The sequence below is a fragment of the Verrucomicrobiia bacterium genome, assembly GCA_036405135.1.
GTDB lineage: Bacteria > Verrucomicrobiota > Verrucomicrobiia > Limisphaerales > JAEYXS01 > JAEYXS01.
In genome coordinates, this window is sequence record DASWYF010000015.1 from 1 (window position 1) to 51,834 (window position 51,834).

A 51,834-nucleotide genomic window follows, 5' to 3' on the forward strand; every position below is an offset into this window, starting at 1 on the left:
GCGTCTTCAGCGCCACCCGCCGCAAAGCGCGTGGTTACCGCTCCTCCACCTACCTCATCACCATGCTCTACTTCCTCGCAGGCAAACTCCGCCTGCCCCAGCACTGAACCCATTCCACTGAAAACAGCGAAGAACCGAAAAATCTCGCGGTTAGGAGGTGCTAGGGCGATTCTTGGAGTAACGCGTGAAAAGACTTTGGACATTTTTGATGGTGGGCGGCTTGCTTTTGGCCTCGAGTGGTTGTGCGGGTAAGATGGCAAAACGAGCGGCGGCGATGGTGCCGATGACGGAAGATCGAGTCTTTCCGGCGAAGCCGAAGTTCACGGTGTCCCCGGAAGTGGTGTCGGCGGATGCGGGGATCGATTTTGAGGCGGTTTATTATCGGGAGCATAAGGTGGATCGCGGGGTGACGAGTGATCGGGGGAGTTATTTTCGCTTTTGGCCGGATGGGCGGGTGATGTTCCGCTTGTTGGGACGTAAGCCGATGGCGGCGTCGGAGCCGGATCAGTTCGATGGGGTGTGGCTAGGGTATTATCAGGTGAAGGAGGGAAAACTCGCGATGGAGTTCTTTGCACCGGTGGAGGAGAAGTATGGCTGGGATTATTGGAAGATCGAGGCGGTGGTGCAGGCGGGTGAGATACGGTCGGTGAGCGAGGAGAAAAATCGGAAGAAGGTGGTGGTGGAGAGGGTGTATACTAAAGAGGTGGTGAAGGGAATGAAACGTGGGGCGGATTGGTAGGATTTCTAGGGAGAATTATTAGCCACGGATGGAACGGATCACACGGATGGGGGGAATTTAAGAAAGGGGAAACATCGAGAGAAGGGGGAAATGCAAAATTCTCGGGTTAGAGGTGATTTTGTCTCCATGTAGCTCATATAGCGCATGGAGGGTTCGCGGTTGGAGGGAAATCAGGGCAAAGTGGAGGTGCATGAAAGAGATTTTGCGTGAACGTAATGGAACCTAGTGGAACGCATAGTTAGCGGGAGTGAAGCGGAGGAGCTACGGTGATGGCATGATGAATCGTGAATTTTGTGTAGTTGTACGAGTTATAGCGAGCGTAGTGGTGGCGGGGTGTTTTGAAAGATGGCAGGATGTAGGCGGATGAAGAGCGGAAGTGGACGGGGGATTGGGCGGGAGATGGTATGGCCACCATGGTTTGGTAGGGCGGTTGCGAAAAGAGTTTGGGACCGGGTGGAACCGGTCCTTACCTTGGTTTCGAGGACGAAGGACGATTACGATGGGGAACGCTAGGCTTGCGGAGGGTTTGGGGAATAGGTTCTGATATGGGGACTAACGAAAATAGCATGATACTGCGCACGATGTTGCAGCGGCTCTACGCGAGCCTGATCGCCGGTCCGGGGTTGAACGCGAAGCCGCATAACAGTCGGCAACGGGTGGATCTGCTGGAGTTGCGGCATTTGCAAGGGACGGAACCGGCGACAGTGCTGGGACGTTTGATCGAAGGGAAGGTGGAGTTTCCGGCGAAGGTGGCGGAGTTTAGCTGGCCGAGTTATCCGGAGAGCGAGTGGTCGGAGGAGCAACGCAATGCGCGGACTTCGGCGGACAAGCAAGGGAAAGTGTTGGGGAAGCTGCGGGACATCGCGGAGGATTCCATGGAGTACTACAATGATCATGGTGAGCAGGCGTTGTTCGTAGGGTTTCCGCTTTTGTCCATTCCGGTAACGCAGGATCGGCAGGGATTTAAGTCTTCGCGGATTCTGGCGCCAATCGCGTTTGTGCCGGTGACTTTGAATGTGCGGCGGGGATTGAATCCGGGCGTGACGCTGGAAGTGACGGGTGAGGGTGCGGACCTGGTGATGCCGAATCCGGGGTTGCTGGCGTGGATCGAGCAGCAGACGGGGCAATCGACGGAAGCGCTGTTCGCAGATGAGGAGGGGAAGAATCCGTGGCGGGAGATCGCGGAGACTATTGCGCTGGCGGCGAAGGCGGCGGGGATCGAGAACGTGCCAGTATTTGACGAGAACACGGTTTTGCAAACGGTGCCGAGGACGGATGCCTTGCCGACGAAGGCGGAGATTTTGCCGTGTGCGATCTTGGGTTTGTTTCCGCTCGTGAATCCGGGATTGCTGCGGGATACGAAGTGGATGCAGGAGCAGGAGCCGAAGCTGGTGAATCCGGTGCAGGCGTTTCTCTCGCCAAAGGCGCTGGAAGAAGCGGAGGCGAATCAATTGCCCGAAGCGAAGGAGTGGGATCACGAGGCGAACACTGGCGCGAAGGCGAAGCGAGATTTTAGCGAAGAGCTTTTAGTCACGCATGCGGATCCTTGCCAGGCGGAGGCAGTGGCGCATGCGCGGCGTAGTGCGGCGCTCGTCATCCATGGACCGCCGGGAACGGGGAAGAGCCAGACGATCGCGAATATCATTGGTGACCATTTGGCGCGGGGTGAGCGGGTTTTGTTCGTATGTGACAAGCGCACGGCGCTGGATGTGGTGAAGTATCGGTTGGAGAGCATGGGGTTGGGCGGGTTCTGCGGGGTGATCCATGATCCGCAGAAGGATCGCACGCAGCTCTACATGCACGTGCGGGAGAAGTTGGAGGAATTAGCACAAGCGGCGGAGCTGGCTGATCCGGCGAAGAAGCTTAATCAGACGAATTCGCGGTTGAACGATTTGCATGCGGAGTTGCGTGGATATTTTGATCGGTTGCACGGCTGCGGTGCGGAGGGGGAATCTTTTCATCAATTGGTGGGTGAATGGTGGCTGGCGCGGGAGAAGGGCGGGGTAGATCTGCCGGAAGTGGAAGGATTATCAACCGATGATCTGGTGACGCATCGGACGGATGCGGAGGAGATTTTGAAGCGGGCGATCGTGGCGCGGTGGCCGGAGAGTCCGTATCGGGGGCGGTTGGGGATGACGTTGAGCGAATGGCTGGCGAGTCGGCCAGCGGAGATCAAGGGAAAGCTGGAGAAGGCGGTGGGGGCGGCGAAGGGAGTGGATGAGACGTTACCTGGCGGGGAAGGTGCGATTGCGGGTGATTTGGAACAGCCTGTGACTGGTGGGAGCGCCCTTACTGACGGCAAGATGCCGGCAGCACGTTGGTTGGTAGCTTTAGAGCCGAGTTTTGCGGCGCGGGAGCAGGCGGAGGCGAGGAATGTGTTGGCGGATTTGCTGGATGCGGTGGTGAAACGCGGGTTGCCGGAGGTGGCGTTAAAGCTGGCGGCGAGCACGCAATGGCAGCGGTTTGAGGAAGAGATTTCCGGGATGGCGAAGGAGGCGGAGCGATTGGGGCATCCGCTGGAACGGGAGCTGTATCTGCAAGTGAAGGGCGCAGTGCCGTCACTGGGCGAAGTGGGCAGGCGATTGCTGGCGCTGGATAACTGGGCGCCGATTGCGGGGAGTTGGACGCGGTTCTTTGCGTTCGCGAAAAAGAAGGAAGCGTCGTTGTCGTTGACGCCCTTGGCCTTGCCGTTGACGCCGGAAGCGACGGAGCGGGCGCGGAAGTTTTATCTCGGACTCAAGGCGAGGTATCTATGGAGTGATTTGCAGGACCGGTTGTTGGGCAAAGAGGCACCGACATTGCCGACGGATGAGGAATTGTTGACGTTCCGCGATGGGTTGCCAGAGGTGATCACGGTGCTGAAAACGATCAAGCAACCGGTGTATGCATTGGTGCAAGGGACGGTGCTGGCGACGCTGCAAGACCTGAACGGCAAGGGGACGGCGTGTGTGGCGATGTTGCGGCAATCGGCGAAGCGGGCGGATGCGATTCATGGGCTGGAGGTGGCGCTCATGGAGACGGGGGTGTTTACAGGTTTGCGTGGGCGGGTGCCTGGCGGAGAGGGGGAGGGTAATGGTAATTTGGGTAGTGGTGTGACTGGTGGGAGCGCCCTTACTGCCGGCAAGATGCCGGCAGCACATTGGGGGGCGGCGATCGGGGAGCTTTCGGGTGAGTGGCGGAAAAATAAAGCGGCGACAGAGATTTGTGAGCGTTTCGTGGAGTTCTTTGACACGTTGGAGGAAGCGATTCGTTTGACGGATCGGCACAAGACACTCTCTGCGCCGATGCAAGAAGCGGTGAGCATTACGGCGGTGCAGGGGATGCCGTGGGAGACGGCGGAACCGGCGTTGAAGGCGGCGGTGCTTTCGCGCGAGATACGGAAGCGGTTGCGCGAGGATGAGGCGCTGGCGCGGATTGATACGAAGCGCGTGGAGGCGGCCTTCGCGGAATTGTTGGAGCGCACGGAAGAGAAGAAGCAGGTGGTGCGGGCGAGTGTGTTGCATCGCTGGCAGAAGGTGTGGCGCGAACGGTTGCTGGCCTCGACGGGATCGCGGTTGAATACGTTGGGGGCGTCATTGCGGCAACGGCTCTTCGTGCGTGGTGAGCGGGCGATGAAATTGAGGCAGATGATCGCGTCGGGTGCAGGCACAGAAGGTGGCGATCCGTTGTTCGACCTGTGCCCGGTGTGGATGGCGAGTCCGGCGACGGTGGCGCAAATCTTCCCGCGGGAAGCGTTGTTCGATGTGGTGATGTTTGATGAGGCGAGCCAGTGCCGCTTGGAGGAGGCGTTGCCGGTGTTGTTGCGCGGCAAGCGAGTGGTGATCGCGGGTGATCCGAAGCAGTTGCCGCCGACACGATTCTTTGAGCAGGCCTTGGCGGATAGCGAGGACACGGCGGCGGAGACGGCGGAAGAGGTTTTTGTGCAGCAGCAATCAGAGGCGGAAGACCTGCTGACGGCGGCGCTGAACCTGAATGTGCAGGAGGCGTTTCTGGATGTGCATTACCGGTCGCGGAATGAGGCGCTCATCGGGTTCTCGAACGAATCGTTTTATGCGAAGCGGTTGCAGCCGATTCCGGGGCATCCGCAGAACCGGGCGTTGTCCGCACCGATACGCTTGGTGCGCGTGGATGGACTCTACAAAGATCGTGGGAATGAAGCGGAGGCGAAGGCCGCGGCGGAGTTGGTGGTGGAATTGCTGGATGACAAGAATCCGCCGTCGATCGGCGTGGCGTGCTTCAATCTGAATCAGCGCGATCTGATTCTCGAAGCGTTGGATGAGAAAGCGGCGACGGATGCGAGATTCGCGCAGCGATTGGAGGCAGCGAAGAAACGGCGCGGGAATGATTCCTTCGAGGGATTGTTCGTGAAGAATCTGGAGAATGTGCAGGGTGATGAGCGGGATCATATGATCATCTGCACGACGTTCGGCTTGGATGCGAACGGGAAGTTCCGGCGAAATTTCGGAGCGTTATCGCGCAGCGGTGGTGAGCGGCGACTCAATGTGTTGGTGACGAGGGCGCGGGCGGCGATCCATATTCTGACCTCGATACCGCGGGCGGAGTATATCAGCCCGGAGCAATTGGAGGCGGGGCAGCGTCCGACGGGGCGGCATTTTCTCTACGATTACTTACGCTATGCGGAAGGCGTGGGCGCGACGTTTGAGCGTTGGCAAAACGAGATGGAGCAGGCACGCGGCAAAGCGCTGGTGCAATGCGTGCCGAATGAGACGACGCGGCCATCGACCTTAGTAGAGGCCGTGGGCGGGACGTTGCACGCGGAGCATGAGGTGGGTTCGACGTTGTATTGGGGCAATGACGGGTTCTGCGTGGATGTTGCGTTGACGCATCCGGAATTGGGCGCGGATGTGACGCTGGGGGTGTTGGCGGATTTCACGCGTTACCAGAAGACACCGGACCCGATCTCGTGGGAGCAGTTCCGCAGCATGGTGCTGAGTTCGCAAGGGTGGAAGCTGCATCGGTTGTGGAGTCCGGCGTTGTTCCGGGATGGAGAAGGGCAGTTAGGGCAGGTGGTGGAGAAGCATTTGGAAGTGGCTGGCGGAATAACCAATGACGAAACCAAATCCCGACCCGACGGCACGGGAGCTATGACTAAGGAGTGAGCCTGATCGCTGTATGATTAAAAAGTTTAAATTGTGGAATGGCGCATTTTGATGATTCAACGCATTGAACAATCAAACGACGAATCGGAGGACGCAACGCTTGCCACTGCGGAAAACGCAGATGCTTTTAATACCTGGCGGTCATTCCTTGAGGCCACCACTGTTTGTGAGAGTGAAGATGGGCACCAGCCAGACGGTTTGAAAACAGCAGATTTTGTCTTGGTAGGGTTGAAAAACGGGTTTACTGTCCAACTAATATATTCATGAGCGAGGCTCAAGCCAGCATCGAGCAGCGACCGACAACTGCGACTACGCGCACTCCCTTGCGCGTGCTGGTGGTGGAGGATTCAGAATTCGACGCCCGTATCCTGGTGAATGTGCTGCGACAGGGCGGCTACGAGCCCAAGTGGCAACGGGTGGAGACGGCTCCGCAGATGGAGACGGCGCTCCGGGAGAAGCAATGGGAGGTCGTGCTGGCGGATTATAATCTCCCGGAATTCAGCGCGCCGGAGGCTCTCAAACTTCTTCAAGACAGCGGCATTGATCTGCCGTTCATCATCATCTCCGGCGGCATCGGTGAGGACATCGCGGTGGCGGCGATGAAGGCGGGGGCGCATGATTATTTCATGAAGGGCCAGCTCGCGCGTTTGGTCGCGGCGGTGGAGCGGGAGCTGCGCGAGGCATCTACGCGCATGGCGCGTCGGCAAGCGGAAGAATCGGTACGTGAGAGCGAGGTGCGGTATCGCCTGCTGTGGGAGACGGCACCGGATGCGGTGTTGCTGATGGATACGGACAGTGTGATCCATTTCGCGAACCCGGCGGTGGAGGTGATCTTTGGTTACAAGCCAGATGAGCTAGTTAATAAGAATCTGACGGTGTTGCTGCCGGACAAGCCGTTGAAGACGATTGATCCGGCCTTGGTGCAATCGCTGCACTCAGGTGTGACGAATTCGCGATTGCATATGTTGGAGACGGTGGGCCAACGGAAAGATGGACGGGATACTCTGCTGGAAATCGTGTTCAATGACATGGAGCTGCAAGGCAAACGATGGTTCGTGGCGTTCATCCGCGATATCACGGAGCGTAAGAAAGCAGAGAAGGAGTTGCGCGAGAACCAGGAGCAGTTCCGCGTGGCGCGGGAAATTCAAGAGAGGTTGTTTCCGAAGGAATCACCGAAGCTGGGGGATTTCGATATCGCCGGTTCATCGCATCCGGCAGAAGCGGCGGGTGGAGATTATTTCGATTACCTGCCCATGTTGCATAATCGCGTGGGCGTGGCGATCGGTGATGTGACGGGGCATGGCATAGGCCCGGCGTTGCTGATGGCGGAGACGCGGGCGTATCTGCGGATACTGGCGCGAAATCGTGATGATGTGGGGGAGATTTTGACGCGGGCGAATCGCGTGCTGGCGGAAGATGTGGGCAGCGAACGCTTCGTGACGATGTTACTGGTGCAGATTGATCCGACGACGCGAAGCATCGTGTATGCGAGTGCGGGGCACTCGACGGGTTATGTGCTGAACTCGCAAGGGCAGGTGCGGTCGGAGTTGAAACGCACGGGCAAGCCACTGGGCATCAAATACGATACTGAATACAAGTCAGCCTCGCCACTGATCCTGACACCGGGAGAGATCGTGCTGTTGCTGACGGATGGCATCGAAGAGGCGATGAATGCGGATGATGAATTTTTCGGTTCGGAGAACATGCTGAAAGTGGTGCAAGAGAACCGTCACAAATCTTCCCGGGAAATTGTGGAGGCGCTGTATGTGGCGGTGAAGGCATTCAGTGGGGATGGAGAGCAGGCGGATGATTTCACAGCGGTGGTGCTGAAGGTGAAGTAAGAGATAGGGAGCCTAGACAGGCGATCGCCCCTGTCCCACTACGACTGTGCGGCTAGCTGCTTCGGTGGTTTAAATTCAACTCGGAGAAAAACACACTTGTTGGATGGGCGTATCAGGGCAATGTTGCGGCATGCGTGAAGGCAAGATCACGGTGGATGTTATCCGGGGCATGAAGGGCAAGCAGCGGCTCGCTTCACTCACGGCGTATGATTATCCGATGGCGCGGTTGTTGGATGATGCGGGCATTCCGTTGCTGCTGGTGGGCGATTCGTTAGGTATGGTAGTACTGGGGTATCCGGACACCACACATGTGACGATGGCGGAGATCGAGCATCACGTGCGCGCCGTGGCGAGGGCGAATCCGAAGGCGATGATCGTGGGCGATCTGCCGTACCATAGTTACGTGACGCCGCAATGCGCGGTGGCGAATGCGCAACGTCTCGTGGATGCGGGTGCGGATGCGGTGAAGGCAGAAGGTGGTCGGGAGATTTTACCGCAGATCATGGCGATCAAGGAAGCGGGCATACCGTTCATGGGGCATCTAGGCATGTTGCCGCAGCACATTCTCGAAGAGGGAAAGTATCGTATCAAGGGCAAGGATGAAGAGGGACGTGTAAAGCTGATCGATGATGCGATTGCGCTGCATGAAGCGGATGTGTTTGCCGTAGTGCTGGAATTAGTCACACCCCCGGTCGCGAAAGAGATGACGGAAAAGTTTCCGTTTGTCACCATCGGCATCGGTTCAGGGACGGATTGTGATGGGCAGATATTGGTGACGCATGATTTGATCGGGATGTTCCCGTGGTTCACGCCGAAGTTTGTGAAACCGACGCGGCAGTGCGGATTGGAGATAAAATCAGCGGTGGAAGAGTGGAAACGTGGGGTGGAAAATGTCTGACAAGCTGACACATATCGATGAACAGGGAAAGGCATCCATGGTGGATGTCTCGGCGAAGCCGGTGCAATTGCGCGAAGCGGTGGCACGAGGGGAGATTCTTGTATTGCCGAATACACTGAAACTTATCCGCGAGAATGCGGTGGCCAAGGGGGATGTGTTTTCGGTGGCGCGAATTGCAGGTATCATGGCGGCGAAGCGGACGGGGGAATTGATTCCGCTGTGTCATCCGCTGCCGATCACGCATTGCGAGGTGAAGTTCGAGATCCCAGAGACGAATGATCGGGTGGTGATCACGGCATCGGCGAAGATCGCGGCGCAGACGGGCATCGAGATGGAGGCTTTGACGGCAGTGAGCGTGGCGGCACTGACGATCTACGACATGTGTAAGGCGGTGGACAAGACGATGGTGATCACGGAGGTGCAGTTGGTTTCGAAGACGAAGAGGGATATTGAGCCGTTAAAAGGTTGAATCGTTGAATGGTGAAGAGTGAAACGGTTTGACTCTGTCTTCTGGCGCATTGTTAATCATCTCTGACTTGAACGTTGAAGCGGCATGAATGCCGCGCTCCTTTTTAGAGGGCGCCTTAATGCCACGATTCATCTATTTAACTTTTTAACGAATAGCGAACCACGAATTCCTCCATGCAAATCCAAGTTGGCATCATCACGATTTCCGATCGCGCGTCCAAGGGGCTTTATGACGATCTTGGCGGACCGGCGCTGAAGAAAGCGGCGGAAGGCTATGGCTGGAAGGTGATGACGGATGCGTTGGTGCCGGATGAGAAGCGCGATATTCAACGGGCCATTCGCGAGCAAATCAGTAAGGGCTGCCAGCTTATTCTGACGACTGGTGGCACGGGTGTCGCCTTGCGCGATGTGACGCCGGAGGCGGTGCGGGAGATTTCTATTCGTGAATTGCCGGGTTTCGGCGAGGTGATGCGGGCTGAATCGATGAAGATCACGAAGAATGCGATTCTTTCACGAAACTTGGCAGCAGTGGTGGATCACGCCCTGGTGATTTGTCTGCCAGGCAAGCCGAGCGGTGCGGTGGAGTGTTTGAGCTTTGTGGTGGGGGCGATTCCGCATTGTGTGGAGGTGTTGCAAGAAGTGCCTACAAGCTGCTAGTGCAGCTAAATGACTAATGACCAAGCCCGAATGACGAAGTTTTGGAAACATCGAACATCCAGCATCGAACTCTGAACATCGAAAGGTAGAGTTAGAGCCTCCTTACGTCGGCTGCTACAGATGAACATATGACTGGATTGGGTACAGCGATCAATGCAGGGGCGATTCTGCTTGGAGGCATCATCGGGTTGATGGTCAAGAAGCAGTTGAGCACTGATGCGCAGAATAATATCAAGGCGGTGTTGGTCATCTTCACGTTCATCGCGGCGGCACACATGATTTGGTCGGGAGTGGGTGGGACTTTTTGGCAAATCGCAAAACAAGTGGGCATCATGTTTCTCTCGCTCATTCTCGGAAACATCATCGGGATGATTCTGGGGATTCAAAAGCGGCTGGCAAAGCTAGGTGAGTATGCTACCGAACGATTTACCAAAGCGCAGAAAGGAGAGAAGCAACCGGTCACGGAAGGGTTCATCACCTGCACATTGCTTTTCTGCGTGGGACCGATGGCGATCTTGGGTTCCATCCAGGATGGACTGACGGGTGAGTTCAAGACCCTCGCGTTGAAGGGGGCTTTGGATGGGCTGGCTACGTTGAGTTTTGCTGCTGTCTTCGGATGGAGTGTGATGTTGGCAGTGATTCCGGTGATCGCTTATCAGGGGACGCTGACGTTGCTGGCGAAGTTGCTCGCGGAACATCTGGACCAATCAATGATCAATTCATTGAACGCTACTGGTGGGTTGTTGGTGTTGTGTCTGCCGCTGGTGATCTATGGAGTAAGGACAGTACCTTTGGCGAATTATCTGCCCGCTTTGGCGGTGGCGCCGTTGCTGACGAAGTGGCTCGGGTAAGGGGCGAGGTGTGAAGGGTGAAAACCGGGTTGCTATTATGGTTTGTAGCAAGAGGAGAGTTAGCTGACAGCGTCATGCAATCTTAACCTGCCAGTTGGCACGGGATATGTTAACAGTTGAAGGAGATGGGTTTAGCGGTGGCGGAATGGGATTTTCATAGGGTTTCCGCTAGAACCAATATTTAACCCTGCGTAAAAAGCTGCAACATGGTCAAAATGCGGCTGGAGTGGTTTTGTCGTAAAATGGGAAACTTATAGAGTAGAGATGAATGTGAGAGCGCAATCGAGGTGAGATTTTTGATATTTTGTGACGATATAGCCGATGTAGCCGATACAGGGTTAACAGTTATCTTAGAAGTCGGGTAAATTGGCGACAGTTGAAGAAGAAAAAGGGTGATAGGGAACATTTGATTTTGAAACGCAACTAATCAAGAGTGCGGAGGTCGCTGGAGTAACCGGCCAGTGACTTGTCGCCCAAGAGTTTAACAACGATTTTCGGGACAACCGTAGCGCACATTCAGAAAGCGAATATGGCCATTCACGTAGCACTGCATCATCGCACGCATTACAAGTATGACCGGCTGGTAAATTTGGGGCCGCAGATCATCCGCTTGCGTCCGGCACCTCATGCGCGGACGCGTATCTTGGGTTACTCGCTGAAGATCACGCCGGAAGACCACTTTCTGAACTGGCAGCAGGACCCACAATCCAACTACCTTGCGCGTGCAGTCTTTGAGCAACCTACCCGTGAGTTTTGTGTGGAGGTGGACCTAGTGGCGGAGATGTCGGTGCTGAATCCGTTCGATTTCTTCCTGGAGCCGCACGCGGAAAAATTTCCCTTCCAGTATGATTCCACGTTGGATCATGAGCTGGAACCGTTTCAATTGAAGTGCGGGATGACGCCGAAGTTCCTCGCGTATCTGGAGCAGGTGCGGAAGGAGATCATCGGCGAGAAGAGCCTGCCTTACCTCGACAATGAGCCGCCGAAGGAAAGTGAAGAAGATCCGCGACTGCGGACGATAGATTTCCTCGTGGAATTGAATCAGCGCCTGTGGAAGGACATCAAGTATCTCATCCGCATGGAGCCGGGTGTGCAGACGCCGGAAGAGACGTTGACGACATTGAGCGGTTCGTGCCGTGACTCAGCATGGTTGATGTGCCAGTTGATGCGGCATTGCGGCTTGGCGACTCGTTTCGTGAGCGGCTACCTCATCCAACTCAAGGCGGATGTGAAATCGCTCGATGGCCCGAGCGGTGCCGCACAGGATTTCACGGATTTGCACGCGTGGTGCGAGGTGTATCTGCCTGGTGCGGGTTGGATCGGACTAGACCCGACGAGCGGTTTGCTGGCGGGTGAAGGGCATATCCCCTTGGCGGCAGCGCCGGATCCGACGAGTGCGGCGGCGATCACGGGTGGTGTGGATGAGTGCAAGAGCGAGTTCAGCTTCGAAATGAAGGTGACACGCATCGCGGAGACACCGCGAGTGACGTTGCCTTACACAGCGGAGCAATGGGCGGAAATCGAGAAGCTCGGTCACCGCGTGGATGGAGATCTCTCGAAGCATGACGTGCGCCTCACGATGGGTGGTGAGCCGACGTTTGTTTCCATTGATGATTACGATGGCGCAGAGTGGACTTCAGCGGCACTGGGGCCAACGAAACGCGCTCGCGCAGATGATTTGCTGAAGCGTTTACAGAAGCGCTGGTCGCCGGGTGCGTTGATGCACTATGGCCAGGGCAAGTGGTATCCCGGCGAGCAATTGCCGCGGTGGGCGTTCGGTTGTTACTGGCGCAAGGACGGCGTGCCGATCTGGGAGAACCGCGAATTGATCGCGGAAGAAACCAAGAATTACGGACACAACGCGAAGGATTCGGAACAGTTCATTCAAGCGCTGACGTCGCGTTTGGATGTTGATCCACAGTGGGTTTTGCCGGGTTACGAGGATGCCTTCTATTATCTGTGGAAGGAACGTCGTCTGCCGGATAATGTGGATCCGCACAAATCCAATTTGAGCGATCCCGAAGAGCGCAAGCGTCTGGCGAAGGTGTTTGAGCAAGGTCTCGATAAGGTTATCGGGCATATGTTGCCGATCCAACGTCGTTGGGCCGGGAACAAGCCGATCTGGGCGAGCGGTCCGTGGTTCTTGCGCTCGGAGCGGATGTATCTAGTGCCGGGTGATTCGGCAATGGGCTTCCGTTTGCGTTTGGATTCCGTGCCGTGGGTTAAGGAGTCGGAGTATCCTTTCGTGAACGAACTGGATCCGATGGTGACGCGTCCGCCCTTGCCGCCGCGTCCAGCGAAAGATCCACAACGCTTCATCGCAGCCGGTTTGCCGCCGGGAGGTTTGGGTTCTGGATATAGCGGGTTTGGTATTGGTGGGCAGGCGATTCCGCACACGAAGCCGCAAATCCCGAAATTACAAGATCAGCGGCAAGACCCGACCAAGCGGCCAGACAAGCAGCAATCGGCCTTGTGGATCGTGCGCACGGCGCTGTGTGTCGAACCGCGCGACGGCAAGCTGCATGTGTTCATGCCTCCGGTGGAGACGCTGGAAGATTATCTCGAACTGATTGCGGCCATCGAAGAGACGGCAGAGTATCTGCAAACGCCAGTGGTGATCGAAGGTTATACGCCGCCGTTTGATTCGCGCCTCAACGTGCTGAAGGTGACGCCTGACCCTGGCGTGATCGAGGTGAATTTACATCCTTCCAGCAACTGGCAGGAACTTGTTGAACGCACGACGGTGCTCTACGAGGAAGCGCGTGAGTCGCGCTTGGGCACGGAGAAATTCATGGTGGATGGCAAGCACGCTGGCACCGGCGGCGGCAATCATATCATCATCGGTGGCTCCACACCGGCGGACAGTCCGTTGCTGCGCCGTCCGGATATGCTGCGGAGTCTCGTGTCTTATTGGCAGAATCATCCGTCGTTGTCCTACATGTTCAGCGGCATGTTCCTCGGGCCGACGAGCCAGAGTCCACGTATCGATGAGGCGCGAAATGACGCGCTGTATGAATTGGAAGTGGCGTTTAAGCAGATCCCGGACAAGGGCTGGCTGCCGCCGTGGCTGGTGGATCGCCTGTTCCGCAATTTGCTGATCGATTCGACAGGCAACACGCATCGGGCGGAATTCTGCATCGATAAGCTGTATGCACCGGAGAGCAGCACGGGACGCTTGGGACTCTTGGAGATGCGCGCGTTTGAGATGCCGCCGCATTCGCAGATGAGCCTCACGCAGCACTTGTTGTTGCGCTCATTGGTCAGCCGGTTCTGGCAGGAGCCTTACACGAAGCCGCTCGTGCGCTGGGGCACGGAGATTCATGACAAGTGGATGATGCCGCACTTCGTCTGGCAAGACATGGAAGATGTGGTGAGCGATCTGCAAGACTTCGGTTATCAGATGAAGCCGGAGTGGTTCGCACCGCACTTCGAGTTCCGTTTCCCGTTCGCGGGTGATTACGCCGCGCGTGGATTGAACATCGAACTGCGTCATGCCTTGGAGCCTTGGCATGTGTTGGGTGAAGAACCGGGTGCAGGAGGCACGGTGCGTTATGTGGATTCCTCGCTGGAACGCATGCAGATCAAGGTGCAAGGCATGACCGATCCGCGTCATAAGCTGGCGGTAAATGGATATCAACTGCCGCTGCATCCGACGGGCACTAAGGGCGAGTTTGTTGCGGGCGTGCGTTATCGCGCATGGCAACCGGCCTCGTGCTTGCAACCGACGATTCCAGTGCACGGTCCGCTCGTGGTGGATGTGGTGGATACGTGGAGCGAGCGTTCGCTGGGTGGTTGTGCGTATCATGTGGCGCATCCGGGCGGGCGGAATTACGTCACGTTCCCGGTGAATGCGTATGAGGCGGAGAGCCGTCGCTTGGCACGCTTCTTCCGTCACGGGCATACGCCCGGTAAATTGAAACAAAAAGTGGTGCCGGTGAATCCGGAATTCCCGCTTACACTTGATCTGCGGAATGTCTGAAAAAAGTCCAGACATGAAGGTTGGCAGCACGGTGTCGCCTGAGGTAAAAGCTCGCGGCGACATGAGCGAGTTGTTGAAGCCTACCCGGTCTGCACCGGTGCCGTGGCTGCTGGAGCAATACCGGCAGTCCGTGACCGGCTATGACGAATTGTTCACGGCGGAAGGCGCGATGCGCCCGCAATACGGGAAGCTGGTTGAGGATCTGACGAAGCTGGGGCGCAACGATCTCAAGCACCGCACGGATGTGGCGCGGCGTATCGTTCATGAACAGGGTATCACGTATAACATCTACGGTGATGCCCGCGGCATGGAACGGCCGTGGCAGCTTGATCCGGTGCCGTTCATGATTTCGTCCAATGAATGGAATGGGCTTGAGACGGCACTTATTCAACGGGCGACACTGATCAACAAAGTCATCGCGGATTGCTACGGTGAACAGGAATTGATCCGTTCGGGTTGGTTGCCGCCTGCGCTGGTGTTCGCGCAGCCTGATTTCTTGCGGCCCTGCCACGGAGTGCGGCCACCACAGGATACGTTCTTGCATCTCTATGCGGCGGATCTGGCGCGCTCGCCGGATGGGCGCTGGTGGGTGATCTCAGATCGTACGCAGATTCCGACAGGTGCGGGTTATGCGCTGGCGAATCGTCTGGTGACATCACGTGTGCTGCCTGAATCGTTCCGTGATTGTCAGGTGTTGCGGCTCGCGAGTTTCTTCCGAGAATTGCAGACGTCGCTGGCGCAACTGGCCTCGCGGCGCACGGATAATCCGCGTGTCGTATTGCTCACGCCGGGGCCGTATAACGAAACGTATTTCGAACAGGCATATCTGGCGCGGTATCTCGGCTACTCGATGGTGGAGGGACAAGACCTTACGGTGCGGGATAATCGCGTGTTCCTGAAAACGCTGAGCGGACTGGAGCCGGTCGATGTGATCTTGCGCCGTGTGGATGATGATTTCTGCGATCCGCTAGAGCTGCGCAGTGATTCCATGTTGGGTGTGCCGGGTTTGGCGGAAGTGTTCCGTGCGGGCAATGTGGCGATCGCGAATTCTTTGGGCAGCGGTCTGCTGCAAAGCCCGGCGTTCATGGCCTTCTTGCCGGGGTTGTGCAGACACATCTTGGGTGAGGAATTGAAGATTCCTTCCGTGGCGACGTGGTGGTGCGGACAGCAGAAGGCGGAAGATTATGTGCTGAAGCACATGGACGATCTTTTCGTGAAGCCCGCTTTCCGCAGTCACTTGAAGGGAATGAATCCCGAGCGTGGCATGACCGAAGCGGAGCGGGAAGCGTTGCAACGGCGCATTGCTATCCAGCCGCATCTCTTCGTGGCGCAGGAACGTGTGGAGCTTTCCACGGCACCGATGTGGAATGGGGACAAACTGGTGCCTAGCCCGATGACTTTGCGCGTGTATCTGGTGGCGACGGCGGATGGCTACAAGGTGATGCCGGGCGGATTGGTGCGTGTGGCATCGGGTGTGGAAGGGCGCTTTGTCACGATGCAGAAGGGCGGCAGCAGCAAGGACACTTGGGTGGTGTCTGAGAAACCGGTGGATGGAATTTCATTGCTGCACACGGCGGGACAAGAGGTGGAGTTGCGGCGGGTGGGCAACAATTTGCCGAGCCGTCTCGCGGATAATTTCTTCTGGCTGGGACGTTATTGCGAGCGGGCGGATTCGACGGCGCGCTTGTTGCGCAGTGCGTTGAACCGGTTTAACCCGGAGAGTACAGGCAGCACGTTGCCGGTGCTCATGCCGGTATTGAAAACATTGGAGGCGCAAGGACAGTTGCAAACGCCTTCGCCGGAAAAGAAGACGACTCCGGAGGCGTTGGAAGCGGAATTGCTGGGAGCGATCTTTGATTCGCAACGGTCGGGCAGCTTGCGACGCATCGCAGATCATCTGCAGCGGCTGGCGACGATGTTACGTGACCGTACATCGAATGATGTGTGGCGCGTGTTGAGCGAATTGGATGACCGGTTGACGTTGCCCACGACAGCGCCGGTGGTGCTGGCGGGCGATGCGATCGGGGTGCTGAACCAGACGGTGATTGGCCTGGCGGCTTTCAATGGTCTCGCACGCGAGAACATGACGAAGGCGCAGGGCTGGCGGTTTATTGACATCGGCTTGCGTATCGAACGGGCGATCTACCTGTGCACGTTGCTGCGTGATGTGTTGCGCTCGGAAGAGGCGGATAATCCGAGTGTGCTTGAAGCCGTGCTCGAGGTGGCGGACAGCACGATCACGTATCGTTCGCGCTACAATCTGCTGCCGCATATCGCGGCGGTGTTTGATCTGTTGATCCTCGATGACACGAATCCGCGATCGCTCATCTTCCAGCTCAGCCAGTTACAGAAGCATTTTGACCGATTGCCGATCGAGCAGCAGAGTGCGCAGTTGAGCGTGGGTGAACGGGTCTTGCTGGAATGCACGACGCGGGTGCGCCTGATGGATCCGAATGAGCTGGCGCAGATGGAGAAGGATTGGGACAAGAGCGCGGCGGCGCAGGTGCTCACGGATACGCTGAATGCGATGCCGAAGCTTTCGGAGGCGATCGCGGTGAGTTACTTCGCGCATTCACGCATCGCGCGGGCGGGCGGGGAGGGGAACCGCATATGAAATTCAAGGTGATCCACCGCACGATCTACGAGTATGCGGAGCCAGTGGCGGTGTCGCATCATGTGGCGCGATTAGAGCCGCGCATCACGGGTTGCCAGGAGCGTGAGAGTTTCGCGATGAGTATCCAGCCGGAGCCTGCCATCCAGCGCGTGCGCACGGATTACTTCGGGAACAGCGTGTGTTTTTTCACGTTGCAGGAATTGCATCACAGCATGGAAGTGGTGGCGAAGAGCGTGGTGGAGGTGCGGCCGGAGACGCCTTCGGCGCCGTCGCTCTCGGCACCTTGGGAACGTGTGGTGGATGTCTTCCGCGATCCGGTGTCGCCGGATGTGGTGGAGCCGTATCAGTACGTGTTCGATTCGCTTTTTGTCCGGGCAAATCCCGAACTGGCGGATTATGCGCGGGAGAGTTTTCCGGCGGAAACGCCGTTGTTGGAAGGTGTGTTGGATTTGAACGCACGCATCTTTCACGATTTTAAATACGATCCGAAGGCAACAACGGTCTCGACGCCGCTTGAAGTGGTCTTGGAGACACGTCGCGGAGTATGTCAGGACTTCGCGCATCTCTCGATCGCATGCCTGCGATCATTAGGATTGCCCGCGCGGTATGTGAGCGGGTATCTGCGCACGAAGCCGCCGGAGGGCAAGGAACGTTTGGTTGGTGCGGATGCCTCTCATGCATGGTTCGCGGTGTATTGCCCGGATTTGGGCTGGGTGGATTTCGATCCCACGAACAATCTGATGCCTGCCGAAGAGCATATCACGGTGGCGTATGGGCGCGATTTTAATGACGTGAGCCCGGTGGGTGGGATCATCACCGGCGGTGGAGAGCATGAGGTGAAGGTATCGGTGGATGTGGAGCCTTTGTAAGCCGGTTGCACCGGCGAGCCAGTATGTCGAAGTGGGATAAACCACAGACTACGCTGAATACGCGGAAACGATGTGAAGAGGTGGAGTAAAGGATTCCGAAAATTGGTGGAGCGATCATCATGACGACTGATGTGCCGGAGAAAATACTTAAAATCATCGACAGCATTGATGCCGAAGGAAATGTTCCACTGACGCGACTAACAGTATTGAAGAAGTGGTTTGAGCATCCGGGACGGTTGAAGGTGTTTGGCCTGTGGATTGCGCGTAAAGCTTCAGGCCGAAAGGGTAAGACCAAAGGAGAAGCCGGGGAGTTGCTGGATGAGGCGAGAAAGCTGCTTGGTACGTCGTCCACCTATGCAAGTGTGTTTCAGCAAATTGACCGGGCGAAGGCGTTGGACTTGCACAATCGGTCACGGGATTTTCAGAACGAGCACGTGCATCAGCAGTTCGGGCCGGTGCGGGTGATCAAGTGCTGGCCGGTGATGCTGGTGGAAAAGGGGTTGGCGTTGCATCTGGGGCTGACGACTACGCCGAGTGATGGATACAAGCTAGCGGCGGATTGGGCGCAACATTACGATCCCAAGTATGGCAATGGCTTGAACGGGCCGAGCGGGGGAAAGTTGATGGAGTTGGTGAGGTATATGTATGGGGTGGAGGCCATCGAAGATGACCAGTGAGGGAAGAGTTCGCTCCAAGTTCATGCCGTGGCGAGCATGAGGTGAAGGTGTCAGCGATGTCGTGACCCTGTGCCTCACACTGCCTCCCCCGAAAAGAATGAAGCAAGGAGAATGGGAAAACCCGGCACCCCTCACCCCGGCCCTCTCCCCTCCGAGGGGAGAGGGTGGTGGAGAGTTACCGTGCTTTCCTCGGCCACTGACAATCGAGGGCAGTGTGCGGATGCGCCCGGTGGATGTAAAACCGCTATAAGTAACTTGCTTTTGGGGGTGATTGCAGGAGATTGAACGGATAAAACTTCCTCCGTAGTCTGTGCAGGCGAAAGACGAAAGCAGGATTTTTAAAGGTTTTGTAAAGAAGCTGTTTTTTAAAAAAGGAAGGCAGTGGCGCATACGGAAATCAACTTGGAATCCATAGAACTCACCCCGGCGGAGATCGACGGACTGGCGCGCACGCACAAAGATCCTTGGCCGAAGCCGCGCACAGCTTTCGAATTGCTGCGGGACACAGGCAGGGTGATTTTGGGACGTTGGGATGAAATAGAAGCTGATAAGGAAAATTTCATTCGGCAAGCGAGTGAACTTTTTCTCAGTTTAGGCCCGGAAGAGACGCTAAAGCGATTGAACATCGCTTACATGCTCGGCCATATTGGCTGCGTACAGTTTCACGATTTCATCCTTTCCAATCTCAAAAATCCGATCACCGAAATCAGGCGAATAGCGTTGTTGGAATGGGACACAAAGCTGTATCCACCACGAAACGAAGCGGAATTTGAACTGCTGTTCTCGTGTCTATATGATGAAGAAATCAAGGTGCGTGAAATGGCGGTGAATACCTGCACGCAAATGAAATGTGAACCGGTGGCATTGGCTTTCGAAAAACTGCTTCAGTTTCCCAATCCACCCAGCCAAGGCAGCATTATCATTTGGTTTTGCAGGAATGGAGTCAAAGAAGAACATATCCAGATCGCCACTGAGTTCTTGCGTCACACGTCGAACCATCACGAAGCTTGGCTGGCTTGTGTGGGGTTGGAAGTGGTTGCCCAGAAGAAAGAGCTACCGTTTTCTCATAAAGCGCTAACTGCCTTGGAGGATTTCTTTCTCAATACCCAAAATCCTCTCAAGTATAATCAGGGTAATGTCCGTCTCCTTAGAGATATTGGCACAACGCGTGCCTTGCCTGCATTCGAGGAGATTTTTGCACGGGCAGAAGATTCTGTGAGCCGGGATTATGCCTTGCAAGCCATTGCCCGTATGCAACCTGACCGGGCTTTAGCATTGCTGAAACCTAGGTTGAGCCAATGTCATTTGTATACCCCGTTCTTGGAATGCTTCCAAACCGTTGCTACGGAAGCGCAATGGGATGAGCTGGTGGACATGATGGCAAATGCTCTTGCGGTGGATCTGAAAGGCTTTCGCGTAAATCGGACTGTTGTAGATATCTTGTTACAGCATGGTCGTGATAAGGGACGGGCATTGTTGCAAGAATACCTGCCCAAACTTGAGCCTACGTTGCGAATGCACGTGCTGTGGGAGTTCCATGGCTGGACGATTCAAAATGTATGGCAGGATTTGAAACGGCGTGGTTTGTTGGAAACCATACCAGATCCGGCGGTGATTGAAACCGTGCGCAAACGTGACGGTGGATCGAAAGCAACTCACGCAGACTTGCTGGAATGGGTCTTAAGAGAAACGAAAATACTGCATCAAGTATCCTCTGAGCCTGATTATTACCCGCCTAACCATTCGCATCTGCTGGCTGAATTTTCGCGTGCTACCGGTGGTGTTTTCCAGCCACGTTTTTGCAGTCAAATCTTGCGGGAAAGGAAGAGGCCGGACTCAGACTACATTGACAAAAGCTACCAAATCTCTTTCGTTCACGGGAATCGGTTCTTTGAGTTTGAGGGTTACGCAATGAGCGATTATCATGTCACCGCAGTGGAGATCGCCGTCAATGCCGCGCTGGAATTGACCGGTGAAGTGCGGCGTTTAACGAGGGTTCATTCTGATGCTGGCCTATCAATCTATCTCTTTGGTGAACCTGGGAATGTCTGTGAGTTTTGTGCTGCTTTCGCTATCCCGTTGCCATCTGATTTCTACTCGTATTGATAAGACAGTTAGCGCTTAAGACGCCGAACGGGACGGTTGATATTTAGCTGCCAGATGGCTAGCTTTTCCAGTGACACTGCTCCGTAGTTCAACAGGTGCCAAAACTTCCGCCTCCGCTCCCCAACTCAGAATCCAGCGTTCGATTTCTTCGAGGCTGGTTAGGTTTAGGGTGAGGTCGATTTTGCCATCGGGTAGCGGGGTGATCTTTTGGGTGGCGTGCCAGGTTCTTTCTTGGACGAGGACGGCGGCGAGGCCGGTGAAGCGGATGCGGATGACGTATTGGCCGGTGGCGGAGTGGAGGGCGAAGCTGCCAGCGAGGAGTTTCTGTATGGAGAAGTTCTTGGGGCGAGTGAAGTTTGTCTCGGTGATTTCAATGGATCGGATGCGGCTGAGGTGGAAGCGGCGGAGGTCGTCCCGGTGCAGGTCGTGGGCAAAGAGATACCATTGGCGCTGGATGCAGGCGAGGTGGTAGGGGCGCACGTGGCGGAGTTCGGGTTCGGTCGCGCTTGGCTTCTGGTAGGTTAATCTTAACTCAACAGATTGGCGTAGGGCGGTGCTGATGGTTTGGAAGATGTCATGGCTGACAGGTGTGTGCGCGAAATCGTGAAAGGAGATAAGGGTGGCGAGGTCGTCGCGTTCTACGGTGATTTCTTCGGGGAAGGAGTCGGCGAGTTTCTGTAGGGCGGCTTGGAGCGGTTGCTCGAAGGGTGTGCCGCTAAATTCAGCAAGGGCTTTTTGGGCGAGGATGAGGGCGATGAGTTCTCCCTGGGTAATCGTTGTCAGGGCGGGGAGTTCTTGGCTGTCTTTAGTCAGGCGGAAGCCGCGTTTGCAACTGACATACTCGAAATCGTAGCCGAGGGAGTCGCGGAGGTATTCCATGTCCCGGAAGATGGTGCGGCGATCGATCTCGAGATCGCGGGCGATGCTGGCGGTGTTGGGGAAATGGCCGTCGCGCATCTGGTGCAGGATGTAGCTGATACGGCGAATGGGTGGTCGGCTGCAGAGTTGTTTCTGGCAGCGGTTGGGTCTAGTTCTGTGCTTGAGTCGTTTCATCGGTCCCTCCTCCTTGGTAGAAAGGATGAGCCGGTGTGATGGGTAAGCAAGGGAAATCTTGCCAGGCCAGTTGCACTGGCGGGCCACAGTAAGGCAGGGCAAAATTTATAGGTGGAAAGTATTTCAGCATCGCATCAGAAAATTAAACTATTGGCGCGCTCAACCCTCACCCTGGCCCTCTCCGCCGAAGCTCGGCCTGCCTATATATAGGGTAGAGGGAGAACATTTGGGGCATTTGGTCCGGTGGTGTCGCTCGTTCCTCGCTTAACCAACCGGCTACAAGCTGGCATTCCTCCGGAATTGCTCGAATTGCTTAGCGCAAAGGATTTTGAGGACGGAATGGGGGTAAAAATATTTTTGAACTATTTTTCAGGTATGACAGCGGATGTCATACTTGGGGTGTTAGAACTGCGCGTAGATGAAAACGATTGGAGAGTGGAAAAGAGGAGGGGGAGGCAGCCGGGACGGACTGCCCGGACGGCAAGCGGGACGCTTGCGCTACGGGGGAGGCTGGACAGGCGGTGGCGCCCGTCCCACTATGTTGGTGGCAGCCGAGGGCGGCTGTTTGGTTTATCGGGGAAGGGGGGCGAGGACGAAGGACGACGACGAGGACGAGCACGATTGGATCGAGAACTTCATCCTTGTTCCATCGTGTGGGTTTGCTAGCGTGCCGCCCCTTGTGGACTTAGTTACTGAAATATCCAAGCGCCGGACGTTCGCGATCATCTCGCATCCGGACGCGGGCAAGACGACGTTGACGGAAAAGCTGCTGCTTTACGGCGGGGCTGTGCAGTTGGCTGGCTCCGTGACGGCGCGCAAGAGTCAGCGGTCCACGACTTCTGACTGGATGGAGCTGGAGCGGAAGCGCGGTATCTCAGTGAGTTCCACGGTGTTGCAGTTCGATTACGATGGGTATCGCATCAATCTGCTGGATACGCCGGGTCACAAGGATTTCTCCGAGGATACGTATCGCGTGCTCACGGCGGTGGATGCGGTGATCATGGTGATCGATGCGGCGAAGGGTATCGAGAGCCAGACACGCAAGCTGTTCGAGGTGTGCGCGCAACGTGGGGTGCCGATCTTCACGTTCATGAACAAGTGCGATCGTCCGATGATCCCGCCATTGAAGTTGCTGGATGAATTGGAAAAGGTGCTCGGCCTCGGTGCGTTTCCGGTGAACTGGCCTGTGGGCACGTTGGGTGATTTCAAGGGCGTGTATGATCGTCACTCGAAGCAAATGCATCTTTTCGAGCGCACGGTGGGTGGTGCGTTCCGCGCGCCCGTGGAGGTGAGCGATATCAATGATCCGGAGATCAAGAATCGCTTGGATGAAGGCACGTATGCACAAGTGAGCGAAGAACTGGAGATGCTGGACATCGCAGGTGAGGAGTTCGATGTGCAGTCTGTCTTGGATGGCAAGACGACGCCCGTTTTCTTCGGCAGTGCGGCGAATAATTTCGGTGTGCAGTTGATGCTGGATGGTTTCTTGAAGTATGCGCCTGCGCCGAAGCCGCGTGTGATGGCGGGTGTGCATATCTCGCCGGAGAGTCCGACGTTCTCGGGCTTTATTTTCAAGATTCAGGCGAACATGGACCCGAAGCATCGGGATCGTATCGCGTTCATCCGTGTGTGCTCGGGTAAGTTCGAGCGCGATATGACGGTGAATCATCCGCGTACGGGCAAGAAGGTGCGTCTATCTAGCTCGCATAAGTTGTTCGGACAAGATCGTGAGACGGTGGATGAGGCGTATCCGGGTGATGTGATCGGCTTGGTCGGCCTATCGGATTTCGGTATCGGTGACACTCTGACGACGGATGCCAGTATCAACTACAAAGAAATCCCGCGCTTCACGCCGGAGAGTTTCGCGTATCTGCATAATCCAACACCGGCGAAGTACAAGCAGTTCCGCCAAGGCTTGGACCAGCTTTTGCAAGAGGGCGTGATCCAGGTTTTGACGTTGAAGGATTCGCTGCTGAAGATTCCGTTGCTGGGCGCGGTCGGTCCGCTGCAGTTCGAGGTGGTACAGTATCGTTTGGAGAGTGAATACGGGGCAGAGTCGCGGTTGGAGCAAGCGCCGTGGAGCGTCATCCGGTGGTTGCCAGAAGGTTTTACGGCGGAAGATAGCGAGAAGTTGAGTCTGCCATCAGGTGCCAAGCTGGTCTATGACAGCGATGGGAATTTGGCGGTGATGTTTTCCAATGATTGGTCTGCGGGATACTTCTCGGAAACCAACAAGGGCGTGGAGTTGAAAGACAAAGCTCCCAAGAAATAAAAAATCGGTGGCAAGGCCGTTGGAGCATCGTGCGCACACTGTTTCGATGCTTTCATCCAACAGAAACGGGACCGGAATGGTCACCTTGCCACCGTGATGTCGCACCGGGGTAAGCGGGGCGTTCAGGTGTGAGATAGCAAGGGATGGGCCAGTCTCAGGGATGAAAAGCCGCAATCCAGCCGGGGCCGGATTGCGGTTGCAGGTCAGGGAGGTTGGATGGGGGGGAATCAGATGTCAGCCAAAGAGATGACAGCTTTTTGCTGGTCGATCTCGAATCGCTTGCCAGCAGGAGGGGAAGGCAGCTTGGGCACGATCTTTTGCTGCACCAACTCTTCAACAGTCGCCGGAATACGTCCTCCACCAGCTTGGTATTCCAAGAGGAACATGTTGATGGTGTGGAGGGTTTGCTCGGTAGCGACGGTTTCGGGCATTTGATCGCCTGGAGTGGTGGCAGGTGTCACTACGGCGACTCCCGAGGGAGCTATAGCAGGAGTTGTGATCGGCTCAACGATGCTGATGGCTGGGCCATCCACCGGTTGCGGAGGAGGCGCGGCCACAGGTTCATCCACGACTGGATCGGAGCAGCCGAGGGCGATTGTCGCAAAGGCGAGAGAAAAAAAGTAAGACTTGTTCATAGACGGTTTTTAGTCGTTTGCGGCGATAGTCCACATGCCTGTCTGTTTGGAGTCGTTCACGTTTGTATTACCGAGTGTGGCGGCCATCTGGAGATTCTCCACACGCCCATCTGCCATCACATAGTTCAGGGTCTTGTTGTGGAAGGAATCGGTGGTCACATCAGTGGTGTTGTTCGTGCCGCCGACTTGATAGGAGGCGGAGAGGATGACTGCCCCCAGTTGGTAGCCTTGATAGCTGCCTGTGTTCACAAATTCTGTCATCGTGATGGTTTCGCTTGGGGCACGCATCACAGCGGCATATATGGCTTTCTGGTTGCGCGGATACGGCTTGGTAGCATCGTCAGCGATATCGCGCGTATCCCAGTTGCGACCAATGCCGCTGCCGCTGGTGACCCAGTACAGACCTACGCCACAACGGTTCGCGGGATTTGGCGGCCATGTGTTTGCTATGGTGTCGAAGGTGGCTGAGTCGGCTACGCCTTGCTGGTGGCGGGGCATTGCGTAAGTGCGCTTGGCACCATAAGTCCAGCCATTCACGGCCCGATCCGAGGGACAGATGAGCGTTTGATTGGAATTTGTCGATTTGTAGATGGGCGAAAATGAAAGTTCAGCCCAACTCATAGAGCCGCCGAGATAGCCGTGCAGCAGGTCATCCCAAGACCAATCACGGGTGGAACCGCTGATAAAGACACTGCGAATGACGCCATAGGGCAACTTGTCCTTGTTATCACTGGTGTACATCGCATTGGCAGTGCCGATCTGTTTCAAGTTGTTCAGACACTTGGTAGATTGCGCCTTCATCTTGGCCTTGGCGAGGGCAGGCAGGAGCATGCCGGCAAGGATCGCGATGATGGCAATCACGACGAGCAGTTCGATCAGGGTGAACGCCCCGGCACGGAACTGCGATATGCGCGGAGTGAGTGAGGTGTATTTCATAGGATACAACTATTTCAGCATCAGAGGTTACAACACGGGCAAAAAAGCTGCCCATACCGCCTTAGCACGCCACATACCAAGCAGACTAGACTGGCCAAAATAGGTTTAATTTGGTCAGTTCAGGTGAAAACACCGCAGCCATCAGTACACAAATTGAGCAAAAGAGGCCACCCCGTACACAGTGTGGTTTTTGAAGCAAGTGGACACCGACGTGCAAATGGATGTCTCTATTCAAATCATTGGCTTGAAAGTTTCACCATGTGTTTGTGCTGGCGTTTTTAAAGGTTAGGAGGAAATTGTCATTATGCGTCACATCGTTTCCCGGCTGCTGTTTCTTTTCGTTTTGAGCGGAGCTTCGTCGTTGTTCGCGCAAGTTTATAAGATTGAAAAAAACGTGGATTACCTGGGTGAAGGACGGAAAGAAAAGGCAGACCTTTATTTGCCGGCAGAGGTTCCAAAGGGCACACGCGTGCCGGCTGTGGTCATCGTACATGGTGGCGGATGGTCAGGCGGTGACAAGTTTGCATCCCGCGAGCAAAACATTGGTACGAATCTCGCACTAAAGGGCTACGTGGCCATGAGCATCAATTATGTGCTTGCGGATCCCAAGGGGACAAATGTTGCATGGCCGCAGAACTTGTATGATTGCAAAATCGCTGTGCGCTGGTTGCGCAAGAACGCGGAACGTTTGCAGATCGACCCTGATAAGATCGGTGCCATCGGCGGTTCGGCGGGCGGGCATCTGGTTTCCATGCTGGCGCTGACGGAGGCGAAGGATGGGCTCGACCCGAAAGGGCCTTACGGTGAGTTTTCCTGCCGTATCCAGTGCGTGGTGGATCTATATGGGCCGATCAATCTGACTGAGCGTGAGGATATCAAGATGTTCCGTAAAACCCGTGCGGAAGCCCCTGAACTTTATAAACAGGCTTCACCGCACTTTTACGCCGACAAGAATGATCCTCCGGTGCTGATCTTGCATGGCACAGGTGACAAAACGGTGCCTTATCAGCAGTCCGAATTCTTTGCCGAGGCTTTGAAGAAAGCGGGGACACATCACGAGTTGATCATCATCCCGGAGGCCCCGCATACGTTTCACTTGCAACCCAAGCAGCGGGATTTAAGGCCGGTAGTGCTGGGCTTTTTTGACCAACATCTGAAGAGCGAATAGACATCAGTTATCTGCTTGCCTAAGCAATTGCCTGCTTAATTGCTCGACCATTTTGGGTTCTTTGAGGGCGATATTCTTTGTCTCGTAAGGGTCGTTCAAATGGTCATAAAGCTCCATCTGGCCTACTTCCTTCGTTTTGTCATTGATCCAGCGAGTTAGGCGGTAACGGTCTGTGCGGATGCTTTGGCCGGTGTGTCCGCCATTGCGCCAGAAGCTCAAGGCGGGATTTGACCACTTCGCTTGAGGGTTTTCCAGGAGAGGGATCAAACTTTGACCATCGCCAGCGGGCATCGCAGGAATGCCCGCAAACGCAGTGAGTGTGGGTAAGATATCAATCGCTTCCACAATGGCATCCGTGGCTTTTCCGGGCTGTTTTTGGTTTGGACTGCGCACGATAAAGGCACTGCGCAGAGAGCGTTCATGCAGGGTGTGCTTGCCCCATACTCCATGATCGCCCAAATGCCAGCCGTGATCGCCCCAGACCACGACGATGGTTTTTTTGTTCAAGCCCAATTTGTCGAGTTCATCCAGCACACGACCGACTTGGGCATCGGTGTAACTGACTGCGGCGAAGTAGGCGTGACGCAGTTTGGCGGCATTGGCATCGTCAACGGTTGTCACTTTGCCACCGTCAAAAGTGTATTGCCCGAGTAATTCACCACCTTTGTGCAGGCTGATCTTGGGGTCCGCATTGGCTGGTGCATCCTTAAATGGCGCAGACGGTAGTTTTTTTGCATCATACAGGTCCCAATACTTCTTAGGTGCATTAAAAGGCAGGTGGGGTTTGTAGAAGCCTACCGCCAGAAAAAAAGGTTTGTCCTTCAAGCGATTGAGCTGCTTGATGGCCTCTTCGGTGGTCAGACCATCCGGGTAGCCGTTGTCGGAGACATCTGCGCCTTCAAAAGCCGGAGTGGTTTTGCGATCGCGTGTTTTTCCGCCTGCATAACCGAAGAATGCCCGCCAAGAATCGTGCCATTCGCCGCTGGGACCCCAGATGACATCCCACGAGTAGGGCAACTCAGGTTCTCCGTTCCGTGTTTTGCTTTTATCATCACCTTTCATACCATCCGCGCTGTGCGAGATTTTTCCAAGGCATACGGTTTCGTAGCCGTTCTTCCTGAACAGCATTGGCAGGGAGTAAGGTGGGGACGGTTCAGTCTTGGGTGCGAGTGAGGCGGCATTGTTGCCCATGGCCGCTGCCTGCCGGGGATACTTGCCGGTCAACATTGCATAGCGGGACGCGCCGCAGGTTGGGACTTGGACATAATGATTCCGGAACAAACGGCCTTCAGATGCCAACTTGTCGAGATGCGGCGTCACCATGTGACGTTCGCCATAGCAACCCAGCTCAGGGCGCAGGTCATCAATGGCGATGAACAGCACATTGGGTTTTTCTGCGCCTGACAGTGAAAGGGCAGTCAGTGAGAGCAGGCTGAGCAAAATTGACAGTTTCATGATGGTCACTCGATGCGGTTTAATCACGCAATATCTCCTCCCATCGGTTGATGCCGATGATGGAGCGGGCGAAATCAAAAGTCTCGGCCCAGGCATCCGTATCCGCATTTTGGAAGACTCGATAGATCGGTTTCTGGCTGCCGGGATTGGAAATCGTGTTTTGCTGGCGTCTCCAGAGTCCCAAGTTCAGGCCTCCTTCTTGAGAGTGGTCCACGTGGCGGTGATAGATGAAGGAATCAATCCCCTCGATAGCGTCCACTTTACGGTAGGCATAGCAGTAGGCCGCAGCCTGCTCCAGTTCGCTTTCAGCAGTGCCGCGGGAGTTGAAGCCTTGCTCGGACAAGATGATGCGGCGCGGTTGGCCATTATAGAGCAGGACGGACTGCCTGAGATAGGCGGGCAGCAGATGCAGGTTGCGAAAAGTGATGCGGGCCGTATTTGGGGAAGCCGTGGCCGTGCGGTCTTCCCAAGTGCGTGGGTTGGTGAGGTCCTCCGGATAAGGATGAAAGGCTAGATGCCAGTCAAAATTGCCGCCCATCTGTGCCAGCCGGTTGAATTCATCCACCAAACCACGACCAGTGCAGGTGCGGAAGAGGTTCCGTTCATAAGCGGTATTCCAGTGATGCTCCAATGAAAGATAAACGCGTGCTGAAGGCGAATACTTGCGGATGGCCGTGTGGATAAGCCGGACGGCGCGTTCGTATTCCTGAGCCACGAGGCTTTCGCGGGCCTGCCCCATATTATACCAATGCCAATGGGAGTTCACCTCGTTGCCCACGATGTAGCCCCATACGTGGCCGTTCACCGCATCAGGGCGAGAATAGCGATCAGCAAGGAATTCCATCGCTGCCTTAAGCCATTTAACACCTTCCGGTGTGCGCACATTGAACGCACCCAGGCGATTCGGTGCGTTGCGATCAAACCATGGATGCAGAAAGAAATCACGACCCGGATCACCACTGGCATAGGCGAGCAGGATGAGTGAGACATTCACGCCGGCGTCAGTGAGCTGTTTGATTCCCAAGCTGTCGATATAGGCGCGGTTGAAGTGAAATGTCTCGCCATCCATTTTCCAGAAATAATTGTTCGCCTGTTTCGTGGGATCGATGAGTGCGGTGAGGTTAAGATTGAGGGCGGCGTGTTTCACGCCCAAGGCGAGCGCGTCATCGATCATCTGCACTTGCAGGCCTTTTTTGCTGGAGGCTGCAGGATAAGGCAGGGCGTATTGGGATATGTTCCCAGTTTTCTCCACAAAACGGATGGGCCCGATGGTTTCCCGCTGTCCTAAAGAATTAGTGCGGGTGGCTACAAAAATGGAGTAAAGCCGGTCGCGTGCTCCATCAAAGCGGGGGATTTGAAAAGAACCCGATGCGGGGACGGTCAGCACCACCGCCGCATTGCTGGCCGCTGCGGCAGCATAACTTTGATGAAAAGGCAGTTCTACGATCTGTACAGGAGCTTCGATCTTGGTGTTCAGGATGATGTCTTTGGCCGAGGCAGTCACTTCAGTGATGCCAAAGCCCTCCGTGTGTTCCACGCGTATGAAACTGATGATGCACCGTCCTGCGCCGCCTGGAGGATCTACCCGCAGCTTGACGCCACTGCCTAGTTGCGGCAAAGGAAGGCGCACTTCGGTCCAAGCTCCTTTGTCCGCATGAAACCACAGGGAATTTTCCTCGGTGTAATTCTTCTGGAAGAAAAAGACCTGTCCCCGTCCGCCGGTTTCAGAACGTAAACGCAGATGCAGGCATAGCTTGGCGCTGGCCGGGTAATTTGTCGCCGGACTGAGCAGGAATGGGTCGTTGCCGGTGATGGCGAATTGCAGCCCTTCGGAAGTGAAGCTCGAACCGATTATGTGATTGGCCGCCTGCCACCCGAAACCTTGCTTGATACCCCGAAAGTCATAAGATGGCAGGGGGGCATCGGCTGCCGCTGCGTGTAGAATCCCCATTACAAAATACACAGCGGCGCCTGCCAAAGCCCGGAAGAATGGTATACGGCTGAACATGTGATTGCCGGTAATCTCCCCAGCCGGATGTCTGCGGTCAAGACTGGCACATAGATGCTGTTTTGAGTTGCGGTTAAGCCGTTTCTGGACGATTACGGAATCGTCATGGCGAAAAAGAAAGTCACAAAGGCACCTCAATTCGCTCCCATCGATGAGGTGGTGGCGGATATCCGTAAAGGAAAAATGGTCATCTTGGTGGATGATGCAGACCGCGAGAACGAGGGGGATCTCATCATGGCCGCTCAACATGCGACGCCTGCTGCCATCAATTTCATGGCCAAGCATGGACGCGGCTTGATCTGTGTGCCGACGACATCTGACCGGCTTAAACAATTAGGCATCGAACAGATGGTGGTGCAGAACCGGGACACATTTAAGACGGATTTTCAGGTGAGTGTCGATGCGGCCAAAGGTGTTTCTACCGGTATCAGTGCGGCCGATCGCGCCAAGACTATCCAAGTGATGGCTGAGCCTACTTCAGTCCCCCAAGACCTGGTGCAGCCGGGGCATGTATTTCCTTTGCGCGCCCGTCCGGGCGGTGTTCTCCAACGCGCTGGTCATACGGAAGCAGCGGTGGATCTGGCTCAACTTGCCGGATGCCGTCCCATGGGGGTGATCTGCGAGATCATGAGTGATAGTGGTGAGATGGCGCGTCTCCCTGAACTGATCAAATTCGCCAAAAAACATAAGCTCAAACTTGGAACTATCGAAGACCTGATCAAATACCGGCGCCAGAGTGACAAGCTGATTGAGCGCGTGGAAGTCGTGAAGATGCCCACGGCTTTCGGTGACTTTGACCTGCATCTCTACGAATCACGTGTGGACGGGCAAAATCATCTGGCCTTGGTGAAGGGTGATGTTTCAGGCAAACCGGGCGCCTTGGTCCGTGTGCATAGCGAATGCCTGACCGGCGATGTGTTTGGCTCCTGCCGTTGCGATTGCGGACCGCAGTTGCATCAGGCGATGAAGCAGATTTCCCAGGAAGGCCGCGGCGTGATCGTTTACATGCGTCAGGAAGGTCGAGGCATCGGTCTGGCCCCAAAGATCAAAGCCTATAAGCTGCAAGAGCAGGGATATGACACGGTGGAAGCGAATCTGAAGCTGGGTTACGGCATGGACCTGCGCGAGTATGGCTTGGGCGCGCAAATCCTGACGGATTTGGGCCTGAAAAAGATCCGCCTGCTTACCAATAATCCCAAGAAAGTAGTGGGCCTGGATGGTTATGGCCTCGAGATTCTCGAGCAAGTGCCCATCCGCGTGAAAGCGAATCCGCACAACCAAAAGTATCTGCAGACCAAGCGCCTCAAGCTGGGCCACCTTATCTAATTGTTGATTTTCTATGCTTACAAAGAATCGGAAGGTGAAAGTGGCGGGCAAGGGGTATCGAGTGGCTATCGTGGCGGCGGAATACAATGCCCGTTACGTCAATGGCATGCTCAAAGCGGCGGAAAAATACTTGGAAGAGCAGGGTACTGAGATAACGGTGGTGCGAGTGCCGGGAGCGTTTGAGATTCCAGTGGTGGCGGCCCATTTCGCCCAAGGCGACGATGTGGATGCAGTGATCTGTCTGGGGCTTATCTTGGAAGGAGTGACGGCTCATGCCGATCACATCGGCAAAGCCGTGACGGATGCCTTGGTGCGTTTACAGATCATTCATGGCAAGCCGATGATACATGAAGTCTTGCTGGTCAAGGAGTTAGAGCACGCCAAGGTGCGTTGCCTGAGCGTGGATCACAACAAAGGGACGGAAGCGGCCCAAGCGGCCCTGAAAATGTGCCGGGTAATGCGGAAATTGCCGCCTAATATTGCTTTCTGAATAGTGGGTATGCACCCCACGTCCAATCTGGCAGAACGCGACGCAATAATCAGCTTGTGAAAAGTTTCACAAAGGGCTTGCGCGGGCAAGACGCGAAAGCTAATTTGAGCGACCGTTCGCAATAAAACGAAAATGAAAACATCTCAGTGGTTAATCGCATTGACCGCAGTTTGCGCCTCTATCCAGATGGCTTCTGCGGCAGACGTTGTCGGCAAGGTTACGGTCAAGGGTGTGCCCTCTCCCGAAAAGCCCCTGCCGTTGGATCCGAGCTGCGGCAACCTGCACAAGGGTGCCAAGCCCACTACGACGTTCTTCGTCGTGGGTCCGAACAAGGAATTGGCAGACGTGTTCGTTCACGTCGTCAAAGGACTGGAAGGCAAGACTTTTACGCCGCCCGCCAACAACGCTGTCCTTGATCAGGTTGGTTGCGTGTATGTGCCCTACGTCGTAGGCGCGCAGACCGGCCAAAAGATCGAAGTGCGCAACTCCGATCCTTTGCTGCACAACGTGCATCCGACGCCGGCTGTCTCCGGTAACAAGGAAGCCAATAAGGCCCAGTTGCCCAAGGCGCAGCCGCTGATCTTCTCTTGGGACAATCCGGAGATTTTCCTGCGCTTCAAGTGCGATGTGCATCCGTGGATGTTCTCCTATGTCGGCCTGGTGAATCACCCGTATTATGCAGTGACCGGCAAAGACGGCACGTTCAAGCTCGCGGGTCTGCCTGATGGCAAATACACGATTGAAGCATATCATCGTAAAGGTGCCAATGGTGGCAAGGTCACCAAGGACATCGAAGTCAAGGGCGGTAACGTGACGGCTGACTTCGAGATTGAAGCTCAGTAATAGTCAGCTGATTTCAAGGTATTGTGCCGCTGGGCCATTAGGTCCAGCGGCACAACCGTTAATAAGAAGTCGAGCAGAAACACTAATGCCCGCTGTAAACCAGAGCCAGAAGTTGCATTGGTTCGTCATTTTGACGGCCGTGGCCACGCTTGGCTTGATCGGTTTGGGAGGCTTGGTGACGAGCCATCAGGCGGGTATGGCGGTGCCAGATTGGCCGACGACATACGGTTACAACATGTTCTATTTCCCTGTCTCGCAATGGGTGGGGGGAATCTTCTATGAACATACACACCGTCTTTATGCTGCATTCATCGGTTTGCTGACGAGTATCATGGCTGGCTGGATCTGGTGGCGCAGCACGGAAGGCAAGACCCGGTGGCAGGGGATGCTCGCTATTTTGGTTCTGGTCATGGCATTGGGACATCGTGGCTCTGGTCATACAACGGGTGGTGCCAGTGTGATTCCTTTCCATTTCAAGGTGCTGGCGTTCGTGATGCCGCTTCTGGTGATTTTTGGTCTGATTCAGTGCTGGCGCAGCCGCGGGGAAGTGCGTTGGTTGGCGTTGACAGCATTTTTTGCAGTCATTTTCCAAGGGCTGTTGGGCGGTTTGCGGGTGGCGCTCTACAAGGATGAGGTTGGAATCTTCCACGCAACCTTGGCGCAATTATTCCTTTTGCTATTAAGCATCATTGCATTGGTCACTTCCCGATGGTGGGTGAATGCGAAAAGTGATTTTGCAGCACCCGGGAGAAAACTTCTTCTGGCCAGCGCGATCGCTTGTGTGGCTGTGGTGGTGCAATTGATTTTAGGAGCTTCCATGCGGCATCAGCATGCTGGCTTGGCGGTGCCGGATTTCCCGTTGGCGCACGGTCAGGTATGGCCGGCTACGGATGAGGCCTCGATCGCCAAGTATAATGTGCATCCCAGCCGTGTGGATACGCGTGATTTCAAGCCTATCACAGCAGGTCAGGTTCATCTGCACATGGCGCACAGGACAGGGGCTTTGGTCATCTGGGTGGGATTAATCGCCCTAGCGGTGGCCTATGTGCGCAGCTTGGGTTGGCAATCGCTGTTCGCCCGTATGGCTGTAATTTGGGCATTGCTCATCACGAGCCAGGCCATCATGGGGGCGCTGACGATTTGGACCAATAAAGCCGCCGATATTGCCACACTGCACGTAGTATTGGGGGCGGCCACCCTAATTTTTGGATCAATAACCACACTTTGTGGCTTCCGTTGCCGAAATGTTTCCGGCAGAGTGGAAGTCTTGGCGGTGGCCGAGGGGCGGAAGCAAAATGCGAATGCTTCAGCGGAACCGGTGCTGGCCGCAAGGTAACTATTTGTGATGAAGGCTACGGTGCAAGAATTTCAGGAAAGCACAGCGTCGGGCAGGGGGCTCGCCTCAGTGCTCTCCGATCTGTTTAAGGCGCGTCTTACCGCTCTGGTGGTGCTAACGACGCTGGCGGGTTTCTACATGGGCTCCGTTGGTCCCATGAACGGCTGGTTGTTGCTGCACAGCGTTTTGGGGACAGCCCTGCTGGCGGCTGGCGCAGCGGCTTTGAACCAGTTGCTCGAGCATCAGCTTGATGCCCGGATGCAACGCACAGAAGGGCGGCCCATCCCGGCGGGACAACTCCGGCCGGACAGCGTTTTGATGTTGGGTGCTGGCATCTCGGCAATCGGTCTTATTTATCTGGCATTCAAGGTGAATCTGCTGACCAGCGTCTTGGGTGCAGCAACTTTGATCAGCTACCTTTTCATCTATACCCCACTGAAACGCATAACTCCGTTCAATACCATTGTAGGTGCTATTCCTGGCGCTTTGCCACCGTTGATGGGGTGGACGGCTGCGCGGAACTCGCTGAGTGTCGAAGGCTGGACTCTCTTCGCGATTTTGTTCTTCTGGCAATTGCCGCACTTCCTTGCCATTGCCTGGCTATATCGCGAGGACTACGCCAAAGCGGGTTTTCAGATGCTGCCCGTGGTAGACCAGACGGGCGAGCGCACAGCGCGATCGACGATCAGCCATACTTTGGGATTGCTACCCATCAGCCTGTGCCCGTTCCTCTTTAAACTGACGGGTCCGCTCTACTTTTTTGGAGCCTTTGTCTTGAGTTTAGGCTTTCTTTATTTCGCCATCCGCTTTGCGCGAGACCTGTCCACGGCCAATGCGAGAAAGCTGTTTTTGGCCTCCATCATTTACCTGCCGTTGCTGTTGGGATTGATGGTATTTGATAAAGTGAGCAATTAGAGACCCTGAAATTTTCCAATAGCTGTTGACACGTTGAATTTCACAAAGTTATGAAAGATGCTTCGCGCTTGCGAAGCGCCCGGTCAACGGCACGAATTTAAGCGAAATCGAAACATGCAGCACACAACGCAGACCGCACCGCACGAGACATCGCACGAGCACCATCATGAGGATTTGGGCTTTTGGCGGACATATGTCTTCTCGACGGATCACAAGATCATCGGCATCCAATACGCCGTCACGTCCTTGGCGTTCCTTTTCTTTGGCTTCTGCCTCATGCTCGCCATGCGCTGGCAGATCGCCTATCCGGGCCAGGAGATTCCGGTTGTCGGCAAGATGCTGGAAGCGATCTTGGGTGATACGGCCAAGGGTGGTATCATGTCGCCGGACCTCTATAACGTGTTCGGTGCGATGCACGGCACCATCATGGTGTTCTTGGCGGTTGTGCCGCTGGCGTTCGCCGGTTTCGGCAACTACGTCGTCCCACTGCAGATCGGTGCGATCGACATGGCCTTCCCTCGCATCAATATGGCCAGCTATTGGTCATTCTTCTTGGGTTGCGTCATCATGTTCTTCAGCTTCTTCATCCCGGGTGGTGCGGCGCAAGGCGGCTGGACTTCTTATTCGCCTTTGGCCACGACCATCCCGACGGACGGTCAGACCTACTGGTTGATCGGCATGGTGCTCTTGATCACGTCCTCACTTTTGGGCTCTGTGAACTTCATCGCCACCATCATCCAATTGCGTGCTCCAGGTATGACTTGGATGAGAATGCCGTTCTTTGTTTGGGCGCAGTTTGTAACGGCCTTCCTGCTCCTGCTGGCATTCCCTCCGCTGGAAGCCGCCGGCATCATGCAGCTCATGGACAAGGTGTTTCACACCAGCTTCTTCCTTCCGACCGGCTTGATGGTAGGTGGTCAGGTGGCTGATATCAGCGGTGGCGGCAGTCCGTTGCTCTGGCAGCACCTGTTCTGGTTCTTGGCGCATCCTGAGGTGTACGTGCTCATTCTCCCGGCGATTGGTATCGTGGGTGAGATCGTGGCGAACAACACCCGTAAATCCATCTGGGGTTATCGCTCGCTGGTTTACTCCGTGCTGGCGATCGGCTTCATCGCCTTCATCGTGTGGGCGCACCATATGTATCTGACAGGCATGGGCACCAAGATCAGTGCCTTCTTCCAGACGACGACGATGATCATCTCGATTCCATCCGTCATCATCCTGACGTGTTTGTTCATCAGCTTGTGGGGTGGTTCCATCCGCTTCAATACGCCGATGCTCTTCGCGCTGGCGTTCCTGCCGATGTTCGGTTTGGGCGGTCTGACGGGGCTGCCGCTCGGCTTCAGCTTCGCTGACTTGCACCTGCATGACACTTACTACGTCATCGCGCACTTCCACTACATCGTGGCACCGGGAACGATCTTCGCGTTGTTCGCAGGTGTGTATTACTGGTATCCCAAAGCGACCGGCCGCAAGATGAACGAGTTCTGGGGTAAAGTTCACTTCTGGGTGTCCTTCATCGCCATGAATCTAATTTTCCAACCGATGTTCGCCCAAGGCATGGCGGGTATGCATCGCCGTATGTATGACGGTGGTGCGACCTATGCAGGTGTATTGGATCCTGAATCCGGTGAAGTGGTTGGTTTGAACAGTTTCATCATCAGCCTGAACAAGGGAATCACTCACGCGGCTTTCCTGATGGCGGTTGCGCAGTTGCCGTTCATCATCAATTTCTTCTACAGCATGTTCAAGGGTGAGAAGGTGGATGACAATCCGTGGAAGGCCACGACGCTGGAATGGCAGACGCCAACGCCGCCGCCGCATGGCAACTTCACCAAGGAGATCGTGGTTTATCGCGGACCTTACGATTACAGCCTGCCGGGGGCGAAGGATGATTACACCCCGCAGACTGAGCCTAACCACAAATAGCCGGTAAACGAACGAAGACTTAACGCACATTTAAGGTCAAACATGGACGTCCCATACACAACAAAACCCCGGCCCGATACAGGCTTGTATAATGCCAAACTGGGCATCTGGCTGTTTCTGGCTTCCGAAGTGATGCTCTTCGGTGCGCTGTTCTCCTCCTATATCCTGCTGCGGGTGAATGCGCTGGAAGGCACCTGGCCACACGGCTTGCTGAACATCCCCATCGGCACATTCAACACGTTTGTGCTGATCTCTTCATCTGTAACTGTCGTGATGGCGTGGGCTTCGTTGAAGCTGGGCCAGTTCAACCGGTTCAAGATGTACATGGGCATAACGATCTTATGCGCTCTGGCGTTCATGGTCATCAAGTCCATTGAGTACAAAGACAAGTTCACGCATTACGAAGTTTGGTTCAATGATCCGGCCAAGCCCTCCATCCGTGGCCACATCGAAGTGCCTGGAATTGAAGGCAATCCTTGGTTCATGACGCACAAGAAGCTGGCCGACAAAAAGATCGAGAGCATCAAGATCCATCCGGATCCGAAGCCCAAGCTGGCGTCTGCCAAACAGGAACATGGCGGAGCAGAAGCGCATGATGGGCATGAGCATGGTGATCATCCGCCCGTGCAGGAGATCAAGACATCAGAGATCAAACGTCTCTCCGCATTCGTTCCGGCGCACAGCACCTATTTCGCGATTTACTTCACATTGACGGCTCTTCACGCCTTGCATGTGATGGGCGGCGCAGCGGTGATGTTCTACCTCTGGGGCCCGGGTGCCAAGATGTGGAAGACGGATCCGGAACGTTTCACGAATCGTATCGAAGTCTCCGGCCTGTTCTGGCACTTCGTTGACCTGGTCTGGATCTTCCTGTTCCCGGTCCTGTATCTCCTGTGATTTGAAAGATATTTAATATGGGTGACGCACATTCCAAAGAAGACATCAAAAAGCATATCAAGACCTACATCGCGATCTTTGTCGCGTTGTTGATTGGCACGGTCGTAACCGTGCTCGCATCCTTGATCGATCTGGGACATGCTTTTAACATCGCTCTGGCACTTCTGATCGCCTCGGTGAAGGCGTTTCTGGTGGCAGGTTTCTTCATGCATCTCCTTTCGGAGAAGAAGACCATCTATGCTATCTTGGTTTGCACAGTCGTATTCTTCACCGGGTTGATGGCACTGACGATCATGGCGCACTATGATGTGCCCGTGCTGATCAAATAATTTATGTCACTGAAAGCATTCCATGTGGTGTTTGTGACAGCGTCGATTTTGCTGAGCCTCGGCTTCGGCGGATGGGCGTTGAACGGTTACTTTCAGGAAGGTGGAAACCTAAATCTCGGCTTGGGTGTCGGGGCGATGGTTTTGGCCGTGGGCTTGGGCGTCTACGGACGTTACTTCCTGAAGAAACTCAAACACATCAGCTATCTCTAATACGATGCGATTGGTAAAGCGCCTGGCCTTGGCTTTGATCGTGCTCGTGGTGAGCGTGTTGCCTCAGCAACTGCTCGCCTGCGCAGTCTGCTTTGGCGATAAGAATTCCCAGCAAGGCAAGGCTGCCGATGCCGGGGTTTTGACGCTTTTGCTCATCATCATGGCGGTGCTGGTCGCGATCGCCATATTCTTCATCTACATCATTCGCCGCGCCTCCCGGCTGGAGCAGCAAAACCTGCCGGGCACAGTCAGCTCTTTCTCCCAATAACCGATTTTGACCATGACAGAACTCGTTGCCTCCATCAAGAAACTGCTCTTCATGCCGGTGCTCGCTTCGGAGCACGGTAAAGACGTGGATAGTTTCATCATCTATGTGCACCTTCTGATGGGTGTGCTGTTCATCGGCTGGTTCAGCTATTTCCTCTACACGCTGTTCCGATTCTCAGCCAAGCGCAACCCGAAGGCTGATCACCACGGTGTGAAATCCCACATCTCCAGCTATCTGGAAGTGGTGGTGGCACTCGTTGAGGTGGCTTTGCTCGTGGGTTTCGCGATTCCGCTGTGGGCCAAGGTGGTGGATGAGTTCCCGAAAGAAAGCGAATCCACGGTCATCCGTATCACGGCTCAGCAATTCGCTTGGAATTCCCGTTATCCGGGCAAGGACGGCGTGTTCGGCAAGCAGGACATCAAACTGGTGAGTGGCAGCAATGTGATGGGTTACGACCCGAATGACGCTGCTGGCAAGGACGATGTGGTGCCGCCTTTGAATGACATTAATGTGCCAGTGAACAAGCCGGTCATCATCCAGCTTACATCGCTGGATGTGATCCACTCCTTGTCCATCCATCCGTTCCGTATCTGCCAGGATGCGATTCCGGGGCAATCTATTCCGATCCATTTCTTCCCGAACAAGGAAGGCCGGTTCATGATCACCTGCGCTCAATTGTGCGGAAATTCTCACTACTTCATGCGTGGTTACTTTACCGTGTTGAGCCAGGCGAATTACGACAAATGGATGGCTGAGAAATCGGCCAGTGGTGGCGGAGCTGCTGCGGGCGGCTTTGAGTAAGCAACTTTGCAGTTTAACTGAGACTTACGCTTCGGCGGCCTACAAGCCGCCGAACGCATTTAAGAGAAATGAAGCAAGGCATACGACCAATCCAGTTCGTGGTATGGAGCGGCCTTGCTCTTATCATTTTGGTCATTATCGCGGCATTCATCGCTGAACAACGTGGCAAGACCAAGCAGACGGCGTCATCGTTTCCGAATTATGGAGATGTGACACCTTTCTCGGTCACCAACCAGTTTGGCAATGTGGTGACCAAGGAAAGCCTCAAGGGCAAGCTCTGGGTGGCCAACATCATCTTCACCCGTTGCCCGGGTCCTTGCGCAGAGATGACTCGGCAGATGGCGGAACTGCAGAAGGTGATTCCGGCAGATTGGCCGGTGCAATTCATCTCATTGACCACTGATCCTGAATTTGATTCACCACCCGTGATGGCCAAGTATGCCGATAAATTCGGAGCTGATCAGAAACGCTGGTGGTTTCTGACGGGCACCAAGAAAGACATGGTCACGCTCGCTGTTGGCGGGTTGAAACTTACCACCATTGAAAAACCGGAAGGCCAACGCGACATCCCGGAAGACTTGTTCATCCACAGTTCCATCTCGGTTCTCGTAGACGGGCAGGGGCGCGTGCGTAAGACATTGGAAGTGCTGCCGCCGGATTCTGAAGAAGGAGAAGAACAGGCTACGGTCTACAAGCAAGAGAGCGTCAAGCGGATGAAAGAGACGATCGAGCAGTTGCTCAAGGAAGGGACAACGAAATGAGTATTTCAGATTTACCGGCCATTAATGCTTCTTTGAACGGACTGTGCACCATTCTTCTCATCGCCGGTTTTGTCCTCATCAAACAGGGCAAGAAAGAGGCGCATCAGAAGGTGATGGTGGCTGCTTTGGTCACATCGGTCGTATTTCTTTGCTGCTATCTTTACTACCATTTTAACACCTCGGTAGTGACACGGTTTGTTGAGCCCGCTTGGTTTCGCCCGATCTATCTCGTTATTTTGCTGACGCACACCATCTTGGCGGTGGTCATCGTGCCGATGGTGCTAATGACGTTTTCACGGGCTTTCAAAGGAGATTTCGAGCGCCACAAGAAGATCGCGCGCTGGACATGGCCGTTGTGGATGTATGTCTCCACAACGGGTGTGATCATTTATCTGCTGCTCTACCAGATATTCCCGCAGCCGAAGTCTGCTCCGTTGAAGGAAGCAGTTACTTCTGCTGTTTCGGCGTCTCCTTAAGACGACGCAGGGCGTCACGCACTGTGGCGGCCGTTTCGTAATCTTCGCGAGAGACAGCAGCGTTTAGCTCTTCTTCCAGCTTCTCCAGTTCGGAGCGGGGCTTTTGCAGGCGGACCTGCTCATGCCAGTCACGCAGGGCGCTCAGTTCGCCGCTGGATTCCAGCAGGTCTTCGCGCTGGTGATCGCGGTAAAACGTGGTGAGTTGCTCGATGGCTTCCTCGATGGCCGCAACAGCTTCTTCGTGATTCTCTTTGGCGATGGCCGCTTCACCGGTGGCACGCGTGCGCATCAGGATGAGTTGCGGGACGAATTGCTTCACTGACCAGGCCATTTCATCCGTTTCAGCGAACTCATCGACGAAATCGAATACTTCCAGATTGCGGTCAGCATCACGCAACACGCCATCAAAGTCTTTCAATTGATACAGGCAGATGTAGCGGTGATGATACTGTATTGCCTCCTGCTGGAGTTTGGAGCAATCCTCGGCATTTAGGACGAAATCTGTGTCATCACCGTTGTGTTCGGTGCGAAATTTTTCCAGACGATCGATGTAGTATTCGAGCAATGACTCGTGACCGAACGGCTGTTTGCCATCCGGACGCCCTTCGGCATTCATCTGAAGGATACCGAGGTCCACGCGTAACTGTATCTTTTCCTGTTCATCGCGGCCTTTGATGCGGCGCACACTGATCTCGCCCGGCTTGTAGTCCCACTTCGAGAGGAGGTGAGATATGTCAAAACTCATGTAGTGAATATGTTCGCCCACGCAAGGCTAGTCAATGAGTTGGCGGCGGATTTCTACATAATCCGTGGAGAGAATGCGGCCATCGTATTCAGCACCGCTTTGGTGCGGGCAACTTCATGCGTGCGGAATAAGTCAGTCTTACCCAAGGCCGCTAACATGGCAAAAAAGGGTTCAGCGCTTCGCACTTCTTCACCAAAGTATTCAAAGGCGTGCGGCAGTGCATGACATACAGGGTAACCCAACGTACGCAGACGGAATGTATTCAGAAACGTGAGCATCTGATGACGCACCCGCGTGGCGCTGTCCTGCAAGTTCCGGTAGTAGAAGCCTAGACCAGGATCGATGATGATCTTTTGCAGGCCGCAGCGCTCGGCCAGTTCGATGCGGCGACTGAAGTAATCACGCATCGCTCCGGCAGGATCGTTGGTGATTTCGAGCTCGTTCACTTCCCGCACATTCTTCCCAGCGACAAAACAGATGATGACGGCCGCATCGTTGTCTGCGGCTGCGCGATAGATGTCTTCATTCTCAGTATCGCCGGTGAGATTGATCACAGCAGCACCATGTTCCAAGGTATGACGGGCGATCGCTGGGGAATAAGTCTCAATGGAGACCAGTTGTTTGGCTGCGACCATCTCGGCGAGCAAGGGCAGCAGTTTGCTCTTTTGGGCGAAATCATCGACACGAGCCGCATGTGAGAGGGAAGACTCGGCGCCAACATCGATCAGATCCGCTCCTTGCGCCTGCAGGACGTGTGCGCGCTGGATGGCTTGTTCCAGATTCAGGCAGACACTCTCGCGATACCATGAATCTGCCGAAAGATTGATGACGCCCATGATAGCGGATCGCTCATTAAAAGCGAAGGAGCGCCCGCGCAGGGAGAACTCTTTCACTTTGGCAGCGGCAGCGGGCCGGTTCTTCTCCAGCAGTTCGGCTAGATATTCCAATTGCAACATGGCGGAGGGACTGTCGGCTCAATTGGCAGCGCGGTCAATGCGATGCGAAGAGGGAAAAGATGAAGTGGTGCGCCCGGCGTGAGTCGAACACGCGACAACCTGCTTAGAAGGCAGATGCTCTATCCAACTGAGCTACGGGCGCTCCAAGGAGAAACGTAATGAATAGCGGGGCATGGTGGCAAGTCCTGGTGCAAACTGCTCGTCGTCAAGATGTCTCTCGACAAGCGGTTGATGCCATCCCAAGGTTATCGGCATGAAATCCATTTTCGCAGCGGTTCTGACGGCTTCCTTGTGGTTGTCTGCTTTGTCATCTGAGGCAGCCCAGTTCGTTCTCTTTGACCAGACGTTCACCTACACCAAGGAAGACGCGGACAATTCCAAGCCCAGCAAGTCGCACTACTATGTGAAGGAAGGGAAGATCAATCCGCAGCGGCCTAAGGATTGGACCGCGCCGGTGGATTATCGCAATGGCACAGCGCACATCCGCCTGGAAGTGATCGACAAACCGGCGGGCAGTGAACCAACGACATGGAGTGTTTGCTACATCCCGAACAAAGGGCAGGGCAATGGCTATGGTTGTTTCAATACGGATGTCTACAAGGAAAAGGGCGTGTATGAGAATGATATTCCGATGACCTCGTTCTGGGAGAACAAGTCCATCATCTGGTCTGAAGGCATCAAACAGATGGACTTGGTCATCAAAGACAACAAGAACGGGAAGGGACATGATCGCGCAGATTTTGAGAAGTTTTTCCCGACGAAGATCCGCATGACGGTGATCCAAGTGTCTGCCGGGGCGAAGTATGATCCAAGCCTCGTTCCAGGATTGCCGAAGAAGACGGAATCCAAGGACGTAAAACCACAGCAGAAGTCATCGGTGAAAGAAGAGGCTAAGCCTGTGCAGATCGCCCAGAGCTGCTGTGGTGATAAAAAGGAATAGTTTTTCCGGCTTTGTTTTGCATTTGAGGAAAAAGCGTTTCACACTGCCTGCACACTTCAAGCAAGGTTGACCATGGAATGGTATTACGCTGAGGACAAGCAACAGAAGGGGCCGGTGAATGCCGAGCAGTTCGCAGAGCTGGTGCGCACTGGCATCGTCAAGAGTGAGACTCTTGTGTGGAGGGAAGGGATGACGAATTGGCAGCCGTATGGCCAGGTCGTCGCAAATGTTTCAGGGCAAATCCCTCCTCCGCCTTCTGCGGTTGCGCCTGCACCATCCGTTATTACACCCGCTTTTAAGGCCATTGATGGCGGCCGAGAGCGTGCGTTAAGCATGGTAAAAGCACCCGCAATCGCGCTTATCGTTTATGCGGCTATTTCCGTTGGCTGGCTTGGATTGCAGGCTTTGGGCATGGTTGTCGAACCCGATTATCGGCAGATGTCCGGCATAGATCCTGAAGCGGCTGAGATGGCCAAACAGATGAGAGGACCCATGATGGTGGGGATGCTGGGGGGCGGTGTGGTGTCTGTAATCCTCATTTTTCTGGGAGCATTCCGGATGTTAAACCTCAAAAACTACGGTTTGGCCATGACCGGCGCGATCGCTGCTTTTCTTCCCTGCATCTGTCCTTGTTGTTTGCTGGGTATTCCCTTAGGGATTTGGGCGTTAGTCGTCTTAAATAATGCCGATGTTAAGAATCACTTCGATTGATGGGGTTGAAGAGAAATCAGATCCAGGTACTGAAAAATTTTGCATTTTCCGAAACGCTATCCCACTCTTCCACGCGCATGGCGATGACGCAACCACTCGCGTTTGTCCTTTACGAAAGCCTCCTGCCCGGCAGCCAACTGGCGAACCGGATGCGGGATCTCGGCTATCGTGTATCCACGGTTCCAGACGCCATGCAGCTCGTCGCGCAGGCTGAGGCTGAAAAACCCATGGTGCTGGTGACGGAGTTGTTCAATTCTGGGGTGGATATCTGCACGCTCTTGCGTGAGTTGAAACAGAATCCAGGCACCTCGCACATCCCGGTGCTGGCCTATTTCTCGGTCAAAAACAAAGATCTGCAGAACAGTGCCGTGCAAGCAGGAGCCAATCTCGTAGCGGGTGATGCAGCCTTGCTGGGGCAATTACCACGTTTGCTGGAACAAGTCCTTGAAGTGGAGTAGAGATTTCTTCGTCCGAATTTATTATGAGTCTTCCTGAAGTGAAATTGTCCATGGGCATCCACGTGATGCACTTGTTCTATAATATTGATCGCGTGCGTTGGAGCAGCTTGGGCGGAGCGGAGAGCAAGGCGGCGCTGGCACGCGTGGAAGCCCTAGTGGCGGCGAACAGTAACGCCTGCCAGCCGAAGATCACCACCTATGCCACGGTGGGTGGCAAGGCGGATATCGCATTCGTCCTCTATGCAGCGGATGGCGGCAAGCTGGCGCAGATGCATCGGGAGCTGGAAGCGGCGTTTCCTCCGGGAACGCTGATACGGGTTTACCATTACCTCAGCATCACTGAGCTTTCGGAATACGCCTCCACGGAGGAAGATTACAAGCAGATGCTTATTCGGGGCGAGAAACTCGAGCCTGGGACTGAAGTCTTCAACAAGCGTTTCGCCGAGATGCTGGAGAAGAAGAAGGAGTATGAGTTTTATCGCCTGAATCCGGAATTACAGGATTGGGAGCTGATGTCGTTTTACCCGATGAGCAAGCGTCGTGAGGGGAATGACAACTGGTATAGTCTGGACATGGACGCGCGAAAGAAACTCATGGGTGGTCATGCCCGTGTTGGTCGCAAATATGGTGGTCGCATCAGCCAGCTCATCACGTCTTCTACGGGCTTGGATGAGTGGGAATGGGGTGTGACTTTGGTGGCTCATCAGATGGATGCCTTGCGGGATATTGTCTACGAGATGCGTTTTGATGAAGTGAGCGCCCGATATGGTGAATTTGGGCCGTTTTACATCAATTTACGCCTGAACGCGGCCGATATTTGGGAGCATCTGAAGCTCTAAAAGTGGACATTTAGGGTGGGGATAGCCATTTCTGCCTATTAGCGGGTCTCAACTTGACGATTTTTGGACACGGGAGCTAAATCGTCCCAGTTCGCCATCAGTTTTTTTATGCCTGCTAGATTAGCATTTGAGCGCAAGCACGAGGATATGCTTGCGCTTTTGTTTTTTCGGGCAGGGACTGGGCGGACCAACGCAGGAGATGCTGTATGGCAAGTGGCAAAGTAAAGTGGTTCGATAACAAAAAGGGCTATGGCTTCATCGCACAGGATACGGGTGAAGACATCTTCGTTCATCACACCTCCATCACGGGTCAGGGTTACAAGACCTTGAACGAAGGTGAGCAGGTGGACTACGAGGTAGTCCAGGGCGTGAAGGGCTTAAAAGCCCAGAACGTCCAGCGCGCCCAAGCGTAAGCTTGGGTTTGATCGGGCGGCTTACACGGATGCCAAAGCAGTGATTTGCTTTGGCATCCGGGCCAAACGGGCTATCGTCACGTGATGACGCCGTCGGTGAGCCAGTTTGTCCACAGTCTCTACGTGCATGTGCCATTTTGTGCGCATAAGTGCGAATACTGTGCTTTTTTCTCTGAATCCGCCCAAGGTGAGCTCATTAACCGGTATGTTTCCGCTCTCGTGCTGGAGTTGGAACTGGTTGCATCAGAGCTACGTCCGAAAACTGTTTTCTTCGGTGGTGGCACTCCGTCCCTCCTGAATCTCCGCCAATGGGAGACCGTCCTTAAAGCTTTTGAGCGACTCAATCTTCTAGGTGCAGCAGAGTGGACGGTTGAGTGCAATCCTGCGACCGTTTCCCTCGATAAAGCCAAGCTGCTCCGTGATTACGGCGTGAACCGTATCTCCATGGGGGTGCAATCGTTGGATGAACATTTGCTGGAGCGATTAGGGCGGGTTCATAGCCGGGAGATGGTCTTCAAGTCCTACGATATCTTGCGTCAGGCCGGCTTCGATAACATCAATCTGGACCTGATGTTCGCCATTCCCACCCAGACGATGGCGATTTGGCAGAAGACGCTGCAGGAGACCATTGCCTTGGGTAGTGAACACCTTTCCTGCTACGAGGTCATCTATGAGGAGGATACCCCATTGTTTGAGCAGCTAAAAGCTGGTGAATTCGATGTGGATGAAGAACTGGCGGCCGCGATGTATGAGGAATTGCGCCAGTATTCAGGTGAGCAAGGTTATGTGCAGTATGAAGTGGCGAACTTTGCCCGGAACTGGCGAGCTCAAGGGGAAATGCCGGAACGGATTCAGAAACTGGCTGAGATCGATAGCGGAGTGCCGGGAGCGGGTGATCCATTGATACCTCTGTATGCGTGTCGGCACAATATCGCCTACTGGCGTGGATTGGATTATCACGGACTGGGGCCGAGCGCGACGGGGTTTGTTCATGGGGTGCGTACGAAAAATTGGGCGAACACGCAGCTTTATTGCGATCAGTTGGAGAAGGGCCAACGGGCTTTCGAATCGAAGGAAGAATTGCAAGGGATGCGTCGCGCCAGTGAGACGGCTGCCTTTGGTTTGCGGATGACTGCAGGCTGGCCCTTGGATGAATTCAAGCTGCGGACGCAGAAAGATCTGCCCGCAGATTGGGCCAGAGAAATCGATCAATTGGTCAAACTAGGTTACGCGCAACTGGAGCAGAACCGGTTCCGCCTGACGCCGACGGGTTTGCGGTATGCGGATTGGGCAGCAGAATTGTTTTTGCGCTGAGATTTTAAATGAAGTCGTTGTTGTTGAATTTCGCCGAGCGTCTCATGCGTTGTCCGGCGGCACCTTATTTTGAAGGTAATGTGCGGGCGATGGCGGTTTCCATCTGTCTCGAGCAAGAACTGGAATGCTCACGTGATAGCTATGGAAACATTCTGGTGAGCTATCGCGGCGGTGGCAAAGGGCGCCCGTTAGCGTTGGCGGCGCACTTGGATCATCCGGGTTTTGAGATCGTCAAACAGCTTGGTTCCAAGCGATTGCTGGCGAAATTTCGTGGAGGGGTAGGAGATGCTTATTTTAAAGCGGGCATGCCCTTGCGTCTATTGCCGCATCATGGGAAAGCGAAGCTGGGCGCACGTGTCGGCAAAGAGAAGAGCTTTGAGCTTGAGACGTCAAAAAGCATTGAAGAGCAGCCCCAGTTTGCTGTGTGGGAAATGGAAGATTTTGCGGTGAAGAAAGGCGTGATCCACGGTCGGGCCTGTGATGACCTCATCGGTTGTGCCGCGATTCTCGCGACCATGGCTCAGCTTAAAAAGCAGAGAGCGAAGACAAATGTTATCGGCATTCTGGCGCGTTCTGAAGAGGTGGGTTTTCATGGGGCATTGATGGTCGCGGAGAAAAAGCTGCTTCCAGATGACGCGCTTGTGGTGTCGCTGGAGACGAGTCGTGAGATGTCTCCGGTGAAGATGGGGCAGGGCGTAATCGTCCGCGTGGGGGATCGCAGTTCGATTTTTGATTCCAATGCTACGCGTTTTCTTTCCGAAATAGGAACGGAGCTGACTAAAAAGCAGAAAGGGTTTCAATTCCAGCGTGCGCTCATGAGTGGCGGCACGTGCGAGGGGACGGCGTATCAGGAGTATGGTTACCAGACTGCGGCGCTATGTGTGGCGTTGGGCAATTACCACAACTGCGGACCGCGTGACCGTATCGCGGCTGAGTATGTGAGTTTGGCTGATGCGGAGGGTATGGTGGATCTGCTGTTGGCTGCTGCCAAACGGATGAAAGATTTCGACGCATTGGCTGGTAAATTGCCGAAGCGTCTTAAAGCGCTGGCGAAAGAGGCGAGGGGTGAGTTTCGCCGGTTGGGATAAGTAGAACTAGGTAACGTTCGTCTCTTCCTGGATCATCTCGCCTTCGGCTTGTTCCATCATGGCGAGACGCTTGCGGGCTTTCTCTGCGGCTTGAGTGTTTGGATGCTCTTTGATGAGACGTTTAAGAAGAGCGATGCCTTTGTCCGCCTGATTAAGTTTTCCGGTGTAAAGATTGCAGAGGCGAATAGCGGTCCAACCCCAGCGATCTGGACGCAGGCGAGATTTCAAGACTTCTTCCAGCTCCATCGCGGCGGCGAGATGGTTGTTCAGGTCTTTCTCGTAGATCTCGGCGATGCGCAATGAGGCATGCTGCTCGCGAGGGTTTTGCTGGACATATTGGCGAAGCAGACCGATGGCTTCGAGATGGTTGCCATCCGTCCACGCTTGATCGGCTTGCTCATACAGAGCATTGCGGGAGGAGGCCGATGCTTCATCTTCATCGTAGTAAAGCGCACCAGCTCTACTGCCAATGCCTGCCCCCAAGTCTCGAGCGATCAACAAGGAGAGGCCGCAAAACGAAATGAACAGGACGGAACCGCACACCATCATGCGGGTGTAAGAAGCATCGAACAGCTTTTCACGTGCTGTTACCTCTTCGCTGGCGGGGATGCTGGTCGTATCCTTGTCGCTAACTTGATGATAATAACGCAAGGTCATCACGCCGAACACAATGGTCAGCGTGACACAGAGGACATAAGCCATGATTTTCCAACGACCCATATGGCAAATGACTACAGGTACTAAGAGAACAGTTTTGGTGCAACTGAGATAGCAGCCTTTTTGTGCTATCCCCCTCCCGACGAATACTAGAGCAACAGACTGACGACAGTGGCGGTCAGATAACACGCCAACAACCCGGCAATCATGGACCGGATGCCCAGTTGCACAAGGTCTTTTCTGCGTTCAGGAACTAGTGAGCCGATGCCACCGATCTGGATGGCAATGCTGCCGAAATTTGCAAAGCCACAGAGTGCATAGGTGGCGATCGTGAAGCTGCGGGGATCAAGGTGTGCCTGCTGGCCTGTCAAAGAGAGGTAACCGATGAATTCGTTCAACACGATGCGTTCGCCTAAGACTTGTCCGACGGCAAGGCAATCTTGAGCAGGCACACCCATGAGCCAGGCAAAGGGGGCGTTCACCCAACCGAAGATGGACTGGAAAGTCACGGGTTTGAATGTTTCAGGAGAACTGGAGAAATAAAGTTGGGGCAGGGCGAGCAGATAATTGGCCAGGGCAACCAAGGCGACGAATGCGATGAGCATGGCTGCGACGTTGAGGGAAAGTTTTAGACCATCGCTGGCACCAGTGCAGAGCGCGTCTATGCTGTTGATGCTGGTCTGTTGGACTTCCGCTTTGCCACCGGCTGCGGTTTCACTGGTTTCCGTTTCCGGCATCATGATCTTGGCGATCATCAAGGCGGCAGGAGCGCTCATCACGGAGGCAGTCAGCAGATGCCCAGCCATATCCATGCGGCCAACGCCTTCCCCAAGCGATGTGTAAACGGCGAGCACACCACCAGCGATGGTGGCCATACCCCCAGACATCATGGCCATGAGTTCACTCCGCGTCATGCGCGGCAGGTAAGGTTTGATGACCAGTGGGGCTTCCGTTTGTCCCGTAAAGATATTAGCGGCGGCTGCGAGACTTTCACTGCCGCTGGTGCCCATGGTGCGCTGCATCACCCAAGCAGTGGTTTCGACGATTTTCGGCAGCACACGCCAGTAGTAGAGCAAAGAAGATAAGGCGGAGACGAGGATGATGGTGGCGGAGATCGTGATGGCTAATACGAAGGCGTTAGGCGGGCCGAACTTATCGGCCATCAACCCGGTGTCTGCCAAGGGACCGAAAACAACTTTTGCGCCTTCATTCGCGAAACCGATGAGTTTGGAGACGGAGTTTTGGGCGAAGGTAAAGAATGCTTTGCCGAACTCAGTTTTAAGAATGAGTACGGCGAAGAGTATCTGCAGTCCCAAGCCCCACAGCACGGCGCGCCATGGAAATCGTTTGCGATCAGTGGAGATGCCCCAAGCGAGGGTGATGAAGGCCACCATCCCGAGCAGGCTGATGAGCTTTTCCATGGCGAGAGAGGCTAGAGTGTATTCCGCTTAGCAGCAAGCACACGGGCCGGAAATCTCATGTGCGACCCTTTCCGCCAGACGCGAAAGGTGAAGTTCTGGATTTGCAAAAGCTTCTTCTGTAGTCACGAAACCGGGCGTTAATCCTCGGGCTAAATCGAAGAGACGACGTAGCGGCGGCACGTCATCCAAGTAGCCCGAGAACCCGATAACCGGCAGTTTGCTCTTCTTGCAGAGGCGGGCGATCTCGCCCACGCCTTTACCCATGGTCGTAGAGCGATCCAAGGCGCCTTCACCCGTGATGACGAGATCGGCTTTGGCAAGGTGCTTACGCAATTGGCTGTAGCTCGCGACGATTTCGAAACCAGATTCTGGTTTTCCTCCGAGGAACGTGGGAACTGCGAACCCCAATCCACCCGCGGCACCGGCACCGGGCGTCTTAGCGAAGTCGAGCTTGTGATCGCGCTTCAACACTTTCACGAGCTGCTTCATGCAGGCATCCGCTTTCGGATAATCTTCCGGGCGCAGACCTTTTTGAGGGCCATAAATGCGACTGCAACCGCGTGGTCCGAGCAAAGGATTCTGTACATCGACCGCGACCGTCACGCTGCGGAAGAGTTTGCGTTTCCTGGGCGGAATGATTTTCGCAAGTTGATCGAGATCCGTCCATTGAGTGATGGGGACGCCGTTGGCGCGGAGGAATTTCCAGCCGAGTGCTTTGGCCATGCCGAAACCGGCGTCATTCGTAGCGCTGCCGCCTAAGCCAACGAGACAACGGGTCGCACCTTGCTTGGCTGCGGCCAAGATGACTTCGCCCAAGCCGGTGCTGTCCATTTGAAAAGGATGGAACTGACCTTTGGGCAACATGCCTAATCCGATGATGCGGGCAGATTCCACGATGGCTGTCTTGGTCTTGGGAGCCCAGCGCCATTCCGCGGAGTGAGGGCGATGCGCGGCATCCACTGTCTTTACGGACTTAGTCTTGGCACCTAAGGCACCGCTGAGTACTTCACCAAAGCCATCGCCACCATCGCTCATGGGCAGCAGGGTGATGGTATCGTGTTTGCGACTCTTCTGCCAGCCCTTGGCCAAGGCGGCGGCAACTTGCCGGGCAGTCAGGCTGCCTTTGAATTTATCAGGTGCAATCAGGACTCGTAAGGACATGGCGGGCAATTAAGTAGGGAGAAAGGCTGGCCGCCAAGTGCAAATCCGTGTCAACTCTGAGGGCAGGGCTCACGCATTAAAATTCTTTGAAAGGCCAATGAAAATTGAGCTTTAGGATGCTGAATTGGGTGTTTTCACCATTCCAATTTGATTCTAAAAATGAAATCCGGCCTATTTTTACGGGCAAATTTAAATGCGTGAGCC

At 54.9% G+C, this 51,834-nt stretch carries 45 protein-coding genes and 1 tRNA gene; 35 read left to right on the forward strand and 11 right to left on the reverse strand.

All coding sequences use genetic code 11. The features are described from left to right. Window positions 1–184 precede the first annotated feature (184 nt). From VGH19_07215 to VGH19_07275, 13 genes are all read left to right on the forward strand, one after another. Complete coding sequence (locus VGH19_07215) at window positions 185–739, forward strand: hypothetical protein (GenBank protein ID HEY1171136.1); 555 nt, start codon at window positions 185–187, stop codon at window positions 737–739. Window positions 740–1,305: 566 nt separating this feature from the next. After that, a complete protein-coding gene (locus VGH19_07220; GenBank protein ID HEY1171137.1) occupies window positions 1,306–5,859 on the forward strand; it encodes an AAA domain-containing protein in 4,554 nt (1,517 codons plus the stop codon). A gap of 33 nt (window positions 5,860–5,892) precedes the next feature. Continuing rightward, entirely contained in the window at window positions 5,893–6,126 is a 234-nt protein-coding gene (locus VGH19_07225; protein HEY1171138.1) for a hypothetical protein, read from the forward strand. Then, window positions 6,123–7,700 carry a SpoIIE family protein phosphatase gene (locus tag VGH19_07230; protein HEY1171139.1) on the forward strand — a complete coding sequence of 526 codons (1,578 nt, stop codon included), beginning with the start codon at window positions 6,123–6,125 and terminating at the stop codon, window positions 7,698–7,700. Before VGH19_07225 ends, VGH19_07230 begins: the two co-directional genes overlap by 4 nt. Before the next feature lie 130 nt (window positions 7,701–7,830). Continuing rightward, the gene (panB, locus tag VGH19_07235; GenBank protein ID HEY1171140.1) at window positions 7,831–8,598 is read left to right on the forward strand and encodes a 3-methyl-2-oxobutanoate hydroxymethyltransferase; all 768 of its coding nucleotides are present in this window, start codon (window positions 7,831–7,833) and stop codon (window positions 8,596–8,598) included. Further along, a complete protein-coding gene (gene moaC, locus VGH19_07240; protein HEY1171141.1) occupies window positions 8,591–9,067 on the forward strand; it encodes a cyclic pyranopterin monophosphate synthase MoaC in 477 nt (158 codons plus the stop codon). Before panB ends, moaC begins: the two co-directional genes overlap by 8 nt. Window positions 9,068–9,240: 173 nt before the next feature. Beyond that, a complete protein-coding gene (locus VGH19_07245; protein HEY1171142.1) occupies window positions 9,241–9,723 on the forward strand; it encodes a MogA/MoaB family molybdenum cofactor biosynthesis protein in 483 nt (160 codons plus the stop codon). Between the two features lie 128 nt (window positions 9,724–9,851). Beyond that, window positions 9,852–10,574 carry a DUF554 domain-containing protein gene (locus VGH19_07250; protein HEY1171143.1) on the forward strand — a complete coding sequence of 241 codons (723 nt, stop codon included), beginning with the start codon at window positions 9,852–9,854 and terminating at the stop codon, window positions 10,572–10,574. Window positions 10,575–11,103: 529 nt separating this feature from the next. Further along, complete coding sequence (locus VGH19_07255) at window positions 11,104–14,553, forward strand: transglutaminase family protein (protein HEY1171144.1); 3,450 nt, start codon at window positions 11,104–11,106, stop codon at window positions 14,551–14,553. Between the two features lie 13 nt (window positions 14,554–14,566). Next, complete coding sequence (locus tag VGH19_07260; protein HEY1171145.1) at window positions 14,567–17,167, forward strand: circularly permuted type 2 ATP-grasp protein; 2,601 nt, start codon at window positions 14,567–14,569, stop codon at window positions 17,165–17,167. Next, window positions 17,164–18,036, forward strand: coding sequence for a transglutaminase family protein (locus tag VGH19_07265; GenBank protein HEY1171146.1), 873 nt, complete (start codon window positions 17,164–17,166; stop codon window positions 18,034–18,036). Before VGH19_07260 ends, VGH19_07265 begins: the two co-directional genes overlap by 4 nt. Before the next feature lie 119 nt (window positions 18,037–18,155). Then, a complete protein-coding gene (locus VGH19_07270) occupies window positions 18,156–18,713 on the forward strand; it encodes a hypothetical protein (GenBank protein ID HEY1171147.1) in 558 nt (185 codons plus the stop codon). A 381-nt stretch (window positions 18,714–19,094) separates the two neighbouring features. Next, entirely contained in the window at window positions 19,095–20,819 is a 1,725-nt protein-coding gene (locus VGH19_07275) for a hypothetical protein (GenBank protein HEY1171148.1), read from the forward strand. Between the two features lie 15 nt (window positions 20,820–20,834). Here VGH19_07275 and VGH19_07280 read toward each other — a convergent pair whose 3' ends face one another. Beyond that, complete coding sequence (locus VGH19_07280; protein ID HEY1171149.1) at window positions 20,835–21,776, reverse strand: WYL domain-containing protein; 942 nt, start codon at window positions 21,774–21,776, stop codon at window positions 20,835–20,837. A gap of 514 nt (window positions 21,777–22,290) precedes the next feature. On the opposite strand from VGH19_07280, the gene VGH19_07285 reads away from it, so the two are divergent. Next, window positions 22,291–24,144, forward strand: coding sequence for a peptide chain release factor 3 (locus tag VGH19_07285; GenBank protein HEY1171150.1), 1,854 nt, complete (start codon window positions 22,291–22,293; stop codon window positions 24,142–24,144). 227 nt (window positions 24,145–24,371) lie between these two features. On the opposite strand, the gene VGH19_07290 is transcribed toward VGH19_07285, so the two are convergent. Beyond that, a complete protein-coding gene (locus tag VGH19_07290; GenBank protein HEY1171151.1) occupies window positions 24,372–24,779 on the reverse strand; it encodes a hypothetical protein in 408 nt (135 codons plus the stop codon). A gap of 9 nt (window positions 24,780–24,788) precedes the next feature. Continuing rightward, window positions 24,789–25,715: a DUF1559 domain-containing protein gene (locus VGH19_07295; GenBank protein HEY1171152.1), complete on the reverse strand. Its 927-nt coding sequence runs from the start codon at window positions 25,713–25,715 to the stop codon at window positions 24,789–24,791. 304 nt (window positions 25,716–26,019) lie between these two features. On the opposite strand from VGH19_07295, the gene VGH19_07300 reads away from it, so the two are divergent. Next, entirely contained in the window at window positions 26,020–26,883 is an 864-nt protein-coding gene (locus tag VGH19_07300; GenBank protein HEY1171153.1) for an alpha/beta hydrolase, read from the forward strand. Between the two features lie 3 nt (window positions 26,884–26,886). On the opposite strand, the gene VGH19_07305 is transcribed toward VGH19_07300, so the two are convergent. Beyond that, on the reverse strand, window positions 26,887–28,338 hold the full coding sequence (locus VGH19_07305) for a sulfatase (protein ID HEY1171154.1): 1,452 nt from the start codon (window positions 28,336–28,338) through the stop codon (window positions 26,887–26,889). 19 nt (window positions 28,339–28,357) lie between these two features. Continuing rightward, entirely contained in the window at window positions 28,358–30,289 is a 1,932-nt protein-coding gene (locus VGH19_07310; GenBank protein ID HEY1171155.1) for a DUF5722 domain-containing protein, read from the reverse strand. A 162-nt stretch (window positions 30,290–30,451) separates the two neighbouring features. On the opposite strand from VGH19_07310, the gene VGH19_07315 reads away from it, so the two are divergent. From VGH19_07315 to VGH19_07375, 13 genes are all read left to right on the forward strand, one after another. Next, on the forward strand, window positions 30,452–31,672 hold the full coding sequence (locus VGH19_07315) for a bifunctional 3,4-dihydroxy-2-butanone-4-phosphate synthase/GTP cyclohydrolase II (protein ID HEY1171156.1): 1,221 nt from the start codon (window positions 30,452–30,454) through the stop codon (window positions 31,670–31,672). Between the two features lie 13 nt (window positions 31,673–31,685). Beyond that, a complete protein-coding gene (ribH, locus tag VGH19_07320; protein HEY1171157.1) occupies window positions 31,686–32,162 on the forward strand; it encodes a 6,7-dimethyl-8-ribityllumazine synthase in 477 nt (158 codons plus the stop codon). A gap of 132 nt (window positions 32,163–32,294) precedes the next feature. After that, a complete protein-coding gene (locus tag VGH19_07325) occupies window positions 32,295–33,005 on the forward strand; it encodes a hypothetical protein (GenBank protein HEY1171158.1) in 711 nt (236 codons plus the stop codon). A gap of 85 nt (window positions 33,006–33,090) precedes the next feature. Then, entirely contained in the window at window positions 33,091–34,341 is a 1,251-nt protein-coding gene (locus VGH19_07330) for a COX15/CtaA family protein (protein HEY1171159.1), read from the forward strand. Between the two features lie 9 nt (window positions 34,342–34,350). After that, entirely contained in the window at window positions 34,351–35,256 is a 906-nt protein-coding gene (gene cyoE, locus VGH19_07335) for a heme o synthase (GenBank protein HEY1171160.1), read from the forward strand. Between the two features lie 114 nt (window positions 35,257–35,370). Then, window positions 35,371–37,185 carry a cbb3-type cytochrome c oxidase subunit I gene (locus VGH19_07340; GenBank protein HEY1171161.1) on the forward strand — a complete coding sequence of 605 codons (1,815 nt, stop codon included), beginning with the start codon at window positions 35,371–35,373 and terminating at the stop codon, window positions 37,183–37,185. Window positions 37,186–37,227: 42 nt separating this feature from the next. Beyond that, the gene (locus tag VGH19_07345) at window positions 37,228–38,082 is read left to right on the forward strand and encodes a cytochrome c oxidase subunit 3 (GenBank protein ID HEY1171162.1); all 855 of its coding nucleotides are present in this window, start codon (window positions 37,228–37,230) and stop codon (window positions 38,080–38,082) included. 17 nt (window positions 38,083–38,099) lie between these two features. After that, window positions 38,100–38,411, forward strand: coding sequence for a cytochrome C oxidase subunit IV family protein (locus VGH19_07350; protein ID HEY1171163.1), 312 nt, complete (start codon window positions 38,100–38,102; stop codon window positions 38,409–38,411). Between the two features lie 3 nt (window positions 38,412–38,414). Further along, entirely contained in the window at window positions 38,415–38,621 is a 207-nt protein-coding gene (locus tag VGH19_07355) for a hypothetical protein (GenBank protein ID HEY1171164.1), read from the forward strand. A gap of 4 nt (window positions 38,622–38,625) precedes the next feature. Beyond that, entirely contained in the window at window positions 38,626–38,889 is a 264-nt protein-coding gene (locus tag VGH19_07360) for a hypothetical protein (GenBank protein HEY1171165.1), read from the forward strand. A gap of 12 nt (window positions 38,890–38,901) precedes the next feature. Beyond that, window positions 38,902–39,690, forward strand: coding sequence for a hypothetical protein (locus tag VGH19_07365; protein HEY1171166.1), 789 nt, complete (start codon window positions 38,902–38,904; stop codon window positions 39,688–39,690). A gap of 68 nt (window positions 39,691–39,758) precedes the next feature. Beyond that, window positions 39,759–40,451 (forward strand): SCO family protein, encoded by a 693-nt coding sequence (locus VGH19_07370; GenBank protein HEY1171167.1) that lies wholly within the window; start codon window positions 39,759–39,761, stop codon window positions 40,449–40,451. Continuing rightward, window positions 40,448–40,927: a DUF420 domain-containing protein gene (locus VGH19_07375; protein ID HEY1171168.1), complete on the forward strand. Its 480-nt coding sequence runs from the start codon at window positions 40,448–40,450 to the stop codon at window positions 40,925–40,927. The genes VGH19_07370 and VGH19_07375 overlap by 4 nt, the downstream gene beginning before the upstream one ends. On the opposite strand, the gene VGH19_07380 is transcribed toward VGH19_07375, so the two are convergent. The 3 genes from VGH19_07380 to VGH19_07390 all read right to left on the reverse strand — a co-directional run bounded on the left by VGH19_07380 (window position 40,899) and on the right by VGH19_07390 (window position 42,770). Next, window positions 40,899–41,672 (reverse strand): UvrB/UvrC motif-containing protein, encoded by a 774-nt coding sequence (locus tag VGH19_07380; protein HEY1171169.1) that lies wholly within the window; start codon window positions 41,670–41,672, stop codon window positions 40,899–40,901. The two genes, VGH19_07375 and VGH19_07380, sit on opposite strands and share 29 nt — an antisense overlap. Before the next feature lie 53 nt (window positions 41,673–41,725). Then, complete coding sequence (locus VGH19_07385; protein HEY1171170.1) at window positions 41,726–42,628, reverse strand: dihydropteroate synthase; 903 nt, start codon at window positions 42,626–42,628, stop codon at window positions 41,726–41,728. 65 nt (window positions 42,629–42,693) lie between these two features. Beyond that, a tRNA-Arg gene (locus VGH19_07390) sits at window positions 42,694–42,770 on the reverse strand. 111 nt (window positions 42,771–42,881) lie between these two features. Here VGH19_07390 and VGH19_07395 point away from each other — a divergent pair. The 7 genes from VGH19_07395 to VGH19_07425 all read left to right on the forward strand — a co-directional run bounded on the left by VGH19_07395 (window position 42,882) and on the right by VGH19_07425 (window position 48,391). Then, on the forward strand, window positions 42,882–43,568 hold the full coding sequence (locus VGH19_07395) for a hypothetical protein (protein HEY1171171.1): 687 nt from the start codon (window positions 42,882–42,884) through the stop codon (window positions 43,566–43,568). A gap of 72 nt (window positions 43,569–43,640) precedes the next feature. Continuing rightward, window positions 43,641–44,279 carry a DUF4339 domain-containing protein gene (locus VGH19_07400; protein ID HEY1171172.1) on the forward strand — a complete coding sequence of 213 codons (639 nt, stop codon included), beginning with the start codon at window positions 43,641–43,643 and terminating at the stop codon, window positions 44,277–44,279. Between the two features lie 77 nt (window positions 44,280–44,356). Beyond that, a complete protein-coding gene (locus tag VGH19_07405) occupies window positions 44,357–44,737 on the forward strand; it encodes a response regulator (protein ID HEY1171173.1) in 381 nt (126 codons plus the stop codon). Between the two features lie 23 nt (window positions 44,738–44,760). Continuing rightward, a complete protein-coding gene (locus VGH19_07410) occupies window positions 44,761–45,576 on the forward strand; it encodes a chlorite dismutase family protein (protein ID HEY1171174.1) in 816 nt (271 codons plus the stop codon). A 206-nt stretch (window positions 45,577–45,782) separates the two neighbouring features. Beyond that, entirely contained in the window at window positions 45,783–45,989 is a 207-nt protein-coding gene (locus VGH19_07415) for a cold-shock protein (GenBank protein ID HEY1171175.1), read from the forward strand. 84 nt (window positions 45,990–46,073) lie between these two features. Continuing rightward, entirely contained in the window at window positions 46,074–47,303 is a 1,230-nt protein-coding gene (gene hemW / locus VGH19_07420; protein HEY1171176.1) for a radical SAM family heme chaperone HemW, read from the forward strand. Between the two features lie 8 nt (window positions 47,304–47,311). Further along, window positions 47,312–48,391: a M20/M25/M40 family metallo-hydrolase gene (locus VGH19_07425; GenBank protein ID HEY1171177.1), complete on the forward strand. Its 1,080-nt coding sequence runs from the start codon at window positions 47,312–47,314 to the stop codon at window positions 48,389–48,391. A gap of 6 nt (window positions 48,392–48,397) precedes the next feature. Here VGH19_07425 and VGH19_07430 read toward each other — a convergent pair whose 3' ends face one another. From VGH19_07430 to VGH19_07440, 3 genes are all read right to left on the reverse strand, one after another. After that, window positions 48,398–49,111 carry a tetratricopeptide repeat protein gene (locus VGH19_07430; GenBank protein HEY1171178.1) on the reverse strand — a complete coding sequence of 238 codons (714 nt, stop codon included), beginning with the start codon at window positions 49,109–49,111 and terminating at the stop codon, window positions 48,398–48,400. A gap of 86 nt (window positions 49,112–49,197) precedes the next feature. Continuing rightward, window positions 49,198–50,469: a nucleoside transporter C-terminal domain-containing protein gene (locus VGH19_07435; protein HEY1171179.1), complete on the reverse strand. Its 1,272-nt coding sequence runs from the start codon at window positions 50,467–50,469 to the stop codon at window positions 49,198–49,200. A gap of 27 nt (window positions 50,470–50,496) precedes the next feature. Then, the gene (locus VGH19_07440; GenBank protein ID HEY1171180.1) at window positions 50,497–51,630 is read right to left on the reverse strand and encodes a glycerate kinase; all 1,134 of its coding nucleotides are present in this window, start codon (window positions 51,628–51,630) and stop codon (window positions 50,497–50,499) included. Window positions 51,631–51,834 lie beyond the last annotated feature (204 nt).

Coding starts and splice junctions, on each gene's coding strand:
- VGH19_07295 (HEY1171152.1), bottom strand. CDS start 25,715: ATGAAATACACCTCACTCACTCCGCGCATATCGCAGTTCCGTGCCGGG.
- VGH19_07440 (HEY1171180.1), bottom strand. CDS start 51,630: ATGTCCTTACGAGTCCTGATTGCACCTGATAAATTCAAAGGCAGCCTG.
- VGH19_07220 (HEY1171137.1), top strand. CDS start 1,306: ATGATACTGCGCACGATGTTGCAGCGGCTCTACGCGAGCCTGATCGCC.
- VGH19_07325 (HEY1171158.1), top strand. CDS start 32,295: ATGAAAACATCTCAGTGGTTAATCGCATTGACCGCAGTTTGCGCCTCT.
- VGH19_07435 (HEY1171179.1), bottom strand. CDS start 50,469: ATGGAAAAGCTCATCAGCCTGCTCGGGATGGTGGCCTTCATCACCCTC.
- VGH19_07400 (HEY1171172.1), top strand. CDS start 43,641: ATGGAATGGTATTACGCTGAGGACAAGCAACAGAAGGGGCCGGTGAAT.
- VGH19_07395 (HEY1171171.1), top strand. CDS start 42,882: ATGAAATCCATTTTCGCAGCGGTTCTGACGGCTTCCTTGTGGTTGTCT.
- VGH19_07375 (HEY1171168.1), top strand. CDS start 40,448: ATGAGTATTTCAGATTTACCGGCCATTAATGCTTCTTTGAACGGACTG.
- VGH19_07290 (HEY1171151.1), bottom strand. CDS start 24,779: ATGAACAAGTCTTACTTTTTTTCTCTCGCCTTTGCGACAATCGCCCTC.
- VGH19_07365 (HEY1171166.1), top strand. CDS start 38,902: ATGACAGAACTCGTTGCCTCCATCAAGAAACTGCTCTTCATGCCGGTG.
- VGH19_07425 (HEY1171177.1), top strand. CDS start 47,312: ATGAAGTCGTTGTTGTTGAATTTCGCCGAGCGTCTCATGCGTTGTCCG.
- VGH19_07405 (HEY1171173.1), top strand. CDS start 44,357: ATGGCGATGACGCAACCACTCGCGTTTGTCCTTTACGAAAGCCTCCTG.
- VGH19_07305 (HEY1171154.1), bottom strand. CDS start 28,338: ATGAAACTGTCAATTTTGCTCAGCCTGCTCTCACTGACTGCCCTTTCA.
- cyoE (HEY1171160.1), top strand. CDS start 34,351: ATGAAGGCTACGGTGCAAGAATTTCAGGAAAGCACAGCGTCGGGCAGG.
- VGH19_07245 (HEY1171142.1), top strand. CDS start 9,241: ATGCAAATCCAAGTTGGCATCATCACGATTTCCGATCGCGCGTCCAAG.
- VGH19_07355 (HEY1171164.1), top strand. CDS start 38,415: ATGTCACTGAAAGCATTCCATGTGGTGTTTGTGACAGCGTCGATTTTG.
- VGH19_07410 (HEY1171174.1), top strand. CDS start 44,761: ATGAGTCTTCCTGAAGTGAAATTGTCCATGGGCATCCACGTGATGCAC.
- VGH19_07330 (HEY1171159.1), top strand. CDS start 33,091: ATGCCCGCTGTAAACCAGAGCCAGAAGTTGCATTGGTTCGTCATTTTG.
- hemW (HEY1171176.1), top strand. CDS start 46,074: ATGACGCCGTCGGTGAGCCAGTTTGTCCACAGTCTCTACGTGCATGTG.
- ribH (HEY1171157.1), top strand. CDS start 31,686: ATGCTTACAAAGAATCGGAAGGTGAAAGTGGCGGGCAAGGGGTATCGA.
- VGH19_07260 (HEY1171145.1), top strand. CDS start 14,567: ATGAAGGTTGGCAGCACGGTGTCGCCTGAGGTAAAAGCTCGCGGCGAC.
- VGH19_07280 (HEY1171149.1), bottom strand. CDS start 21,776: ATGCGCGACGGCCATTTCCCCAACACCGCCAGCATCGCCCGCGATCTC.
- moaC (HEY1171141.1), top strand. CDS start 8,591: ATGTCTGACAAGCTGACACATATCGATGAACAGGGAAAGGCATCCATG.
- VGH19_07345 (HEY1171162.1), top strand. CDS start 37,228: ATGGACGTCCCATACACAACAAAACCCCGGCCCGATACAGGCTTGTAT.
- VGH19_07315 (HEY1171156.1), top strand. CDS start 30,452: ATGGCGAAAAAGAAAGTCACAAAGGCACCTCAATTCGCTCCCATCGAT.
- VGH19_07415 (HEY1171175.1), top strand. CDS start 45,783: ATGGCAAGTGGCAAAGTAAAGTGGTTCGATAACAAAAAGGGCTATGGC.
- VGH19_07250 (HEY1171143.1), top strand. CDS start 9,852: ATGACTGGATTGGGTACAGCGATCAATGCAGGGGCGATTCTGCTTGGA.
- VGH19_07265 (HEY1171146.1), top strand. CDS start 17,164: ATGAAATTCAAGGTGATCCACCGCACGATCTACGAGTATGCGGAGCCA.
- VGH19_07300 (HEY1171153.1), top strand. CDS start 26,020: ATGCGTCACATCGTTTCCCGGCTGCTGTTTCTTTTCGTTTTGAGCGGA.
- VGH19_07310 (HEY1171155.1), bottom strand. CDS start 30,289: ATGGGGATTCTACACGCAGCGGCAGCCGATGCCCCCCTGCCATCTTAT.
- VGH19_07230 (HEY1171139.1), top strand. CDS start 6,123: ATGAGCGAGGCTCAAGCCAGCATCGAGCAGCGACCGACAACTGCGACT.
- VGH19_07285 (HEY1171150.1), top strand. CDS start 22,291: ATGAAAACGATTGGAGAGTGGAAAAGAGGAGGGGGAGGCAGCCGGGAC.
- VGH19_07270 (HEY1171147.1), top strand. CDS start 18,156: ATGACGACTGATGTGCCGGAGAAAATACTTAAAATCATCGACAGCATT.
- VGH19_07360 (HEY1171165.1), top strand. CDS start 38,626: ATGCGATTGGTAAAGCGCCTGGCCTTGGCTTTGATCGTGCTCGTGGTG.
- VGH19_07370 (HEY1171167.1), top strand. CDS start 39,759: ATGAAGCAAGGCATACGACCAATCCAGTTCGTGGTATGGAGCGGCCTT.
- VGH19_07385 (HEY1171170.1), bottom strand. CDS start 42,628: ATGTTGCAATTGGAATATCTAGCCGAACTGCTGGAGAAGAACCGGCCC.
- panB (HEY1171140.1), top strand. CDS start 7,831: ATGCGTGAAGGCAAGATCACGGTGGATGTTATCCGGGGCATGAAGGGC.
- VGH19_07255 (HEY1171144.1), top strand. CDS start 11,104: ATGGCCATTCACGTAGCACTGCATCATCGCACGCATTACAAGTATGAC.
- VGH19_07380 (HEY1171169.1), bottom strand. CDS start 41,672: ATGAGTTTTGACATATCTCACCTCCTCTCGAAGTGGGACTACAAGCCG.
- VGH19_07340 (HEY1171161.1), top strand. CDS start 35,371: ATGCAGCACACAACGCAGACCGCACCGCACGAGACATCGCACGAGCAC.
- VGH19_07350 (HEY1171163.1), top strand. CDS start 38,100: ATGGGTGACGCACATTCCAAAGAAGACATCAAAAAGCATATCAAGACC.
- VGH19_07430 (HEY1171178.1), bottom strand. CDS start 49,111: ATGGGTCGTTGGAAAATCATGGCTTATGTCCTCTGTGTCACGCTGACC.